The following is a 57671-nucleotide window of genomic DNA, read 5'->3' on the forward strand; positions in this document are numbered from 1 at the left end:
AGCGACGGGGTGACGACGTGGGCGCCGGCACGCAGACACCGTTCGATGTCGGCGAGGGCCTCCTCGGGCCGGATGTCGCCGGAGGCCATGTAGGCAACCGCGTCGGAGCCGTCGAGCACCGCGTCCGCGTCGGTGGTCGCCGCGATGCCCGTCGGCGCGCCGAGCCCGGCGAGAGTCGCCGCGTCCGTCCCGGCCTTCGCTTCGGACGAGGTGATCACCCCGGCCAGCCGCAGGCCCGGAAACCGGGTCAGCGACCGGATGGCGGTGGTCCCCATATTGCCCGTTCCCCATACCGCAACCGCCGTTGTCGCGCCCATCGTGACACCCTATCCGGGCTAAACGTGAGTATCATCACAGACCGCTGAAACGCCTGTTCACGACGGGTTTCGCGGCGAAATTCCCAGCCCGGCCAACCGCCTGGTTGGTGAACAGGCCGAAATTGCCCACACGTGTCTTGCGTTCAAGTTACCGGGCGGTATAGTCGAGCACAGTTACTGGTGGGTAACTTTGCCGACAAGTACCCAACCGCAGGTGGCGTTCTCAACGAGGAGGAACCCGTGAGCCATTACAAGAGCAATGTTCGTGACCAGGTATTCAACCTGTTCGAGGTCCTCGGCGTCGACAAGGCGCTGGGTCAGGGCAGCTACTCCGAGCTGGACGTCGACACCGCGGTAGAGATGCTGGGCGAGATGGCCCGTCTCGCCGAAGGTCCGATCGCCGCGTCCTTCGAGGACGGCGACCGCAACCCGCCGGTGTTCGACCCGAAGACGCACACCGTGACCCTTCCGGAGTCGTTCAAGAAGTCCGTCCGCGCGCTCGTCGAGGGCGGCTGGGACAAGATCAGCGTCAGCGAGGAGCTCGGCGGCATGCCGATGCCCCGCGCGCTGTCCTGGGCCTTGCAGGAGCACATCCTCGGCGCCAATCCCGCGGTGTACATGTACGCGATGGGCGCCGGATTCGCCGACATCTTCTACCACCTCGGCACCGAGGAGCAGAAGAAGTGGGCCAAGCTCGCCGCCGACCGCGGCTGGGGCTCCACCATGGTGCTCACCGAGCCGGACGCCGGCTCCGACGTCGGCGCCGGACGCACCAAGGCCGTCCAGCAGCCCGACGGCACCTGGCACATCGACGGCGTGAAGCGCTTCATCACTTCGGCCGACTCCGATGACCTGTTCGAGAACATCATGCATCTGGTGCTGGCCCGCCCCGAGGGCGCAGGCCCGGGCACCAAGGGTCTGTCGCTGTTCTTCGTGCCGAAGTTCCACTTCGATCCCGAGACCGGCGAGCCCGGCGAACGCAACGGCGTGTTCGTCACCAACGTCGAGCACAAGATGGGCCTGAAGGTCTCCGCGACGTGCGAGCTCTCCCTCGGTCAGCACGGCGTCCCAGCCGTGGGCTGGCTGGTCGGTGAGGTCCACGAGGGCATCGCGCAGATGTTCGACGTGATCGAGCAGGCCCGGATGATGGTGGGCACCAAGGCGATCGCGACGCTGTCGACCGGTTACCTGAATGCGCTGGAGTACGCCAAGGAGCGCGTCCAGGGCGCCGACCTCACCCAGATGACCGACAAGACCGCTCCGCGCGTGACCATCACGCATCACCCGGACGTCCGTCGCTCGCTGATGACCCAGAAGGCTTACGCCGAGGGCCTGCGCGCGCTGTACCTGTTCACCGCGACCCACCAGGACGCGGAGGTCGCCAAGACGCTGCACGGCATCGAGCCGGAGGTGGCGGTCAAGGTCAACGACCTGCTGCTGCCGATCGTCAAGGGCGTGGGCTCCGAGCAGGCGTACGCCAAGCTCACCGAGAGCCTGCAGACCCTGGGTGGTTCGGGCTTCCTGCAGGACTACCCGATCGAGCAGTACATCCGTGACGCCAAGATCGACTCGCTGTACGAGGGCACCACGGCCATCCAGGCGCAGGACTTCTTCTTCCGCAAGATCGTCCGCGACAAGGGTGTGGCCCTGGGCCACGTGGCCGGCCAGATCGAGCAGTTCGTCAAGGCCGAGACCGGCAACGGCCGGCTGAAGGCCGAGCGCGCGCTGCTGGCCACCGCGCTGGAGGACGTCCAGGGCATGGCCGCGTCACTGACCGGCTACCTGATGGCCTCGCAGGAGGATCCCAAGAGCATCTACAAGGTGGGCCTGGGCTCTGTGCGCTTCCTGATGAGCGTCGGCGATCTGGTGATCGGCTGGCTGCTGCAGCAGCAGGCCGCGGTGGCCATCGAGAAGCTCGACGGTGGGGCGACCGGCGACGACCGCGCGTTCTACGAGGGCAAGGTCGCGGTGGCGTCGTTCTTCGCGAAGAACTTCCTGCCGTTGCTCACCAGCACCCGGTCCGTCATCGAGAACCTCGACAACGAGGTCATGGAACTGGACGAGGCCACCTTCTAGACCCTTCCGCAGCCTCGGACCCAGGACGCCCCCGGATTCTTCCGGGGGCGTCTTGCGTTGCCCGGGGCATGTCCCACGCGCATCACACATCCACGAATTTCAGCGAAAGTTCGAGAGGACCCCTGCAAAAGGTGGACTTCTGAGGCGGGTGTGCCTCGGGGCAGCTGAACCGCGGTATGCGCAGCTATTTCTTCACGCGTCGGCTTCTGGAGATGTCCACCAGTCCGGCGGCCAGGAAACCGACGGCGACGACAGCCAGCGCGTGTCGGGACCAGCCGAGCCGGCCAGCGGCGAGCACCGCGAAGAAGGCCGCCCCGGCGACCATCGCCGCACCCCGGTACAGCCGCGTCCGGTGGCGACGCTTCGCCGGATTGGCTTCACGCGGGACGACGGCTGCGTACACAAGTAGCCCGAGAAACGCCACGAAGGTGAGAAGTTGCAGCAGGCTCAGGGCTGTCATGGCCTACTTTGTACCCTGCCCCGGACACAAGGGCGGGTTCGGGAGGACACTTGGGTGCGTCTCTACATATCTCGCGCGGCCGACTCACATCCCTTTGCCGGCTCTTTGGATTTAGTCACTCCCGAACCCGTCGTGCGAACGATGCTACGCCGCGCGGGGGCGGTGCAAAAGGGGTAGTCCCGGGCTTTTCCCGAGAATTTTCACCCCGCCGAATCCACCTCGCGCAGTAGGGCTCTCGTGCGGGTGCGACCCTCGACGGAGCTGTCGAACGCCGCGCCGACGAACTCGTCGACGCCGGCGTCGCGGAGCTCGGCGATGCGGTCGCGCACCGTCGCCTCGTCACCGATGATCGCAGCGTCCTCCGGACCCGCGTAACCCTCGCGGTCGAGCATCGCGCGGTACGACGGCAGCGTCCCGTACACGGCGAACTGTTCGGCGGCCTGCTTGCGCACCCCGTCGACATCGTCGGTGACGGCCACCGGAAGCGACGCCACCACGCGCACCGCGTCAGCCGGCCGGCCCGCGTCGGCGGCGGCCTGCCGCAACGTCGGGCTGACGTGCTCGCGCAGCGTCTTCGGGCCGGTCATCCATGTGCACGTGCCCGAGGTGCGTCGGCCGGCCAGGCGCAGCATCTGCGGTCCGAGCGCGGCGATGTAGACGTCGGGGCGCGGCGCCCCCGGGATGACGAGCGCCCCGCGCGTCGTGACGGTCTCTCCGGCGGCGTCCGCGGGTTCTCCGGCCAGCAGCGGCAACAGTCCGTCGAGGTACTCATTGAGCCTGCGGACCGGCTTGTCCCACGGAATGCCCCACATGCCCTCGGTGACGGCGGCGTGCGTCATGCCGAGGCCCAGGATGAAACGGCCGCCCGACGCCAGGCTGACCGTCAGCGCGCGCTGCGCCAGCTGCATCGGATGTTGGTTCTGGATCGGTACCACGCCGCTGGCGGCCTCGATCGTGTCGACCTCGTGCAGCGCGACCGCCAGGATGGTCAACAGATCGGGTTCGTACGGGAGCTGGCTCATCCAGACTCGGGCGAAACCCTCGTCGCGCAATTGGGCGAGGTAGGCGATCGTCGCATCGATCGGATTACCGCCGAGGCCGCTGATCTGTCCGAACATGCTGATCTGCATGGTTGAAATCTACGCTGAAAAGTTGAGAGCCCCGTGTTGCCGTCGGGTCGGGGGGTCAGACGGCAACACGGAGCTATCCCCTGTATCGGCGCCTCCATCGCAGGCGTTACAGCGATCCGAAAAAGTTTCCGGTCAGGCCTCCAGGATGGCCGTCACACCCTGTCCACCAGCGGCGCAGACCGAGATCAGACCGCGCACGGGCTTGCCGCTTTCGGCCTTCTTCTCCGCCAGCTGCTTGGCCAGCTGGGCGACGATCCGCCCGCCGGTCGCGGCGAAGGGGTGACCGGCGGCCAGCGACGAACCGTTGACATTCAGCTTGGACCGGTCGATCGCCCCGAGGGCGCCGTCCAGACCGAGGCGCTCCTTGCAGTACTCGTCGGACTCCCACGCCGCCAGGGTCGCCAGCACCACCGAGGCGAACGCCTCGTGGATCTCGTAGAAATCGAAGTCCTGCAGCGTCAGGCCGTTGCGGGCCAACAGCCGAGGCACCGCGTACGTGGGCGCCATCAGCAGGCCGTCGCGACCGTTGACGTAGTCGACCGCCGCGGTCTCGGCATCGACGAAATACGCCAGCACCGGGATCGAGTGCTGCGCGGCCCACTCCTCGGACGCCAGCAGCGCCACCGACGCGCCGTCGGTGAGCGGGGTGGAGTTGCCCGCGGTCATCGTCGCGTCGCCGTTGCGCACGCCGAAGACCGGCTTGAGCTTGGCCAGCTTCTCAGTCGACGAATCGGGTCGCAGGTTGTTGTCGCGGTAGAGCCCGAGGAACGGGCTGACCAGATCGTCGAAGAAACCGCGGTCGTAGGCGGCGGCCATGTTGCGGTGGCTGGCGACGGCCAACTCGTCCTGGTCGACCCGTTTGACGCCCATCTCCTTGGCGGTGACGGCGGCGTGCTCGCCCATCGACATGCCGGTGCGCGGCTCGCTGTTGACCGGGATCTCGACGCCCAGCGACGCGGGCAGCTTGCCGACGAGCTTGAGGCGGTCGACGTTCGATGTGGCGCGGCGCAGTCCGAGCAGCACCTTGCGCAGGTCGTCACCGAACGCGATCGGCGCATCCGAGGCGGTGTCCACCCCGCCTGCCGCGGCGACCTCGTAGCGGCCCCGGGCGATGCCGTCAGCCGCGGCGATCGCGGCCTGCAGACCCGTCCCACAGGCCTGCTGCAGGTCGAACGCGGGCGTGTACGACGACAGCGAACTGCCGAGCACGCACTCGCGCATCAGGTTGAAGTCGCGGCTGTGCTTGAGCACCGCGCCGCCGATCACCGCGTCGAGCCTCTCGCCCTTGAGATTGAAGCGCTCGGCCAGGCCGTCGAGCACCGCGGTGAACATGTCCTGGTTGGACGCTTTCGCGTAGGCGCCGTCGGACCGCGCGAACGGGATCCGGTTTCCGCCGAGCACGGCCACCCGGCGAGCGGCCCTGGTCCCGGCGATTTCTGACGTCCCAGCGTTGTCTGAGTTCTCAGCCACATTGCCTCCCTGCTGATGGGGTGTCGAGGGTCATACTACCCACTGTTCTTACTCTGGAGTAAGTTCGTGAGGGATATGACGGTGCTGGGTAACCCCTTCACCGTCGACAACTGATGTACCCGGATCTCCAGAAAGGCAGCGCCGTGGCTTCCGATCTTCTCTCCCAGGTCGTCAACTCCGGGCCTGGCTCGTTCCTGGCCAAGCAACTCGGTGTGCCGCAGCCCGAGCCGCTGCGCCGTTACAAGCAGGGCGAGCCGCCGCTGGCCGGTTCCCTGCTGATCGGCGGCGAGGGCCGCGTGGTCGAACCGCTGCGCGCCGCGCTGGCCGACGACTACGACGTCGTCGCCAACAATCTCGGCGGGCGCTGGGCCGACTCGTTCGGGGGCCTGGTCTACGACGCCACCGGCATCACCGATCCCGAGGGTCTCAAAGGGCTGTACGAGTTCTTCACCCCGCTACTGCGCAACCTCGGGCATTCCGGTCGCGTGGTCGTCATCGGCACGACACCCGAGGAGACCGGCAGCGTGCACGAGCGCACCGCGCAGCGCGCCCTGGAGGGCTTCACCCGGTCACTGGCCAAGGAGCTGCGCGACGGATCGACCGCGTCACTGGTGTACCTGTCGGCCGACGCCAAACCGGCCGCCACGGGCCTGGAGTCCACGCTGCGCTTCATCCTGTCCGGCAAGTCGGCCTACGTCGACGGTCAGGTGTTCCGGGTCGGGGCGGCCGACGCGACCCCGCCCGCCGACTGGGACCGGCCGCTCGACGGCAAGGTCGCCGTTGTCACGGGTGCGGCGCGCGGGATCGGCGCGACCATCGCCGAGGTGTTCGCCCGAGACGGCGCGAAGGTGATCGCCGTCGATGTCGAGGGCGCCGCCGAGGCGCTGGCCGAGACCGCCACCAAGGTGGGTGGGACCGCGCTGACGCTGGACGTCACCGCCGCCGACGCGGTCGACCGCATCGCCGAGCACGTCCGCGAACACCACGGGGGCAGGCTCGACATCCTGGTCAACAACGCCGGCATCACTCGAGACAAGCTGCTGGCCAACATGGACGAATCCCGCTGGGACTCGGTGATGGCGGTGAATCTCCTTGCGCCGCTACGCCTGGCTGAGGGGCTGGTGGAGAGCGGCCTGATCGGCGACGGCGGGCGGATCGTCGGGTTGTCCTCGATGGCGGGCATCGCCGGTAACCGTGGGCAGACGAACTACGCCGCCACCAAGGCCGGCATGATCGGGTTGACCGACGCGCTGGCTCCGCAGTTCGCCGACAGGAACATCACGATCAACGCCGTGGCGCCGGGGTTCATCGAGACGAAGATGACCGACGCGATTCCGTTCGCCACCCGTGAGGTCGGCCGTCGGCTCAACTCGCTGTTCCAGGGCGGTCAGCCCGTCGACGTCGCCGAGGCGATCGCGTACTTCGCCAGCCCGGGTTCGAATGCCGTGACCGGCAACACGATCCGGGTGTGCGGTCAAGCCATGCTGGGCGCGTAGAGATGGGTGACCAGCAGCCCTCGGGCTTGAGGAACCTGGCGTTGGCCGCGGTCGGCGCGCTGCCGTTCGTGCGCCGCGGCGACACGCTGCCCACCCGTACGCTGACCGTCGAGGACCTGACCATCGACCCGGTCAACGTCGCCGAGTACGCCGACGTCACCGGGCTCCGGTTCGACAACGTCGTCCCGCTCACCTACCCGTTCGCTCTGACGTTCCCGACCGTGATGGCCTTGATCACCGGGTTCGACTTCCCGTTCGCCGCAATGGGTTCGGTGCATCTGGAGAACCACATCACCCAGTACCGCCCGATCGCCGTGACCGACACGGTGTCGGCGACGGTGCACGCGGAGAACATGCGTGAGCACCGCCGCGGACTGCTGGTCGACATCGTGACCGACGTCAAGGTCGGCAATGACGTTGCGTGGCATCAGATCACCACCTTCCTGCATCAGCAGCGCACCAGCCTGTCGGACGAGCCGAAGCCGCCGCCGCAGAAGCAGCCGAAGCTGCCGCCGCCGAACGCGGTGCTGCGCATCACCCCCGGGCAGATCCGGCACTACGCGTCGGTCGGCGGCGACCACAACCCGATCCACACCAACGCGATCGCGGCCAAGATGTTCGGTTTCCCGACCGTGATAGCACACGGGATGTTCAGCGCCGCAGCCGTTCTGGCCAACATCGAGGGCCAGCTGCCGGACGCGGTGAAGTACTCGGTGCGGTTCGCCAAGCCGGTGGTACTGCCCGCCAGGGCCGGGTTGTACGTCGAACGCAACCCCGACGGCTGGGACCTGACGCTGCGGCACCTGACCAAGGGTCACCCCCACCTGACGGGGACCGTCGCTAGCTTGAGATGACAGCGGTGGCGTCGACGTCGACGGTCGACGGCGCCCCTTTGAGTCCGCTCCAGAACAGGTTGATCATCAGCTCGGCGGCTTCGTCGACGTCGGCGTCGCCGGTGCTGACCCGCGACGCGATGGCCTCGCCCGCACCGACCAGGGCAACCGCCATCAACTCGAAGTCGGTGTCGGGCTCGGGGAACTTGGTGCCCGAACGCAGCAGCCGCCCGACCAGCTCGATGATGCGTTCGCGGCCCTCCCGCACGGTGTGCGAGAACGCCTGGGAGCTGGTGGCCTGGGTGTAGAGCACCATCCACGACGCCCGGTTGGCATCGATGTACTTCAGGAAAGCCAGCACCGCGGTGCGCAGCAGTTCCTTCGGCGGCGCGCTGAAGTCGATGTCGCTGTTCACCTCATCGACGAACCGGCCGAGCTCACGGTTCAGACAGGCGCCGAACAGCTCTTCCTTGGACCCGTAGTACAGATAGAGCATCGGCTTGCTGATCTGCGCCTCGGCGGCGATCGCGTCCATCGACGTCTCGTGATAGCCGTTCACGGAGAAGATCTCCACCGCGGCGTCGAGCATCTGCTGCTCCCGGACGGCACGCGGCAACCGCTTGGTACCACCTGCCATTGCGCGTGCCTTCCTGACCGATCAGCGACGAACGTCCTACCACAGGGTAAGCACTGGACGACCGATCAGCCGCCGCAGCGTGGCGAGAGACCCTTCATCGCGATGATCCGCATCACAGCCTCGTCGATGCGCGGCATGGTCAGTTCGCCGGCGGCGACCGCCTGCTCCAATCTGTCCAGCACCGCGGGCACCTCGCCGGTGCTCAGCCAGAGCGCAACGTCGGCACCCGCCTGCAGACTGCGCAGCACCGCGTCCCCGACGCCCAGCCGGGCGGTGATGGCCTGCATGCCGGACAGGTCGTCGGTGAACACCGGGCCGCCGAACGGCGGGCCGCCATAGTCGCCCGACCGCAGCAGCGCGTAGGCGGGCGGGCTCAGGCTGGCCGGTTCGCTGCCGGTCAGGCCCGGCACCTCCATGTGGCCGACCATCACGCCGACCGGGGCCTGGGTGGTCAGCGTCTGGTACGGCAGCAGGTCGTGAGCCTGCAGATCGGCCAGCGGCGGGGTGACGACGCTGCCTGCGTGGGTGTCCCCGTTCCCGTTGCCGTGCCCCGGGAAGTGCTTGAGCACCGGAAGCAGACCGGCGTCACGCAGCCCGCGGGCGTAGGCGCCCGCGTAGTCGGTGACCTGGGCCGGGTCCGCACCGAAAGCACGGTCGCCGATCACGCCGCCGTCGGCTGCGTCGGTGACGTCGACGACGGGCGCGAAATCGACCGTGATGCCGAGGCCGCGCATCTTGCGTCCGCGCTCCAGGGCGATCTGGTAGACCTGCTCCGGACTGTTGGTGGCCGCCAGCTGCCGGGGCGACGGCTGTGCGCCGATCAGGCCGGACAACCGCGAGACCCGGCCACCTTCCTCATCGACGCTGACTGCCAGCGGCAACGGCGTGGCGGCGTCGGCGATGCCGGCCAGGGAGCCGTCGGTCAGCATCGACAGGTCGCTCCAGCTGCCGACGAAGATGCCGCCCACGCGATGGGTGTCGACGACCGAGCGGGCGTCCGCGGCGCCGGTCACCCCGACCATGAGCCGCTGGGCGAGCTTGTCCCGGGTGGACATCGCCGCGACGGCGGCCGCGGGGTCACCGCACGCCGGCGCGGCCGGGGGCGGGGCGGCCGGCGGCGCCGGTGCGGGGCCGGCCGCCATCGACGGGGTCGCGTGGATCACCGGCGGGCCGGCCGACTCCGGTTCGGCGGGCGATGTGCAGCCGACCAGCAGCGCCGACGCCGCGAGCACCCCGGCGAGAGCATGCGGGACGGTTTTCGGGACGATCCGTGACGCAGGCATACGGACCGACAGTAACGGCAGAACGTGTCTCGATCTATTCCCCCGGGCCGTGGCGGGGTCCCGAGTCCCGCGGCTCGGAGGCGCAAGAGCCCGATGAAGACGCCCTGTGGTGCGGCTGCGACCAAATATTCTGTGGGGGGTGACGAGCGAGGACAAGGAGCGGCGATGACGGGCCCCGTACCCCGGGACAAGAAGACCGTGATGGTCATCGCCTTTGACGGCTCGCCCACTGCACGACGCGCGGTGCACTACGCCAGCCGGTTCCTGACCGCCGACCGGGCCGTGGTGCTGACGGTGTGGCTGCCGCTGGACCGGGGCTCGGCCCCGGTCGGTTACCACTACGACCTCGACGGGCCGCCCGATCCGCGCAACGACGACGAGATCGACATCGCGCTCGCCGAGGCGCAGCGCATCAACGACGAGGGCCTCGAACTCGCGCTGGCCGCCGGTCTGCCCGCCGAGCCGATGCGGCGGGCGGCCACCTTCACCGTGTGGCAATCCATCATCGAGGCCGCCGACGAGCTCGACGCCGACCTGATCGTCACGGGCACCCGGGCGACCACGGGTTTCCGGTCGCTGATCCAGTCCAGCGTGGCCGACCATGTGCTGCGCCGGGGACACCGTCCGGTGCTGATCGTGCCGCCGGAGCCGTGACCCGCGCCTGATCGCGCCGCTCCGCGGGCGCCCGGGCCGCGGCGGCCTCCGTGCTAGGTTTGCCGCATGGATCGGTTTGTCGTACCCGCTGCAGCCAGCATCGTCGTCGGCCTGCTGCTCGGGGCGGCAGCCGTGTTCGGTGTGACGTTGATGGTGCAGCAGGACACAAAGCCTCCGCTGCAAGCGGGCGATCCGGCGTCATCGGTGCTCAACAGGGTCGAGTACGGCGACCGCACCTAAATCCCGGGTCGCTACGCTCCTGCCCTCCGTCCCTGACCTGACCCGGCCGCTGTCGCGGCGCTGGTTGTGGGTGGCCGCCGCGGCGGCACTGGTCCTGACATTCGCCCAGTCGCCCGGCCAGATCTCACCCGACACCAAACTCGACCTCACCGCGAACCCGCTGCGCTTCCTGTCGCGGGCGTTCAATCTGTGGAACAGCGAGCTGCCGTTCGGCCAGGCACAGAACCAGGCGTACGGCTACCTGTTCCCGCACGGAACGTTCTTTCTCACCGGTGACCTCCTCGGCGTCCCGGGCTGGGTGACGCAACGGCTGTGGTGGGCGCTGCTGCTGGTGGCCGGGTTCTGGGGGCTGCTGCGGGTCGCCGAGGCGCTGGGCATCGGCACCACGACGTCCCGGGTGCTCGGCGCGCTCGCGTTCGCGCTGTCGCCGCGGGTGCTGACCACCATCGGCGCCATCTCGTCGGAGACGCTGCCGATGATGCTGGCGCCGTGGGTGCTGCTGCCGGTCATCCTGGCTCTCCAGGGCGGGTCCCGGGTGCGGGTGCTGGCCGCTCGCTCTGCCGTCGCGGTGGCGTTGATGGGTGCGGTGAACGCGGTCGCGACGCTCACCGCGTGTCTGTGCGCGGTGGTGTGGCTGCTGTGCCACCGGCCCGACCGGACGTGGCGACGGTTCGTGGCGTGGTGGCTGCCGTGTGTGGCGCTGGCCGTGACGTGGTGGGTGGTGGCGTTGCTGCACCTGGGCCGCATCAGCCCGCCGTTCCTGGACTTCATCGAGTCCTCCGGGGTGACGACGCGGTGGATGTCGCTGACGGAGATGCTGCGCGGCACCGGGGCGTGGACGCCGTACGTCGCACCGACCGCCACCGCGGGCGCCCCGCTGGTCACCGGGTCGGTGGCCGTGCTCGCGACCACGCTGGTGGCCGCCGGCGGGCTGGCCGGTCTGGCGCTGACGACCATGCCGGCCCGCGGTCGCCTGGTGACGATGCTGCTGGTCGGCGTCGCACTTCTGGCGGCCGGCTACTCGGGCGGCCTGGGGTCCCCCGTCGCGCAGTACGTGCAGGCCTTCCTCGACGCCGAGGGCACCCCGCTGCGCAATCTGCACAAGCTCGAGCCTCTGCTGCGGTTGCCGCTCGCGCTCGGGCTGGCCCACCTGCTCGGGCGCATTCCACTGCCGGGCAGTGCGCCGCGGCCGGTGTGGCGCAACGCGTTCGCCCACCCGGAACACGACAAACGGATCGCAGTCGGCATCGTGCTGTTGTCGGCGCTGACCGCCGCCACCGCGCTGGCCTGGACCGGGCGGCTCACCCCTCCCGGGGCGTTCGACGAGATCCCACCGTACTGGCACGAGACCGCGGCGTGGCTGGACGACAACAACTCCGCGGGCCGGGTGCTGGTGGCCCCGGGCGCTCCGTTCGCGACGCAGATCTGGGGCAACAGCCACGACGAACCGTTGCAGGTGCTCGGCGACAGCGCGTGGGGGGTGCGCGATTCGATCCCGCTCACCCCGCCGGAGACGATCCGCGCGCTGGACTCGGTGCAGCGCCTGTTCGCCGCGGGACGGCCGTCCGACGGTCTGGCCGACACGCTGTCCCGGCAGGGCGTCTCCCATGTGGTGGTGCGCAACGACCTGGATCCGGATTCGTCGCGGTCGGCGCGGCCCATCCTGGTGCACCGCGCGATCGACAGCTCGCCCGGCCTGACCAAGGTCGCCGAGTTCGGGCCGCCGATCGGCCCCGGCAGCCTGGAAGGATTCGTCACCGACAGCGGCTTGCGGCCGCGCTATCCGGCCGTGGAGATCTACCGCGTCGACCGCCCGGTGTCACTGAAACCATATGTGGTCGAGGCTGATTCGATGCCGCGCGTGGACGGCGGCCCGGAGTCGCTGCTGCGGCTCGACGAACGTCGCAGGCTCGTCGGGCGGGACCCGCTCGGCCCCGCACTGCTGACCCAGGACGCCACACGGGCCGGGCTGCCCTCGCCGCTGGTGACCGTGACCGACACCCCGACGGCGCGGGAGACCGACTACGGCCGCGTGGACGACCACTCGTCGGCGATCCGCGCACCCGCAGACGCGCGCAACACGTACAACCGGGTGCCCGACTATCCGGCCACCGGAGCCGAACTCGTCTACGGCCGGTGGGGCGGCGGCAGGCTCTCGGTGTCCAGTGCCGCATCGGACTCCACGGCGCTGCCCGACGTGTCGCCGTCCTCCAATCCCGCATCGGCGATCGACGCAGACCCGTCCACGAGTTGGGTGTCCAATTCCCTGCAGACCGCGCTGGGCCAATGGCTCCAGGTCGACTTCGACCATCCCGTCACCAACGCCACGCTGACCGTCACCCCGAGCGCGACGGCGGTCGGCGCGCAGGTGCGGCGAATCGAGGTGTCGACCGTCAACGGCACCAGCACCGTCCGCTTCGAGGAGGCCGGCGAGCCGCTGACCGTGGCGCTGCCCTACGGCGAGTCCCCGTGGGTACGGATCACCGCCACCGGCACCGACGATGGCTCGCCCGGGGTGCAGTTCGGCATCACCGACATCAGCATCACCCAGTACGACGCCAACGGGTTCGCGCACCCGGTGAGTCTCCGGCACACCGTCGACGTGCCCGCTCCACGATCGGATTCTGTTGTGGCGCAGTGGGATCTGGGATCAGAGCTGTTGGGTCGCGCCGGCTGCGCGCAGAGTCCCACCGGAACTCGGTGCGCCGCGGCGATGGCGCTGGCGGCCGAGGAACCGGTGAACCTGAGCCGCACGCTGACCGTGCCGGAGGCGACACAGGTGACCCCGACGGTGTGGGTGCGTGGCCGCCAGGGACCCCATCTGGCCGAGTTGATCGCGCAGCCGGACACCACCCGCGCCCACGGCGACTCCGACCCGATCGACGTGCTCGGCTCGGCGTACGCGGCCACCGACGGGGACACCGGCACGTCGTGGACGGCACCGCAGCGCACCGTGCAGCCGCACACCCCACCATCGCTGCAGCTCAAACTGCCTGCCGCCACCGAGGTTTCGGCGCTGCGGGTCACCCCTGGCTCGTCGCCGCTGCCTGCCCGGCCGCGGTTGATCGCCGTCGATCTCGGGGACGGTCCGCAGGTGCGCCGCATGACGGCCGGAACCGAGACCTTCCGGCTGCACCCGCGGGTGACCGACTCGATCACGGTGTGGCTCATGGACTGGGACGACGTGATCGACCGCACCTCACTGGGTTTCGACCAGCTCAAGCCTCCCGGCCTGGCGGAGGTGGTCGCACTCGACGGACGCGGCACACCCGTCGGAGCCGCCGACGCGGCGGCCAACCGGGCACGCACGGTGAGCGTGCCGTGCGGACGCGGTCCGGTCATCGGCGTCGCCGGGGAGTTCATCCAGACGTCGGTGACCGCCACCGTCGGCGCGCTGCTCGACGGCGACCCGATCCCGGCCCGCCCCTGCCGCGACGAGCCGATCCCGTTACCGGCGGGCGAGCAGGAGTTGGTGATCAGCCCCGGTACGGGACTGATCGTCGACGGTGTGCAGCTGGACGGTCCGCGTTCTGCCGACATCGGTTCGGCGACAACGACGCCCGTCACCGTCGAGGAGTGGACCAGCGTCGATCGCGAGGTGACTGTGCCGGCGTCGCAGACCGCGCGTGTCCTCGTCGTACCCGAGAGCGCCAACCCCGGCTGGACCGCGCGCACCGCCGACGGCGCCGCGCTGACGTCGGTCACCGTCAACGGATGGCAGCAGGGCTGGGTGCTTCCGGCGGGGGCGGCCGGTGCCGTGACGCTGGACTTCGCCTCCAACGCCACCTACCGCGCCGGACTGATCGGCGGCCTGGCGTTGCTGCCAATGTTGTTCGTGCTGGCGTTCGCCCCCGTGCGCCGCCCCGGCATCCCAGGGCCGCCCTCCAGACCGTGGCAGCCTCCCGCGCTCGCCGTCGCCGCCGGCGCCGCGCTGGTGGCCGCGGTGATCTCGGGAGTCGGCGGTCTGCTGGTCGCAGGCGCCGCGGTCGGCGTCCGCTACCTGCTGCGGCGACGGGAACGACTGCGGGACGCGCTGACCGTCGGCACCGCCGCGTTCGGCCTGATCCTGGCCGGCGCCGTGCTCAGCCAGAACCCGTGGCGCTCGGTGGACGGTTACGTGGGCCACTCCGCGGGGGTGCAGTTCCTCGCGCTGCTGTCGGTGGTCGCGGTCGCGGTTTCGCTGGTGTCGTTCCCTGATTCCCGGCGCACCGGTCAAGATGGGGGCCATGACAGCGCCACCGGTACCCCCGATCGGCACCCAGGTGTCGGCACTGGCCGCCCAGGCCCCTGATGCGACTGGCGCAGTCCTGATTTCCCGCCGAAACCGCATTCCACGCGAAGAAATCGGCCGGGCGACCGCGTGGAATGCGATTTCGGCGGCTGAGGGGTCGGGCGTCAGCGGGCTTCGGCGGGTTCGACCTCGTCGCTGACCGACGAATCCAGCGGCGTCGGATGATGGCGTCGCTCCCAGCGCCGCAACGCATTGCGGCACCCAGACTCCACCAATCCGTAGCTGACCGCAGCGATCGCGAAACCGAACAGCAGGGTCAGGATCAGCACCACGGTGAAGTGACCGCTGAACGGGAACGCGCCGATGATCGGGAACACCATCGCCAGCGCCGCCAGGTGCCACACGAAAAGCCCGTAGGACCACCGGCCCAGCGTCACCATCACCGGGCTGCCCAGCAGCCGGTGCGGGGTATCCACCCGGTCGAGCACCAGCGGGGCCAGCAGCGCGCCGGCGACCACCGCGCCCATCGCCGTCTTCAACGTCACCTGCCCGACCGACCCGGGGTGCAGGCCCTCGCGCCCGGCCAGCGGGGACGCCGCGATCAGGAACGCCGTCAACGCCAGCACCGCCATCAGCACGCGCCGGCGGGCCAGCCGATGGGCCCAGCCCACCGGGCTGACCGTCAGCTCCGCGAGCACCATGCCCGCGGCGAACCACGAGAAGAACGCCGGCGGCCAATTCCACAGGTTGTGCCCGGAGTCGGGGTCGAACGGGATGCGCACCCAGAACAGGCTCGCCACGGCGACCGCGATGATCACCGGGATCCGCGCGCTCACCGGCAGCCGGCGGGCCAGCAGCGCCAGCAGCGGCAACACCAAATAGAAGCTCATCTCCACCGACAGGCTCCACATCTGGGTGAGGCCCGCGGTCAGGGTCAGCGGCACATAGATCTGGGTCAGCGTGAGATTGGCCAGCCACACCGTGAAGTCGGCGTTGACGTCGGGCAGCAGCGTCATGATCACCACCACCGCGACCAGATAGCCCGGCATGATCCGCACGATGCGCGACCTCAGGTAGTGCCCGGTCGACGGACGCTCCCGCAGCCCGCGCGCCGCGGCCGCGTGGCCGCGCCACAGCAGGAACCCCGACAGCGCGAAGAACACCGCGACGGCCAGATCGAAGCGGCCCAGCACCCGTCCCACCACGCCGCCGCCCTGGCCGGTCTGGAACGCCACGTGCGTGACGACGACGCCGATCGCCGCGCACGCGCGCAGGCCTTCGACGGCGGGCAGGAATCCGCGCGTCCCGCCGACGGCGCTCGAATCGCCCACGGCTTTGGCGTCGTTCACGCCGAACAGTGTGCCCGCAACACCGTCCCTGCGTGAATCCCGCCGGATAAACGGGTAGTCAGGCGCTGCCGGTGAACCCTCGTAGTAAGCGACGACCATCATCTGTGCTGTTAGGGTCGAACCGGACTTTTGGGCGTCTGGCTGGGCGCCGCCACCGCCACGCCCGTGGCGGCGCGCGAAGGGAGACACGGTATTGAACCGCGCAGTTGCGCTGAGGATCGCCGCGTGCGGAATCATGGGCCTCGGAGCTGCCCTGCTCATCGCTGCGCTGCTCTTGTCCACCTACACCCAGGACAAAATCGCCAAGATTCCGCTCGACATCGACACCACCCTCGTCAGCGACGGCACCGGCACCGCGTTCGACCCGGCGTCACTGCTCGGTGAGCGGTTCGTGATCAACGAGGACGTCCCGATGGTGCTGCAGCAGCAGATCAGCGTGGAGTCCCCGTCGAACGCCGACGTGGTGACGCTGCAGGTCGGCTCGTCGCTGCGGCGCACCGACCGGCAGCAGGACAACGGGCTGCTGCTGGCGATGGTCGACACCGTGACGGTCAACCGCTCCACCGCGATGGCGGTGTCGAGCGAGACCAATCCCGGCGGTTCGGTGCAGCGGCCGCGCTCCATCGACGATGAGGTGCCGCCGACGAGCATCGCGCTGCCGCACGAGGGGCTGGCCTACCGCTTCCCGTTCGACACCGAGAAGAAGACGTACCCGGTGTTCGATCCGATCGCGCAGAAGGCGTATGACGCCAACTACTCCGGCGAGGAGGATGTCAACGGCCTGACCGCCTACAAGTTCACCCAGAACGTCGGCTTCGACGCCGACGGCAAGCTGGTCGAGCCGGTCAAGTACCCGTCGCTGTACGACGACGACGCCGACAGCCAGGTGACGGCGCGAGCCGCGCTGTGGGGCCTCGAGGGCGACCCCGAGGAGATGATCACGATGACGCGGTATTACGCCGCGCAGCGCACGTTCTGGGTCGATCCGGTGTCGGGCACGATCGTCAAGGAGTCCGACCGCGGCTACCACTATTACGCCCGCGAGGCGCTCAAGCCCGAGGTCACGTTCGTCGACTACACCGTGACGTCCACCGAGGAGACGGTCGAGTCCCAGGTGGCCTCCGCGCAGGACGAGCGGGACCGGGTGTCGCTGTGGGGCCGCATCCTGCCGATCACGTTCACCGCGCTGGGCCTGGTCGCGCTGGTTGGCGGGGCGCTGCTCGGCTCGTTCAGCCTGCGCACGGAGTCGCAGTTGATCGATCCCGGTCTGGACGACACCGGCAACCGGTTCTTCGGTAAGCGCGGCGACGACGGCGAACCGGTGCCCGGCGCCGAGGCGAAGACCGAGAAACTGCCCGCGCAGCGGCCGACGGACCTGCCGCCGGACCGACCGGTCTGATCGCGCCGGTCTCCGCGCCGACCTGGCGCTCGCTCGTCGCGCCGGGTTATGCGCTGGCATTGACCCTCGCGGTGACCGGGCCGCTCCTCGCGCCGGGTTACCTGCTGCTGCGTGATGCGGTGTCCACACCGCGGTCCTATCTGACCGATGCCGCGTTGGGGCTGACCCAGGCCGCGCCGAGGGCGCTGCCGCAGGATTTCGCGGTCGCGCTGGGCTCGGCCGTGGTGGACGGCGGGGTGGTGGTCAAGGCCGTGCTCATCCTCGGCCTGTGGCTGGCCGGCTGGGGCGCCGCCCGGCTGGTGACCACGGTGCTGCCCGACGCCGGGACCGCCGGCCAATGCGTGGCCGTCACCATCGCGATCTGGAATCCCTACGTGGCCGAGCGGCTGCTGCAGGGGCACTGGAGCCTGCTGGTGGGCTACGGGTGCCTGCCGTGGGTCGCGGCGACGGTGCTGGCGCTGCGGCAATCGCCGAAATCGCATTCCAGTAGCAAAAGTGCGAGAAGAGCCCTGCTGGAATGCGATTTCGGCAGGATCGGGGCGCTGCTGTTCTGGGTGGCGCTGGCAGGATTGACGCCGACGGGGTTGATGCTGGCCGCGACGATCGCGCTCGCGTGTGCGACGGCCCCCGGTTCAGGCCGGCCGCGGTGGTGGTGCGCAGCCGTGAGCCTGGCGGCGGCGGTGACGGCCGCACTGCCGTGGTTGGTCGCGTCGGCGGTGGCCGGCGGCTGGGCCGGTGCGGTGGACCAGCGGCCCGGGATCGAGGCGTTCGCCGCGCGTGCCGAGCCGGGGCTGGCCACTCTGGGCAGCCTGGCCGGCCTGGGCGGCATTTGGAATGCCGAGGCGGTACCGGCTTCGCGGACAACGCTTTTCGCAATCGTGTCGACGGGTGTGCTGTTGGCGATCGTGGCGGTGGGGCTGCCGGTGCTGCTTCGCCGCCGTGTCGCGCTGCCGTTGCTGGTGGTCGCGGTGACGGCAGTGGTCGCGCCGGCGCTGCTCGCCACCGGGCCCGGTATGGCGGTGCTGGAGGGCGTGGTCGGCGCGGTCCCGGGGCTCGGGGTGCTGCGCGACGGGCAGAAGTGGGTCGCGCTGGCCATGCCGGCCTACGCACTGGCCGGGGCGGCTGCCGTCGTCGCGCTGCGTCCCCGGCTACCCGCGGCGGCCGCCGCCGCGCTGTGCTGCGCCGCGGTGGTGGCGACGTTGCCGGACCTGGTCTGGGGTGTCGGCGGCCGCGTCGGCGCGGTGACGTATCCGCCCGGCTGGCCGGCGGCCGCCGAGCTGATCAACGCCGACCCGGCGCCGGTCGCCGTGCTGCCCGTCGACAGCATGCGGCGGTTCCCGTGGGCCGGGGACGCACCGGTGCTCGACCCGCTGCCGCGCTGGGTCCGTGCCGAGGTGCTCAGCACCGGTGACCTGACCATCGCGGGACAGACCGTTCCCGGGGAGGGCAGCCGGGCCCGCGAGGTGCAGCGGCTGCTGATCTCCGGCTCCGGCGCCGTCGAGCTCGCCGCGGCCGGGGTGGGCTGGGTGGTGGTCGAGGGCGCCGCGGTGGACCTGGAATTGCCGGTGGCCTACCGGGACGACGCGCTGACGGTGTACGCGATCGGCGGCGACAGCCCGGCCGCGCCCCATCGGGCGCTGCTGCTGGCCGCGCACTCGGTGTGGCTCGGTCAGCTCGTCGTCGGGCTCATCGCGATGCTGCTCGCGCGGCTGCGGTCACGTCACGCACACGGCCGGCAGCAGCAGCTGGACCGGCCAGAGCGCGGCGACCAGTAGATAGGCCAGCAGCCCACCGCCGGCAGGCATCAGCGTGTTCAACGATGTCTCAAGGAGGCGGACCTCCTCCACGCGGAAGAACGCCCACACCAGACCGACGGTGACATAAGGGATCGCCAGCCACAGCCCGAGTTCGATCACGTCGGCCAGACAGAACCGTCTACTGAGCACGCTGCGCGTGGCGGTGCGGATCGACATGCGGCGCTCCTCTCAGACCAGCCGCCGGTGGGCGCGGACGCGCCTGCGGACGTCGGCGAGCAGGATGTGACTGCCGCCCTGGCGAAGGAAGCCGGGCAGGAAGCGGTTGACGAACGCGACGAACAGGAACAGCTGCTCGAACCACCACTGCCGCCCGCCACCCCACGAAACGCCGAGCGCGTCGCGGAAAACCGGGGCCAGGAAGCCCGCGGTGAGGAACTTCAACAGCGGCCGGAAAGGCAGTCCCAGAACGGGATTGATCATCGTCACATTGATCAGCTCGGTGAGGTAGGACCTCACCACATCGTCCATCTGGACCTGCTCGCAGGCCGAGTCCCAGTACTGGTCGAACTCCGCACGGGTGGGCGGCCACTGGTCGGCGCCGACCTGCAGCGTGGTGCCGAGCGTCCAGGCCGAGCGGTAGAACTGCTCGGCCTGATCGGGCGTCATCCGGCCGCGCAGCAGCTGGTAGGTGTCTTCCAGCCCCACGAACAGGCACGCGGCCACCCACATCTGCAGATCGCGGTCGAAGGCGTTGTAGCGCACCGGACTTGACGGTCCCGACTGCACGTGCCGGTGTGCGCCGTCGACGGCTGCCCGGAAGGCGGCCCGGTCATCGTCGGATCCGAAGATCGCGACGGCCAGATACTGGAAGGTGGTGCGGGCCCGCTTCCACGGGTGCTTGAGCAGGTTGCCCGAGTCGACCTTGCTCTCCACGACGCCGTAACCCACTCCAGGACGCGACATCTGCATGATCACGTTGGCCGCGCCGGCGGCGAACGACCAGAAGTCCATCGCGTCGCCGACTCGCACCGGTTCGTCGCTCCAGCGTGCGGTGCGCCGCTCGATCTGAATCCTGTTGCCGCTCATCAGATACACACGCCCGTACGAGCAGGATGGGCCAGAACAGCAGCGAGCCGGCGACCGCGAAGACCTTGAGTCCACCGTCCGCTGCCGCGACGTGGTCGGGCCGCAGCACCGTGACCAGGACCCCGAGAATCCCGTACGGCGCGCCGACCAACAGCGCGGTCCCGATCCACTCGGCGACGGTCATCTCGTAGCCCAGGATCCGGCGCACCACACTGAGCATGGCGCTATGTTAATGGCCATTCGCGCTGCTGTCCGCGATAAGAGCGGAATTCGCGCGCCGTGATCAGATGACGCCGCTGGCCGGCACGCCGGCACGCACCGCGTCGAGCACGGCGCGCATGGCGTCGGCGCTCTGGCGCCAGGAGAAGTCGCCGCTGCGCACCTGGGCCTTGGCGCCCAACTGCTCGCGCAGCACCCCGTCGGTGAGCAACCGCTCCAGACCGTCGACCAGTTGATCGCAGTCGTCGACCAGCATCCCGGTGACCCCGTCGACGATCGAGTCGGTCAGCCCGCCCGAGGACCGGTAACCGACGGTCGGCACACCGTGCTGCGCAGCCTCGACCACCGACAGGCCCCAACCCTCTTTCCGGGAAGGCAGCACATGTACCCAACTCTGTTGCAGCACGGCGTGTTTGGTGGCATCATCGACGTGGCCGTGGAAGGTGACCGCATCGGAGATCCCCAGCTGCCCGGCATGGTCGACCAGCCGCTGCGCCCACCAGCCGTCACCCAGCACGTCCAGGTGAACATCGGGGACGCGGGTGCGCAAGCGCGCCACCGCATCGAGGGCATCCTCGATCTGCTTGTGCGGTACCAGCCGCGAGAGCACCACGACGCGCGGAGTCTCCGAACGGGGAATGGCCAGCGTGTGTTCGGGCGCCGCGTCGACACCGTTGCGCACCACCGCGATCCGGTCCGGGTGCACGCCCAGCGCGGCCAGGTCGCGGGCCGACGGCAGCGACACCGTGACGTACTGGTTACGGCGGTGCAGCCGCGGGGACAGCCGCGATTCGACGAACCACCCGATGCGGCTCATCACCGGCCCGGCGACGGGCCACTGCTCGCGGTGGCAATGGTGCACCAGCACCACCGTCCGGCGGCCGTACACCAGCCGGGACAGGAACGGCAGCCCGTTCTGGGTGTCCACCACGATGTCGGGCCGGATGCGGCGCATCGGCCCCAGTCCGATCTTCGCGGCGGCCATCGCCAGCCCCGCCCACACGTACACGCTGTAGGGCCCGCCCCTGCGCTGGATCTGCACGCCGTCGACCACCTCACACCGCGGCGCGCCGCGGTAGCGGGCGGTGCGCAGCGTGACCCGGGTGCCCGACGCGGCGAGCTGGGAACCGATGCGCTGCAGGTAGGCCTCGCTGCCGCCGCCCTGCGGGTGGCCGGTGTCACGCCAGCAGAGCAGCAGCACGGAACGGACCTGCGCACGCGAGGAGCACACGGGATCGGGCAGGTCAGACATCCCCGCCAGCCTAGCCCGGTGATCAGTAGGGTGACCGGGTGCCCGCCACCGACCGCTTCGCCGAACGCGCGACGCTGTCCCGCTCGGCGCGGCTGCTCGCGGCGTTCCGGTTCGAGCAGAGTGAGCCGGACCGCTTCTACGGCGCACTGGCCGCGGACACCGTCGCGATGGTCGGCGACCTGTGGCAGTCGGCCAAAGGCACGGCGCCCACCGGACTGACGCTGCTCGACGTCGGCGGCGGGCCGGGCTATTTCGCGTCGGCGTTCACCGAGGCCGGCGTCCGCTACATCGGCGTCGAACCCGACCCCCGGGAGATGCACGCCGCCGCACCCCGCACCCACGGTCGGGCCGGCACGTTCGTCCGGGCCTCCGGGACCGCGCTGCCGTTCGCCGACGACAGCGTCGACGTGTGCTTGTCATCGAACGTCGCCGAGCACGTCGCCGAGCCGTGGCGGCTCGGCGAGGAGATGCTGCGGGTGACGCGGCCCGGCGGGCTCGCCGTGCTGTCCTACACCGTCTGGTTCGGGCCGTTCGGCGGGCACGAGATGGGCCTCACGCATTATCTCGGTGGTCGCCGGGCAGCTGACCGGTACGCCCGCACACACGGCCACCGACCCAAGAATGACTACGGCTCGTCGTTGTTCGCCGTGCACGCCGCCGACGGGCTGCGCTGGGCGCGCGGCACCGGCGCGCTGATCGCCGCATTTCCGCGCTACCACCCGCGATGGGCCTGGGGACTGACGAAGGTGCCGGGCGTGCGGGAATTCCTGGTGAGCAATCTGGTGCTGGTGTTGCAGCCGTTTTGAGGCTGTCTTGCAACAGGTTCTCGTTTGACCTATCCGTCGGTAGTGTGACGCCTATGACACAGAGCACTGCGTTTCGGACCGAATGGGACAAACTGTTCATCGGCGGTAAGTGGGTCGAGCCGGCCACCTCGGACGTCATCGAGGTGCGTTCCCCCGCCACCGGCGAGGTCGTCGGCAAGGTGCCGCTGGCCTCGGCGGCCGACGTCGACGCCGCCTGCGCGGCCGCCCGCGAGGCGTTCGACAACGGTCCGTGGCCGCAGATGACGCCACAGCAGCGCGCCGAGGTGCTGGGCCGCGCCGTCAAGATCATGGAGGAGCGCGCCGACGAGCTGAAGTTCCTGCTCGCCGCCGAGACCGGCCAGCCGCCGACGATCGTCGACATGATGCAGTACGGCGCGGCGATGTCGTCGTTCCAGTTCTACGCCGGGGCCGCCGACACGTTCACCTGGCAGGACATCCGCGACGGCGTCTACGGCCAGACCCTGGTGGTGCGTGAGCCCGTCGGTGTCGTGGGTGCCGTGACGGCGTGGAACGTGCCGTTCTTCCTGGCCGCCAACAAGCTCGGCCCGGCGCTGCTGGCCGGCTGCACCGTGGTGCTCAAGCCGGCCTCCGAGACACCGCTGTCGGTATTCGCGATGGCGGAGATGTTCGTCGAGGCGGGCCTGCCCGAAGGCGTGCTGTCGATCGTGCCCGGCGGCCCGGAGACCGGTCAGGCGCTGACCGCCAACCCGAATCTGGACAAGTACACGTTCACCGGGTCGTCCGGTGTCGGCAAGGAGATCGCCAAGATCGCGGCCGACAAGCTCAAGCCGTGCACGCTGGAGCTCGGTGGCAAGTCTGCGGCGATCATCCTCGACGACGCCGACCTGGATTCCACGCTGCCGATGCTGGTGTTCTCCGGCCTGATGAACTCGGGCCAGGCCTGCGTCGGGCAGACCCGCATCCTGGCGCCGCGTTCGCGCTACGACGAGGTCGTTGAAAAGTTGGCCGCCGCGGTGGCCGGGATGGTCCCAGGCCTGCCCGACGATCCGGCCGCGATGATCGGCCCGCTGATCAGCGAGAAGCAACGCGACCGCGTGGAGGGCTACATCAAGAAGGGCATCGAGGAGGGCGCCCGCGTGGTCACCGGCGGCGGACGTCCCGAGGGCCTGGACAGCGGCTGGTATGTGCAGCCGACGGTGTTCGCCGACGTGGACAACTCGATGACCATCGCGCAGGAGGAGATCTTCGGCCCGGTGCTCGCGGTGATCCCCTACGAGGACGAGGACGACGCGGTGCGCATCGCCAACGACTCGGTCTACGGCCTGGCCGGGTCGGTGTACACCACCGACAACGACCGGGCGCTGAAGATCGCCCGGCGGATCCGCACCGGCACCTACGCGGTGAACATGTACGCGTTCGACCCGTGTGCGCCGTTCGGCGGCTTCAAGAACTCGGGCATCGGCCGCGAGAACGGCTGGGAGGGCATCGAGGCCTACTGCGAGCCCAAGAGCATCCTGCTGCCGTTCGGTTACACGCCGCCGACGTCCTAGCGCGAGAAGACACAAAGTCGCACGCTCACCGCGGTGGGCGTGCGACTTTGTGTCTGCTGGGCGTCATCCGGCCGGGAGTGTCAGCCGCACCCAGACCCTTGCTCAGTCTCGATCGGGAACGAATGGTGCTCGTGGGCGATCAGCCACCGGCCGTCCACCTTGCGCAGGCCCATCGTGACGCGCAACCGCTCACCGGGTTTGGCCTCGAGCTGCTCGGGCCGGCCGCAGCGCAGCAGCGCGTACGCGAACCCGACGTCGTGACCGGCGACGACGTCGAGGTCGACGAGCTCGAACACCGCTCCGCCAGCGAGGAATTCGAAGAACGGTGGCCAGGAGTCACGGTAGGCGTCGATCCCGTGGATCCCGTGGCACGGCGGGGCACGTCGAACATCACGATGTCGTCGGTGTGCGCGGCGAGCACTCCGTCATGGTCACGAGCCTGGATCGCCGCGACCCACCGCTCGATGGTGTCCTGAATCTGGCCCTGGTTATCGGTCATGCCGGTTCCGACCTCCGCCAAACCCGGAACTCATCGCCGAGCAGACACAAAGTCGCACGGAGAAGGCCCCAGGAGTGCGATTTTGCGTCTGCTCGCGGTCAGGCGCGGCGCCAGCGGGCGCACACGAAGTCCGCGTTGACCGCCGAGGACACCAGCTTCCATTCCGAACGCAGCGGCAGCACCGGCGATCCGGCGCCCAACGTGCACGGCGCGTAGGACACGATCACCTCGTCGACCAGACCCGCGGCGACGAACTGGGCGGCGACGTCCCCGCCGCCGACCACCCACACGTCCCTGCCGTCTGCCGCCGACACCAAGGTCGGGTGCAGCTCGGTGACGTCGCCGGCGAAGGTGTGCACGTCATGGCCGTCGGCGATCAGGCCCGGCCGGTGGGTCAGCACCCAGGACGGCTGCGGGTACATCCATTCGCCCGGGTGGTTGTGCAGGATCCACTCGTAGGTGTCGGCACCCATCACCAACGCCCCCACCGACGCCAGGAACGGGTCGATGGCGAAGGGGCCGTCGGCGTCGATGTCGCGGGACGTGAGCCAGTCCAGGCTCTTGTGCTCGTCGACGATGTACCCGTCCAGGCTCGAGGCGGTGTAGTAGACGGTGCTCACTGATCTCCCCTCATCCAATCCAGCGGGTCGCCGCACCGGCTCGTCGCGCCGAGGCGCGCCAGCATCGTGCGGGCGAGTTCGCGGCGGTGCGCCGAGTACGTCAGCACATGCGCGACGATGCCGTAGAGCTGGAAGGACTCCGGCGGGTCGCAGAGCGCGTCGATCACGGTGTCCCCCAGCCGTCCGGCCGCGGTGTACTCCGCCACCATCGCCCGCCAGCGCGCTGCGAGGCCGTCGTGGTGCGCGGCCAGCTCGACGGCGGTGACGGACTCGGGTCGGGTGGCGCTGCGTGACGGGAAGTCGTCACCGGCGATGGTGGCCAGCCAGACCTCCTTGGTCCACACGATCGCGCCGAGCACCGCGCCCACACTCGGTTCGGGGCCGTCCCAGTGGAGCACCGTCTGCCCGTGCGCGATCTCGGCCACCCACTCATCGGCGGTCAGCTGCGCGGCCCGTTCGATGAGATGCGCGGTGTCGGCGAGGTCGTGCTCGACCATCAACGCCGCGATGTCGGGCGCGTGCGCAGCGCCTGGTTCGCCGGGATCGCTGTCCAGCCACAGTGACTGCGGCGGATGGAAGTGCAGGCCGTTGGGCGCCGGGAGCCGGAAGTGGATCTCGCCGGCCTGTGACGGCGGCCGGCCGTACGTGCGGCGGAATGCCCGGGAGAACACCTCGGCCGACGACCAGCCCTCGTCCGCGGCCACGGCGGACACCGGCTCGCCGCGTTGCAGCCGCCAGGCGGCGCGCTCCAGCATCACCCTGCGCCGCAGTGCCGCCGGCGATTCCCCGGTCAACCGTCGGACCTCACGGGAGAAGTGGAATTCCGAGCTGTAGCTACTGCGGGCCATGTCGCCGACATCGCCGTTGGACGAGTCGGTGACGGCGTCGAGGAGTTCGCGGAGCCGGTCGCGGCGACGCAGAGCCGCGTGCCCAGGCGAAGAATCGTCGGTCACGGTCTCCGAGTATCGTCGGCCGCCGCGACCGGGAACATGACTTTTCCTGCTGCCCTACTGCCTACTTCGGGCACGGCCCACCGGGCCTCGACAACACCCGCCCCGAAAATCATTGTGGCGGAATCCCCCGACCGGGTTCCGCCACAGTGATTCGAACCTACAGTGGGCGGTCCGGATCCGTCGGGCGTTTCGGACTACCAGCCAGCTGCAATTCCTCGCCGGCGGGGACTGCGCGGCGGTGCCGCGGTGTTGAGGTCGACATGACGAACACAGGACACCTCACCGCACTGGTCACCGGAGCCAACCGGGGCCTCGGCCGACGCTTCGCCGAGCAGCTCGTGGCGCGCGGCGCCAAGGTCTACGCAGCCGCCCGGCGACCCGAGACGATCGACCTGCCCGGGGTGGTGCCGATCCCGCTCGACATCACCGATCCGGAATCGGTGCACCGTGCCGCCGAACTGGCCCCGGACGTCACCGTCGTGATCAACAACGCCGGTGTGTCGACCAGCGCCGGTTTGCTCGACGGCCCTCTGGACGACATCCGGCTGGAGATGGAGACGCACTACTTCGGCACCCTGGCCGTGATCCGGGAGTTCGCGCCGGTCATCGAACGCAACGGGGGCGGCTCGATCCTGAACGTGCTCTCGGTGCTGTCGTGGCTGCACCCGCCGACCAGCGGGGCGTACTCCGCGGCGAAGGCCGCCGGGTGGGCGATGACCGACGCGGTACGCCAGGAGCTCGCGCCGCGCGGAGTCCACGTCGCCGCGTTGCACGTGGGCTACATGGACACCGACATGGTCAGCGACATCCCTGCCGAGCAGAAGACGGACCCCGCCGTGGTCGCCGAGCTCGCGCTCGACGGCCTGTTCGCCGGAGCGCCCGAGATCCTGGCCGATGACCTGACCCGCGCGGTGAGGGCCCAGCTGTCGGCGGCACCCGCCTGATCAAGATCAAGGTTGCGATCGGGCGACCGAGCTTGACGGCCCCGTACCGGTACTGGTTTCTTCGGTCAGTGACGCTGCTCATAGGCACGCTTCGACGGCCATGAGCAGTGGGTACACTGGCAAAACTAGAACACGTTCCAGTATTGAGGGGGCCGCCGTGGGTGCGACCGACGACCAGACCGACATCGAGACGTCCGAGATCACCAAGTGGGATCCCGTGCTCACCGAGCGGGTGATGGGCCTCCTCAAGCCGTTCCTCAAGGGCTGGCACCGTGCCGAGGTGCGCGGGCTGGAGGACTTCCCGAACGGTGGCGCGCTGGTGGTATCCAACCACTCCGGCGGGTTGTTCCCGATGGACGTGCCGGTCTTCGCCAGCGGTTTCTACGACAAGTTCGGCTTCGACCGGCCGGTCTACACGCTCAGCCACGACATGCTGATGGTCGGCCCCACCGGCGCCTTCTTCAAGAAGACCGGTTTCATCCCGGCCAATCACCGCAACGCCGACGAGGCGCTGCGCTCGGGCGGTGTCGTGGTGGTGTTCCCCGGCGGTGACTACGACGTCTACCGTCCGACACTGGCCGCAAACAAGATCGACTTCGGGGGGCGCACCGGGTACGTCAAGGCGGCGTTGAACGCCGGTGTCCCGATCGTGCCGACGGTGGGCATCGGCGGCCAGGAGAGTCAGCTGTTCCTGACCCGCGGCACGGAGGTGGCCAAAGCACTGGGTCCGGTGGCGCGGGCGTTCCGCGCCAAGATCGTGCCGGTGTCGTTCGGTTTCCCGTTCGGCCTGTCGGTGGTGCTGCCATTGAACGTGCCTCTGCCGTCGAAGATCACGATGAAGGCGCTGCCGCCGATCGACATCGTCGCCGAGTTCGGCGAGGATCCCGACATCGACGAGGTCGACGCTCATGTGCGGCGGGTGATGCAGCGAGCCCTCGACGAACTGGCCCGAGAGCGCCGGCTCCCGGTGCTGGGCTGAGCCAGGTGCCCATGGGAATCACCGACTCCGTCACCAACGCCCTCGGCCTGGTCTCGACGATGGTGCGCGCCGGCGTCATCGCACCGATGCGGCCCGACAAGTACCTGCGCATCACCGGCGCGATGCAGCGCGAGAACATGGCGATCACGTCCGGGTTCGCCGCGGCCGCCCAGCGCTGCCCGGACCGGGCCGGACTGGTCGACGAACTCGGCATCCTGACGTGGCGCCAGATCGACCGGCGCGCCGACGCTCTCGCCGCCGCACTGCAGGCGCAGCCCGGCGGCCAGCCCGAGGTGATCGCGCTGATGGCGCGCAACCACCGCGGTTTCGTCGACGCGCTGATCGCGGCCAACCGAATCGGCGCCGACGTCCTGCTGCTCAACACCTCGTTCGCCGGGCCCGCGCTGGCCGAGGTGATGGATCGCGAGGGCGAGGGCCGCTCCGTCGCGGTCATCTACGACGAGGAGTTCACCGAGACGGTCGACCGCGCGCTGGCCGGACGACCCGACACCACCCGCATCGTCGCGTGGACCGAAGGGCCGACCGACCGGCACACGGTCGAGGCGTTGATCGACGCGCACACCGGACAGGAGCCGGTGCGCTCGCTGGCCAAGAGCCGGGTCATCCTATTGACCTCGGGCACCACCGGAACGCCCAAGGGCGCCAAACACTCCGGCGGCGACCCGAGCGTGCTCAAGGCCATCCTCGACCGCAGCCCGTGGCGCGCCGAGCAGCCCGTGGTGATCGTCGCGCCGATGTTCCACGCGTGGGGCTTCTCGCAGCTGGCCTTCGCCGCGTCCATGGCGTGCACGATCATCACCCGCCGCAAGTTCGACCCGGAGGCGACCCTCGAGCTCGTCGACAAGCACCGCGCCACCGGGCTGTGCGTGGTGCCGGTGATGTTCGACCGCATCATGGAGCTGCCCGAGGAGGTGCTCGGCAAGTACAGCGGCCGCTCACTGCGATTCGCGGCGGCATCGGGTTCGCGGATGCGCCCCGACGTGGTCATCAAGTTCATGGACCGGTTCGGCGACGTCATCTACAACAACTACAACGCCACCGAGGCCGGCATGATCGCCACCGCGACACCGCGCGACCTGCGGGCCGCGCCCGACACCGCGGGCCGGCCGGCCGAAGGCACCCAGATCCGGATCCTGGACGCGGATTTCCACGAGGTCCCCACCGGCGAGGTGGGCGGGATCTACGTGCGGAACTCGACGCAGTTCGACGGCTACACCAAGGGGTCGACCGGGAAAGGCAAGGACTTCCACGAGGGGTTCATGTCGTCGGGCGACCTCGGCTACCTCGACGAGGACGGCCGCCTGTTCGTGGTGGGCCGCGACGACGAGATGATCGTCTCCGGCGGTGAGAACGTCTACCCGATCGAGGTCGAGAAGACGCTGGCCGCCCATCCCGACGTGGCCGAGGCGACGGTGCTCGGCGTCGACGACGAGAAGTTCGGCCAGCGCCTGGAGGCGTTCGTGGTTTTGCAGCCCGGCGCCGCGGCTACCCCCGACACACTCAAGCAACACGTCCGCGACCACCTCGCGAACTACAAAGTGCCCAGGGAGATCACGATTCTCGATGAGCTGCCGCGAAGCATCACCGGCAAGATCTCCCGCAAGGACCTGCAGGAACGCGTCAAGAATGCCTGATAATGCCTAAGCGCCGGCCGCTGCTGCGCGCCGTCGCCGAGCTGCTCAACGCCGCCAACGGGGTCCGCCCGCTGGCGCGCGACGGCTATCCGACCATCCCGGTATTCGCATTCGGCTGGCCCACCTCGGAGATGTCGCCGGTGTACCTGGCCGGTTCGATGCTCGACGCGCTCCGGCGCGGCATCCGCGGCGATTTCCGTGGTCCGCGTGGCCGGATCGCGTTGGGGCTGACCGCGGTCGCCTGGGCTCTGCTGTATCTGATCCACCGCCGCAACGTCGGCTCGCAGCCGTACTTCGAGGATCCGCTGCGCGAGGCGCTCGGCGAGAACTACCAGCGGATCGCCGAGAAGGCCCGCCCGGCCAGGCGTCGCTACGTCGGCGTCTTCCCCAACGACGTGATCCGCCGTCGGTACGTCGAGAGCGTCGTGCAGTACGGGCCGCTGCGAGTCAACAAGGCGGACATCTGGCGCCGGGCCGATCTGCCCCGTGACGGGAAAGCCCCTGTGTTACTTCAGGTTCCGGGCGGAGCGTGGGCGATCGGGATGCGCCGGCCGCAGGCCTACCCGCTGTTGAGCCACCTGGCTGATCACGGCTGGATCTGCGTGTCGATCGACTACCGGGTCAGCCCCCGCCACACCTGGCCCGATCACATCGTCGACGTCAAACGCGCGCTGGCCTGGATCAAGGAGCACATCGCCGAATACGGCGGAGACCCGGACTTCGTCGCGATCACCGGCGGGTCGGCGGGCGGGCACCTGTCGTCGCTGGCGGCGCTGACCGCCGACGATCCGCAGTACCAGCCCGGTTTCGAGGACGCCGACACCTCGGTGGCGGCGGCGGTTCCGATCTACGGCCGCTACGACTGGGTGTCCGCGCGCGGCAGCGGCCGCAGGGAGTTCATCGCGTTCCTGCAGCGGTTCGTCGTCAAGAGGCCGATCGCGCGGCACCGGCAGGAGTACGTCGACGCGTCGCCGATGTACCGGCTGCGCCCCGATGCGCCACCGTTCTTCATCCTGCACGGCCAGGACGACTCGATCATTCCGGTGCCGGAGGGCCGTGAGTTCGCCGACGCGCTGCGCGACGTGTCGAACTCCCCGGTGGTCTACGCCGAGATCCCGCACGCCCAACATGCTTTCGACTTCTACTACGGTTCGCCGCGGGCGCACTACACGGCGCAGGCCGTCGAGGAGTTCCTGTCCTGGGTGATGGCCACCCGTCAGGTTGCCGACAAGGCCAGTTAGCCCGCGGCAGCCGCCTGAGTTCCGCCGAAATCGCATTCCGCGCGGCCCGCGAGCGAATTTGGGCGCGTGGAATGCGATTTCGGCGTCAGTGGGCGACGTCGTTGGGCATCGCCGACTCGACGACCGTGAGCTCGGCGGAAAGCCCCGCCGCGCGGCGAATCTCGGTGAACTCCTCGAGCATGGCCGCGGTCAGCTCGTGTGGATCCTCGAGCGTGGTCCCGTCGGAGAGCACCGAGATGTTGATCTGGTCGACGTAACTCCACACCGTGATGTTGAGTCCACTGCCGGCGGTCAGCGGCCCGACCGAGTAGATCTCGGTGACAAGCGCACCGCCGACGCGGGCGCGCTCCCGCGGGCCGGGCACATTCGAGATCGGCAGGTTCATCACCTTGTTCTGGCCGTCCTTGTTCGACAGCCAGCGGAACATCGCCTCGGCCGGGGCGGGCGGGAAGTACGCCGACCACCGGCTGACCAGTTCGGGCCCGATCAGGTTGTTACTCTCCTTGCCTGCGGCCGCGGCGACGTGCGCGGCCTTGACCCGGCTCAGCGGGTCCTCGAGGTCGACGGGCAGGCTGACCAGCACACCGGTGAAGTAGTTGCCCGAGATCCGGTCGCGGGAGAAGTCGAAGCTCACCGGCACCGACGCCAGCAGCGGGTGGTCGGCGCGACCGTCGTAGCGCAGCAACAACTTTCGCAGCGCGCCGGCCGACATCGCCAGCACCATGTCATTGATCGTGACCCCGAGCTGCTTGCCGGTGTGTTTGACGTCGTCGAGTGACAGCGTCGCGGTGGCGAAGCGTCTGGTCGCATCGATCATGTGGTTCATGAACGACGGCGGCGGAGTGAACGGCCGGGTCAGCTCCGGGGACAGCTTGTGTTCGCTGCGCTGCACACGCCGCACCCCCGCAGCCGTGTACCGCACCACGCCGGGCAGTTTGGCGATCTGGCGCATGTGGTCGGCGAACGCCGTGCGCACCAGCTCCCCCCGGGTCGGGACCGGATCGGTGGCGTAGGAATCGCGGTCGGCCTGCGGGCTGTCCTGCAGATCCATGCCGCGGGCCAGCAGGTTCGCCGACGCGACACCGTCGGCCAGCGCGTGGTGGATCTTGCCGAGCACCGCGATGCGGCCGCCGGCCAGGCCCTCGATCAGATACATCTCCCACAGCGGGCGGCTGCGGTCCAGCGGGGTGCTCGCGATGCGGCCGACCGCCTCGTCAAGCTCGCGACGGCCGCCCGGCGCGTCGGCCCGGCAGGACCGGACGTGGTACTCGAGGTCGACCTCGGCGTTCTCCCGCCACATCGGATGGTGGAACTTGAACGGGATGTCGATCAGCTCGTACCGGAACGGGTCGAGCTTGTAGAGCCGGCTGTGGATGACCTTGCGCAGCTCCTCGACACCGAAGTGCGCCCCGCCGAGATCGTCGAGCTCGATCACGGCGAGCTTCAACGTGTGCATGTGGACGTTGGGGGTTTCGCTGTACAGCAGCACAGCGTCCCAGCCACGAAGCCTCTTCACCGCGCCACCTTCCGCACCGGAGGTGACTATATAACCTCTTTGGCCCCGATGAGGCTCCGGTTTCGGTGAATGTGGTTGAGGAACAAGCCGATTGCGGTCGCCGCGGCTCCGGTGCGGGCACCGTCGGTCATGTCGAAACCGTGGCCCGCGCCGGGAAGCTCGACATAGCCGACCACCGAACGGGAGACGCCGCGCAGACGTTCGACGAAACTCTGGGCCTGGGCCACCGGGATCACGCTGTCACCGGTGCCGTGGACGACCAGGAACGGCGGCGCCTCCGGATGGACCCGCGCCACCGGCGAGGCCTTGCGGTACACGTCGGGATGCTTGTCGAACTTGCGCTTGACCACGACCCGTTCCAGGAAGTCCATGAAGCGGACCCGCTCGACCGTCGACTTGTCCTCCCAGTCGTAGCGGCCGTATACGCCGACCACCGCGTCGACCGACGTGTCCGAACCCTCGGGCAGCTCGCCCTGCATCTCGGGGTCGTTGGCGGTCAACCCGGCCAGCGCGGCGAGGTGGCCGCCGGCCGAGGTCCCGGAGATCGCAACGAAGTTACGGTCGCCGCCGAACCGGTCGACATTGGCCCTGGCCCATGCGATCGCGGTCTTGACGTCGCTGATGTGGGCGGGCCACGGATGGTGCGGCGCCACCCGGTAGTCGATGGACAGACACACCCAGCCCTGCTGGGCTAGATGGGACATCAACGCGTAGCCCTGCAGCATCCTGCTGCCGTGAACCCAGGCCCCGCCCGGCACGAAGATCAGCACCGGCGCCGGCTCCGCCGGCAGGTCGTCCCGGCGCCACACGTCGAGCAACTGCCCCGGCCGCGGACCGTAGCGCACCGAGCTCCGGTGCACGTGCCGGCGGTGCTCACGCATTTTCCAGACCGGCGGGGTGCGCTCGGCGGCGGGCCACTCGATCTCCAGATCCTTGGGACCCACCACATCGCGCAGCGCGGCCTCGGTGACCGCGTTGGTGCAGTCCCGTTCCTGCTTCTTCTTCTCGGCGTCGTTCGGCGTCACCAGCGACTTCGCCAGCGCGCCGACGAAATCGGGGGCGTGTCGGGTGCCCCAGATCCCCGCGGCGGTCAGTGCGCCAAGTGGCTCAAGGTGTTTCCCGATGACCGGCAGCGACGCCGAGGCCACGCTCATCGCCAGCAGGTAGTCGGAGGGGCCGGCGTTGCGCAACCATTGCAGGCGGGTAGTCAGAGTAGGTCCGGGATACCGGGTGGCCGGCCGTTCCGTCATTGCGCGAGCGTACCCCCGCGCGCGGAAACCAAACGACAATCTGGGCGAAGTTGTCTATTCATGTTTTGGCCGTAGTCAATTTGTGACCGGCATCACAGATATGGGACCGGTGCGGCGCGCGATAACGTCGGTTGCCGACCGACACCTTCAGCAGTGAGGCTCACCGTGAGTAAGTCCGTGACCGCGTCCAAACTCGCCATCACCGAGGACCACCAGGATCTCGCCGCGTCCGCGGCCGGCCAGCTCACGCGTCTGCAGACCCTGGCCAAGGCCAGGGCCACTCTCGACGGCGGCGACCCCAGTCCGGCCGACATCTGGTCGGCGGCAGTCGAACTCGGCTGGACCGGGCTCGCGCTCCCCGAGGAGTTCGGCGGCGCGGGCTTCGGTTTGCCGGAACTCTCCGTCGTCGCGGAGTGCCTGGGCAGGCAACTGGCGCCCGGCCCGTTCCTGTCCAGCGCCGCCGCGGCCGTGGTCATCGACCGGTGCGCGCCCGATTCCGTTCGGGCCGCACTGCTGCCCGGCCTGGCCGGCGGCGAGACCGTCGCGGCGCTCGGCGTGTCGGACGGCGTCGCCGTCGGCGCCGACCTGACAGTCACCGGAAAGGCCACCGCGGTGCTCGGCGCCCCCGACGCGTCCGTGCTGGTGCTGGTCGCGGGTCCGGACGTGGTGATCATCGACGCCGGCCCCGATGCCACCGGTGTCACGATCACCCCACTCGACTGCCTGGACACCACCCGTCGCATCGGCGACGTGACGCTGAACGACGTCGCCGTGCCCGAGGAACGGGTGCTGCGCGACGCCGCCCGCAATGCCCGGACGGTGTTCCGCATCCTCACCGCGGCCGAGGCCGTCGGTGTCAGCTGGGCGGCACTGGACATGGCCGTCGAGTACGCGAAAGTGCGCGAGCAGTTCGGCCGTACGATCGGCACCTTCCAGGCCGTCAAGCACCACGCCGCCAACATGCTGGTGGCCGCCGAGGTCGCCACGGCCGCCACCTGGGATGCCGCCCGGGCCGAGGACCTCGACAGTTCCTGGTTCGCCGGCGCGGTGGCCGCCACGCTGGCCAACCGCGCGCAGGTATTCAACGCGCAGAACAACATTCAGCTACACGGAGGTATCGGGTTCACCTGGGAACACGATGCGCACCTGTATCTGCGGCGGGCGCGCACCCTGGCGGCGCTGGCGGCCGACGGCGCCGACCCGGTGCTCGACGTCGTCGACGCCCAGCGCGGCGGCCAGGCCCACGGCGCGTCGTTCACGCTGCCGCCCGAGTCCGAGCAGTACCGCAGCCAGGCCCGCGAGGCCGCGGCGAAAACCCGGGCCCTGCCCGTCGACCGCCAGCGCGACCACCTCGTCGACTCCGGATATCTTGTCCCGCACTGGCCGCGGCCGTGGGGCCGCAGCGCGAACGTGCTGGAGCAGCTGGTCATCGAGGAGGAGTTCGCCGACGTCGACCGTCCCGACATGGGGATCACCGGGTGGGTGGCACTGACGATCGCTCAGGCCGGCACCGAGGAGCAACGCGAGCGCTGGGTGGAACCGGTGCTGCGGGGCCAGGTGATGTGGTGCCAGCTCTTCTCCGAGCCGGGCGCGGGGTCGGACGCCGCGGCGGTGCGCACCTCGGCCAAGAAGGTCGACGGCGGCTGGCGGGTGACCGGGCAGAAGGTGTGGACCAGCCTGGCGCACATGTGTCAGTGGGGCCTGGCCACGGTCCGCACCGACCCTGATGCTCCGAAGCACGCCGGGGTCACCATGATGGCGATCGACATGACGGCCGCGGGCGTCACGGTGAACCCATTGCGCGGGCTCACCGGTGATTCGCACTTCAACGAGGTGTTCTTCGACGACGTCTTCGTGCCCGACGCCGATGTGGTCGGCGACGTCAACAAGGGCTGGCTGGTCGCGCGCGCGACGCTGGGCAACGAGCGGGTCTCGATCGGCGGTGGCTCCGGCGCCCCGACCGGCACCACCCCCGACCATCTGATCAAGCTGCTCGACAGCGCACCGGAGACGGCGGCGGGCTACGTGCGCCGCGCCGGCGAGGTGATCGCCGAGCTGCACACGCTCCGGTTGCTCAATCTGCGGCGGGCCACCCGGGCGATCGCCGGCGCCGAGCCCGGACCGGAAGGCAACGTCACCAAACTGCTGGTCGCCGAGTCGGGTCAGCGGCTCACCGAGCTCGCGTTCGAGTTGGCCGGCACCGCGGCGGTCACCGAGCAGATCCCGCAGCTGACCCGCAGCTACATGGGCAACCGGGCCATGACCATCGCCGGGGGAACCTCGGAGATCACCCGGAACACGGTTGCCGAGCGGATCCTCGGACTGCCGCGAGACCCGCTACTTCGCTGACGGAAGCCGTCACCGCACACGCATACTTGTCGGATGCCCCGCATAAATTTCCACCCCGAACTGCGCCGCAGTGCCCGCATCCTGCCCAGACAGATGATCACGCCGGTCACGCTGCCGTTCATGCGGGCGGCGTCCCGGCTGATGTGGCGCAGCGGCGACGCCCCCGACGATATCGAGGTGCTGACGCTGTCCTCCGGGGTCGGGGTGCGGCTGTTCCGTCCCCGCGGCGTGGCGCCCTGCCCGGGACCGGCGCTGCTGTGGATCCACGGCGGCGGCTACGTCATTGGCGACGCCGCCCAGGACGACGTGCTGTGCCGGCGTTTCGCGCGGGAACTCGGCGCGACGGTCGCGTCGGTGAACTACCGGTTGGCACCCGAACATCCGTACCCGACTCCGCTGGAGGATTGCTACACCGCGCTGGGCTGGTTGTCGCGGCTGCCGTCGGTGGATCCGGCACGCGTCGCGATCGGCGGAGCCAGCGCCGGCGGCGGGCTGGCGGCCGCGCTGGCACTGCTGGCCCGCGACCGCGGTGAGATCCCGGTCGCCGCACAGGTTCTGGTATATCCGATGATCGACGACCGCACGGTGGACCGCCACGGGCTCGACCACCCGGGACACCGGCTGTGGAACCAGTCGAGCAACCGCTTCGGCTGGCGGGCCTACCTCAAGGACGCCGATCCGACCGAGGCGGTCCCGGCCCGCCGCGAGGATCTCGCCGGGCTCCCGCCGGCATGGATCGGCGTCGGCACCCTCGACCTGTTCCACGACGAGGACCTGGCCTACGCCGAGCGACTGCGGGAGGCCGGCGTGCCGTGCGAGGTGATGGTCGTCGACGGCGCCTTCCACGGGTTCGACGGAATCGCGCCGAAAGCGTCTGTGTCACAGTCGTTCTTCAACAGCCAGTGCGCGCTGCTACGGACGGCGTTCGCGCCCGCGGCGGCCTGACACTCACCGGCGCTCATAGACGAGCCTGCCGCCGATGACCGTGGCGGCCACGGCAGCGGCGTCCAGTTCGGCGGGCGCGGCCGGCGGCGGGGTGGACAGGATGCACAGATCGGCGGCCGCGCCGGGCTCGATCCGCCTCGGGACGGCCGGCCGGTCCGGCGCGCCCAGGAACATCGTCAACGCCGTTGCCGCCGAGACACGTTCACCGTCGCCCAGTACCCGGCCGGACGGCGTGGTGCGGTGCACGGCAGCGCGCATCACCGCCCACGGATCGAGGTCGCCGAACGGCGCGTCGGTGGACAGCGCCACCGTCACCCCGGCGCGGGTCAGCGAGGCGACGCGCCACAGCTCGTGGTGTTCGGCCGCGTCGAGGTCGGTGAGGTACTGGTCGCCGCGTTCGGCGACGAAGTTCGGCTGGGTCACCACGGTCACCCCCGCGGCGGCGAGCTGGGCCAGCGTCCCGTCGGGCACCACCGCGGCGTGCTCGATACGATCGAGCGGATGAATGCCGTTGAGGCGCAACGCCTCCAGCGTCACGACCAGCTGGGCGGCGGTGACGCAGTGCACCGCGACCGGCGCGTCGGCGGCGCGCCGGTCGGCGATCCATCCGCTCACCTCATCGAGGTCGAGCGCGTCATCGTGCAGGATGCGCTTGCCCGGGGACAGCCACCGGACTCGCTGGGACATCTGCTTGGGCAGCTGGTCCGGATCGGCGAGATCCGGTGTGGCGTCGGTGACCCCGGTGACGCCGAGCCGGCACAGTCGCGCGCTCAGGCCGGCGAGGTCGGGTTCCTGACGCAGCTCGGCCGCCCAGCCGGCGTCGGCGCTGGGCAGCCGACCGTCGGCATGGTCCGTCAGCCCGACGCGGTGCAGCGCGGCACTGTTCAGGATCCACTGCACGCCGCTGCGGTGCTGGACCCGCACCGGAACCGACGGCGCGACGTCGTCGAGCACGTGCCGGTCCAGCGGTCCGGCGGCGGCGTCGTGGTAGCCGACCGCACGGATCCAGCCGTGCGCATCCACCGGCGCGGTGGCCAGCACCCGGGCCAACTCGGCCCTGGTGTGCACCACCTCGGGACCAACCCGGACCGAGTGCAGCGCGGCCGCGGCCGCGCGCAGGTGGATGTGGTGGTCGTGCAGGCCCGGCAGCACGGCGCCGCCGGCGGCGTCGTACTCCGGTTCGCCGGGCCGGCGCGTCAGCCCTGCGCCGACCTCGAGGATGCGCTCGCCGACGCGTAGGTCGGTCGCGGTGCCGTCGAGCAGCCTCGCCCGCCGGATCAGCACGATCCGGCCAGCCGTTCGGCGACCAGACGCTCGACGGCGTCGTTGTCCGCGCCCGGCGCTGGGCCGCGACTCGGGTTCGGCGGCGCTGTCGTGCAGTCGATTTCGCGGTCGCGGGGCAGTTCGGCGTAGGTCGCGGCGACCGCGGCCATCGACATCTCCACCAGCTCCCCGCCGCCTCTGGCCTGCGATTCGAGCACCGCACGGGCTGCGTGCAGCCCGGTCAACGGGTCGGCGATCGCGTCCCCGCAGAACCGCGGCGCCTGCGCGGTACCGCCGACGAGACCGCCCGAGACCGCCGCGTCGTCGCCGAACGCGACCCAGTCGGCGCGGCCGTCCGCCGTTCCGTGACCGGTGATCCGTATCCAGGTGCGGCCGGCACGTACGGGCACGCTGTCCGGACTCAGGCCACGCCGGCGCAGTGCCGCGGGCCGGGAGGACTCGATCACCACGTCGGCCGCGGCCAGCAGCCGGCGTAGCGGCCCGGGGTGCGCGAAATCAGCGTGGTAAGAGAGCTTTCCGGCGTTCATCCAATCGAAGACATCGCGGGGTCCCTGCCGTGTCCCGTCCGGGCGGGCGGCGCTCTCCACCTTCACGACGGTGGCGCCCCCGCTCGCGAGCAACCGGCCGCACAGCGGGCCGGCCCACATCGAGGACAGGTCGGCGACGAGCAGCCCCGCCGCCGAGGCCGGCTGTGCCCGCGGCCCCAAGGCGCGCAGAACCGGTGCGGCAGGCGCGGTTTCACCGAGGACGCCGACGGGCAGGCCGAGCAGCCGCGCCCGCTCGGCGAAGCCGGTCACCCCGAGGTCGCGCACGCAGCGCTCGACCGCCCGCCAGGGGTCGGTCATCACATCGTCAGTCTGGGTCAGCGCGGGGACCGCGGCGACGTCGTCGCCGCGGGACAGGGTCAGCGCGCACCAGCCGTCGCGGGCGGCCATCAGCCGGGTGGCCCCGCCTGCGGAGATCCGGTCGCCGCAGCGCAGGCCCAGCAGTGCGGCCCGGCCGCCGAGCAGTTCCGCTGCGTCGACGGTGATCCCGGTGCGCGCGCCCACGTCGCGGGCGACCGAGCTTGCCCGGTCGAGCACGGCGGCAGGGATGCGCACGGGTGTCACCACACCATTGTGATCAGAAGTGCAGCACGCTGAACCGCCAGTCCAGCACCTGGCGGTCCTCGTCGGGTCCGGCCGCGTAGACCACGGACCGCAACCGCAGCACCCCGCCCCGCCCGCCCGGCAGCGGCTCAGCCGCCTCGATCGTGAGATCGCTGTACAACGTGTCGTTCTCATCCACCGGCCCGGTGTGGTCGCAGGATTCCCAGCCCAGCACGGTCACCAGGTTGGGCAGCAACCGGGCGGCCTGGGCCAGGGCCAGGCCGATGGTGTGCCCGCCGTACACCAGGCGCCGGCCGGCGACCCGTGAATCATGATGGGTGGCTGCGATGTTCAAGGACAGCCTGGCCAGTTCGGGGGCACTGCTGACCACGTCGGCGGTGCTGCGCAGGACGGCGCCGGCGAGCGCGGGGTCGAAGTGCGGGCCCGGCACTCGCGCCCGGAACATCTCGGCGTCCCAGTCGGCGGTCGGGTCGGTCACGGGCCCTTCGCCGGCACCGATGGCGGACAGATCGTCGGCGTGCCCGGTCTGCACGGTGTCGCCGCTCAGCGGCAGCATGGCGCACCGGTAGAAGTCCAGCACCAGTCGCCCGACCCCGTCGATTGTCGTCATGCGCAGTGCGGCAAGGCCGGTGGGCGCTCGCCCCGGTTTCGCCGTGTTCTGCCGAAGACCCACGACCTCGGTGCGGGTGAACAGGGTGTCGCCGATGACCGGGTAGCGGTAGAACGTCAGGCCGCGGTAGAAGAGGTTGGCCTTGACCCGCTGGGTCGCCAACGTGGACTGGCCGATCGCGACGTCGCACACCAGGGCGGGGTGAGCCAGCGGCGCCGTCGCGCCCGTGACCGAGTGGGACAGCTCGGCGTCGAGGGGCAACCGGAGCCGGTCGCCGAGGATCGCCTGATGGGTGGCGGCCACGCCGGCGGTCAACGTCATGGAGGGGGCCGTGTCGAAGACCTGCCCTATCTCCAACTGGTCGAAGAACGGACCGCTCGCGATTTGGCCGTACAAAGTCACAGCGGGTCATGCTGGCAGGACCCAGAACAGCGTGTCAACATGACGGACGTAAATGGCCGTACATTTACGGCAGCTTCACGACACGGAAAGGCTGTGGATGGTCGAGGGATTGAGCAGCGAAGAGGCCATGCTGGTGCAGACGGTCCGTACGTTCGTCGACCGGGAGGTGAAGCCGACCGTCCGCGACGTCGAGCACGCCAACACCTACCCGGCGGCGTGGATCGAGCAGATGAAGCAGATCGGCATCTTCGGCCTGGCGGTCCCGGAATCCCACGGCGGTGCGCCGGTGTCGACCCGGTGCTATGTGCTGGTCACCCAGGAGCTGGCCCGCGGCTGGATGAGCCTGGCCGGCGCCATGGGCGGGCACACCGTGGTGGCCAAGTTGCTGACGCTGTTCGGCACCGACGAGCAGAAGCAACGCTATCTGCCCGCGATGGCCGGCGGGGAGCTGCGGGCAACGATGGCGCTGACCGAGCCAGGTGGTGGTTCGGACCTGCAGGCGATGTCGACGGTCGCCCGGGCCGACGGTGACGACCTGGTGGTCGACGGCGCCAAGACGTGGATCTCCAACGCGCGCCGTTCCGGCCTGGTCGCGCTGCTGTGCAAGACCGACCCCGACGCCACCCCCCGGCATGCCGGCATCTCGGTGGTGCTGGTGGACAACCCCACCACGGGGTTGACGGTGTCGCGTGATCTGCCCAAGCTCGGATACAAGGGGGTGGAGTCGTGCGAGCTGTCGTTCGACGGATGCCGGGTGCCGCGGTCGGCGATCCTCGGCGGGGTGGCCGGCAAGGGCTTCGCGCAGATGATGAAAGGCCTGGAGACCGGCCGGATCCAGGTTGCATCCCGCGCTCTCGGGGTGGCCTCGGCCGCGCTGGCCGACGCCCTGGCCTATGCGCAGGACCGGGAGAGCTTCGGGCAGCCGATCTGGAAGCACCAGGCCGTCGGCCACTACCTGGCCGACATGGCGACCAAGCTGAGCGCGGCCCGGCAGCTGACGCTCTACGCCGCCGACCGCTACGACAGCGGCGAGCGCGCCGACATGGAGGCGGGAATGGCCAAGCTGTTCGCCTCCGAGGTCGCGATGGAGATCGCGCTCAACGCGGTGCGGATCCACGGGGGGTACGGCTACTCCACCGAGTACGACGTGGAGCGCTATTTCCGTGACGCCCCACTGATGATCGTCGGTGAGGGCACCAACGAGATCCAGCGCAACGTCATCGCCGAACAGTTGGTGGCCCGGGGCGGAATCTGATGCCGCCGGCCTATCAGGTTCTGCGCGAACGGCTTCGGGAGGAGATCGTCGCGGGCCGGTATCCCGACGGCACCCGGCTGCCGACGGAGTCCGAACTCGTCGCCCGCCACGGCCTGTCCCGGCAGACGGTCCGTCGCGCGTTCCAGGATCTCGTCGCCGAGGGCGCGGTGTACCGGGTGCCCGGGCGCGGCAGCTACGCCCGCGACCAGGGCCGGCGCTACCTGCGGCAGCTCGGCTCGATCGAGGATCTGATGAGCCTGTCGGTCGACACCACGATGGAGGTGGTCGACGGGCTGCATCGCCGGGTCGACATCGACGCCGCCAGCAGGCTGCGACAGGACGGGGACGTCGTTCACACGGTGCGGTTCCGTCGGGTCCACGACGGTGTGCCGTTCGGTCACACCACGGTTCACCTCCCGCCGGGTGTCGCCGCGCCCGTGCTGAAATCACCCCACCTGGCCACCGGCGCGGTCAGCACGCACACCGTCATCGGTCTGCTCGGACCGCACCTGGAGAGCCCCATCGCCGAAGCGGCGCAATCGATCACGGTCGCGCCGGCCGACGATAGGACCGCCGCCGCGGTCGGCTGCGCACCCGGGCATCCGATGCTGCGGGTGGACCGGCTCTACACCGACCACCGGGGCCGCCCGGTGGAGCTGGCGGTCAGCCAGTTTCTGCCCGAGCAGTACGCCTACCGGGTCACGTTGCGCCGCTCCGGTTAGCGGATCGGGCGCGGCTCACGCGTGCCGGTTTTCACACGACGGAGTCGACCAGGCCCCACCGCAGTGCGGTGGCGGCGTCGACGGTGTGGCCCGACAGCACCAGATACGCTGTGCGCCAACGCCCTATCCTCCGGGTGATGCTGACCGTGCCGCCGGCACCGGGAATCAGACCGAGGGCCAGCTCGGGCAGACCGAGCACCGCGTCTGCGTCGCAGCTCACGGTGCCGCAGAACGCGGCCATCTCCAGGCCGCTGCCCTGCACCTGACCGTGGATCTCGGCACGGCAAGCGCGGCCCAGACGTGCGGTGATCTCGTCGAGCACCAGCGCCGGGCTGTGCCGGGTGCGGGCCACGTGGGCGGAGGCCGGATCGGTGAACGACCCGAACTCGGCGAGATCGCCGCCGCTGCAGAACGACGGGCCGTTGCCGGCCAGCACCACCTCGTCGACGGACGGATCGAGCCGGGCCACCTCGAGCGCGTCCAACAGCGCGGCCCTGGCGTCGGTAGAGAACGCGTTGTGTCGCTGCGGGCGGTTGAACCGGATGGTGAGAAGGTTGCCGTCCCGTTGCGCGACAACCGGATCCGGCGTCCTTGGCACCTGCGCGGGTCCACGCGCGGCAAGCCAGCGCGCGAACTCCGGACCCGACTGCAACGTCGAATACGCCAGTGACTCGGTGACCACCCCGGTGAAGGTGGCACCGGCGGCGTCGAACGCGCGCAGCACGTCGTCGCAGACGGCGGCCGCCACCGGCCAGCGGCCGCACCGCTGCTCCAGCTCGGCGAGTGCGTCACGCACCGACGCGACGGTGACGGCCCGGCGGTCGTCGACGTCGTCTTCGGTCAGCGTGAAGGTGGCTTCGTCGGACGGAGTTCCGACGGCGACGCGGATACCGCCCGCCAGTTCGACCGGATCGTTCACGAGTACTTCTTGATCAGCTCCTGCTTGTACAGCTTGCCCGTGTCGGTGCGGGGCAGCTGCGGCTCGAACGACAGCGACCGCGGACACTTGTAGTGCGCCAGGCGGTCACGCAGCCAGTCAAGGAGCTCGCGCCCGAATTCTTCGGTGGCATCGCTGGGGTCGACGGTCTGCACGACGGCCTTGACCCGCTGGCCCATCTCGTCGTCGGGGATGCCGAACACCGCGGCGTCCATCACCTTCGGGTGGGTGACGAGCAGGTTCTCGGCTTCCTGTGGATAGATGTTCACCCCACCGGAGATGATCATGTGGTGCCGGCGGTCGGTGAGGTACAGGTAGCCGTCCTCGTCGAGATATCCGATGTCGCCGACCGTCTTCCAGCCCTGAGGGTGACGTGAGGACGCGGTCTTGTCGGGATCGTTGAGGTACTCGAAGTCGTAGCCGCCCTCGAAGTAGATCTCACCGGCCTGACCGGGCGGGAGTTCCTGGCCGTCCTCGCCAACGATGTGGATGACGCCCGTCAGCGGCTTGCCCACCGAACCTGGGTGCGTCAGCCACTCCTCGGCGCTGATCAGCGTCGACCCGTGCGCTTCCGAGGAGGCGTAGTACTCGTCGATGATGGGGCCCCACCAGTCGATCATCTGCTTTTTGATGTCCACCGGACACGGGGCGGCGGCGTGCATGACGCGCTCCAGGCTGGACACGTCGTACGACGTGCGTACGTCCTCGGGCAGCTTCAGCATCCGGGTGAACATCACCGGCACGAATTGTCCGTGCGTCACCGTGTGTTTGGCGATCGCGTCCAGCGCACCCTCGGCGTCGAACTTCTCCATCACCACGGTGGTGATGCCGCCGGCCTGGGTCTGCATCGACCACACCGACGGCGCGGTGTGGTACAGCGGGGCCGGGCTCAGATACACCGCGTCCGGGTGCATCCAGAACGACACCAGCGCGGCCATCAATCCGGGCGACTCCGACGGCGGCACATGCGGCAGTTCGCGTTTGATGCCCTTGGGTCGGCCGGTGGTTCCCGACGAGTACTGCAGCAGGTCGCCCTCGATCTCGTCGGCGATCGGGGTGTCCGGCTTGTCGGCCACACACTCGGGATAGGACTGCCAGCCATCGAGGGCTCCGGAGGCGCTTGTCGCCGACGATTCGGCTCCGGAAGCGATCAGCCGCACCGGCGGAAGGCCGTTCGGCAGTTCGGCCTCCAGGCCGGCGAGCGTGTCGGTGAGCTTGGCCGAACCGACGATGGCCTTGGCGCCGCTGTTGTCAACGATGTAGGCGACCTCGGCGGCGGTGAGGTGGGTGTTGATCGGCACGTAGTACAGACCGGCGCGGCGTGCCGCCCACATCACGGCGTGGATGTGCTCGTTGTTCTCCATCAGGATCGCGACGGCGTCGCCCTCGACCAGTCCGGCGTCCCGGAACAGGTGGGCCAACCGGTTGGCCCGCGCCTCGAGTTCGCCGAACGTGACCACAGTTCCGCTGGGGTACATGATGACGGCGGGCTTGTCGGGGCTGGCAACGGCGGTGTCGCGGATCTGCATGCGCTGACTTTACTTCGCCACAGTTGACAGGTGTCAAGAGCGGCTTGTCGGATCCGCACCAGCCCGCTCAGCGACGAGCGTGCGCGAATTCGGCCCGCGGGCGGCGTGTCCGGGCGCAGACACGCACGCTCGCGGTGGAGGGATCAGCGCTCTTCGGCCAGGCGGGTCTTCAGCGCGTCGAACTCGTCCTTGATGCCGGTGGGCAGCTTCTCGCCGACGAACTCGAACCACTCCTCGATCAGCGGCACCTCGGCCTGCCACTCCTCGACCTTGACCGCCAGCGCCTCGTCGACGTCGGCCGGGTCCACGTCCAGACCCTCCAGATCGAGGTCGGCCGCGGTGGGCACGATGCCGATCGGGGTGCTCTTGCCGTCGGCCTTGTGCTCGATGCGCTCGACGGCCCACTTCAGCACCCGGCTGTTCTCACCGAAACCGGGCCACAGGAAGCGGCCGTCGTCACCGCGGCGGAACCAGTTGACGAAGAACACTTTCGGCAGCTGCGACGCGTCGGCCTGCTTGCCGATGTTGATCCAGTGCTGGAAGTAGTCGCCGACGTTGTAGCCGAGGAACGGCAGCATCGCCATCGGGTCACGCCGTACGGTGCCGACCTTGCCCTCGGCGGCCGCGGTCTGCTCGGAACCCAGCGTGGCGCCGATGAAGACCCCGTGCTGCCAGTCGCGGGCCTCGGTGATCAGCGGGACGGTGGTCTTGCGGCGGCCGCCGAACAGGATCGCCGAGATCGGCACCCCCTGCGGGTCGTCCCACTCCGGCGCGAGCGTGGGGCACTGGGAGATCGGGGTGCAGTAGCGCGAGTTCGGATGCGCCGCTTTGGTTTCCGTCTCCCGCAGCACCCAGTCGTTGCCCTTCCAGTCGATCAGGTGGTCGGGCTCGCCCTCCAGGCCCTCCCACCACACGTCGCCGTCGTCGGTCTTGGCGACGTTGGTGAAGACGGTGTTGCCGGCGGCGATCGTCTTCATCGCGTTCGGGTTGGAGTCCCAGTTGGTGCCCGGGGCGACACCGAAGAAGCCGAACTCGGGGTTGGTGGCGTAGAGCCGGCCGTCCTTGCCGAACCGCATCCAGGCGATGTCGTCGCCGACGGTCTCCGCGCGCCAGCCTTCGATGGTGGGCTGGAGCATCGCGAGGTTGGTCTTACCGCATGCCGACGGGAACGCCGCGGCGATGTAGTACGCCTTGTTCTCCGGGCTGATCAGCTTCAGGATCAGCATGTGCTCGGCGAGCCAGCCCTCGTCGTGCGCCATGGCCGACGCGATGCGCAGCGAGTAGCACTTCTTGCCCAGCAACGCGTTGCCGCCGTACCCGGAGCCGAAGCTCCAAATCTCCCGGGTCTCCGGGAAGTGGGTGATGTATTTGGTGTCGTTGCACGGCCACGGCACGTCCGCCTGGCCATCTTGCAGCGGCGCACCGACCGAGTGCAGCGCCTTGACGAAGAAGCCGTCGTCGCCGATCTTCTCCAGCGCCGCCGCACCCATCCGGGTCATCGTGCGCATCGACACCACGACGTACTCGGAGTCGGTGATCTCCACACCCAGCTTGGGGTCGTCGGCGTCGAGCGGGCCCATGCAGAACGGCACCACCCACAGCGTGCGCCCGCGCATGCAGCCGCGGTACAGATCGGTCATGATGCCGCGCATCTCGGCCGGGTCCATCCAGTTGTTGGTGGGGCCGGCGTCGATCTCGCGCTCGGAGCAGATGAAGGTGCGGGACTCGACGCGCGCCACATCGGACGGGTCGGACAGCGCCAGGTAGGAGTTCGGCTGCTTGGCCGGGTTCAGCTTCTGGAAGGTGCCCGCCTCGACCAGCTGCTCACAGAGCCGGTCGTACTCCTCCTGCGAGCCGTCGGCCCATGCGACGCGGTCGGGCTGGGTCAGCTCGGCGACCTCGCGAACCCAGGTGAGCAGACCCTCGTGCTTGGTCGGTGCGTTGTCGAGTCCCGGAATGGTCGCTGCGGTCATGCTGTGTCGTCTCCCCTGCATCTCGACGAAGGCCTGCCAGAACGCAGGCGCCGGAATCAGAACCCAAGGCTCAGATTCCCTGGTCACTGTCTACTGAGGTTAACGCGGGTGACATACCCGCGGTGAATCAGGACGATGTCCATTCACTCACAGGAACGATTCAGATGGTTCCCACCGGGCGATCTACCGAGCGGTAACAAGTCATGGTGCCCGATTCGGCGCTGCCGCGCACGGGACAACTCCCGCAGCGCGGCCTCGACCTGCGCGATCCGCGCGCCTGCCACGGCGTCCTCCGCGTCCCCGGAGGCCGCGCCCGCAGCGGCGAGCGCGGTCTCGACCGCCAGCATCCGGGTCGCCACCCGTTCCTCGCTGACAACGCGCAGCGCAGCCACCACCTCCAGCGCCCAGCGCTCCAGCACGGACCGGTCGTGCAGCAGCGCCCGGGTCCGGATCACCCACGCGGTCGTGACCAGGCCGAGCATGGTGCCGGCGAGCAGCCCGACGGTGGCCAGTTCCGGGGCGAGCCCCGACAGCAGCCGGGGCACCACCATCGCGACCCCCAGCCCGAACCCCGCGCCCAGCACCGTCATCAGCCGGATCTCCAGCCGCCGGGCGCGCAGCGGCGGATCCGGCAGCCACGGCTCGTCCGGCGCCGCCGCGGGACCATCGGCCTCGGCATGGGCGTGCGCGGTGAGGTCCGCGTCGACGGCGGCGAGGACCTCGGCCGCGCGCCTGCGGGCGCGGTCGGCGAACCCGTTGACGTCCCCCCTGCCCGCCGCGGCCGCGTCGTCGAGCAGTTCCGTGCGCAGCGCCGCGCACCGCTTCCGCGCGGTGTGGGTCACGGTGAGGCGGGCCTGCGCGAGGTCGGTGCGCAGCAGGGTCGCCCGCCGCGCCGCGCCGGCCCGGCGCTCCCGCATCAGCCGGTCCCGCTCGTCGCGCAGCGTCTGCTCGCGGGCCGCCCATGCGCGCAGCTGGTTCCGCCCGGCCCGGCCGGGGTCCGCCAGCTGCTCCCCGAGCACCCTGACCAGTTCGTCGATCACCGGATCACCCAGCCGCGGCGCCGCCGCCACGCCGATCCACGGGATCGGGGCCAGCCGCGGCGTGTGCGCGGCCAGCCGCGCCCGGTCGGCGGCCAGCACGGCGGTCCAGTCGCGGTGGTCGTCGATCTTGGACACCACCGCGACCACCGCGTCAGTGGCCGCGGTCGCGAGAGCGGCCAGCGCGCAGTCGGATTCGGTGATCGGAGCCACCGCCGAAACGACGAACAGCACCATCGCGAGTGGGCCGGTGTGCCCGGCGTCGCCCGGCTCGACGAACCGGCAGTTCGGCATCCTGCTGCGCAGCTCCCCGACCAGGCTGGTCACCCCCGCCCGCGGCGGGCCGGTCACCAGCACCACGTCCGGTGCGGTCACCGCGACCGGCTCAGCAACCGCAGTGAGCCGCGCGCGATGGCTGCCGCGCAACGTCCGTGGTGCCCGGTGACCGGGCCGCCCGCGTAGCGGTGCCAGTACACGGCGCGCCGTTCGTGGGCGTCGGGGCTGTCGCCGCGGTCGACCCGCAGCCCGGTCGCCTCCATCGCGTCGACGGCGGCGGCCATCACCGCGATCACCGCGTCGTCGCCGGCGAGGAAGCCGGCCAGTCCGTCGTCGCGGGTTTCGGCGGCCACCCGGTGCAGATCGTCGACGGCCGCGCACACCCGCCGGTACGTCACCTCGGCGGTCATCGCGTCCACCGCCGCGACCACGCGGCCGACCTGGCTGAGATCGCGCAACGCGCGGTTGACGGTCGCCGCGTCGGCCCCTTCGGCGCAGGAGAGCACGGCGTGTGCGAGCCCGAACCGGTCCAGCCGGGCGAGCAGCCGGCGCCGAACCTCGGCCGGCACCGGGTGCTCGGCGTCGACGAACGCGTCGGTGGAAGTCATGTCGGCCGGGGTCGCGGCCAGTGTCCGCAGCGCCGCGACATCCCGCCCGTCGAGCTCGGGCCGGGCCAGCAGCGCGATCATCGGCACTACCGCCACCCCGGCCGTCCCGCTGATCCGGGCCGCGCACGCCGTCGCCGCGGCCAGCGGCCCGCCGACGACCCGGCCGGCCAGGTCCGCCTTGTTCAGCACGATCACCGTCGGCACCGGCGCCGTGAGCAGCGCCCGGTCCTCGGGTTTGAGCACCTCGGCGACCACGATCACCTGCGCGTCGGCGGCATCTACGGCGGTCACCACCGGCACGCCGGACGCGGCCAGCGCGCGGGCGACGGACCCGCAGCCCACCCCGCTCCGGCCCCGGACGGCTACCCTGAGCGGGTCCCGCAGGCGCTCCGGCACGGCGCGCAGCCGCGGGTCGTGCGTGTGTGCGGCGAACTCCGCCACGACGTCGGCGAACATGTGCCTGCCCCCGTGTCCCGGACCGGTGGACGGCCCGCTCCGAACTCCCATCGTGGCACCGGTCGCGGGCCGGTCAGGACACGAATTCACAAGGCAACTGTTGGGTATCAATCTGTCACACGATGCAGGGAGCGCAGGCGCGATGAGCGACTATGGACGGATGCACACGCCGGAGTCCGACCTCGCCGCACCCGAGGCGCCGGACCCCGAGGACCATCCGCACTTCCACCGCCGGGTCACCAGCTTCCGGGCCCGCCGCTCGACGATCTCGGACAACCAGCAGGCCATCTGGGACCGGCTCTGGCCGCAGCTCGGGTGTCAGGCCCGCGACGGCGACGCGCAGGCGGGCCGGCTCGACCTCGAAGCGTGGTTCGGCCGCACCGCGCCGCTGGTGCTGGAGATCGGCTGCGGCACCGGCACCTCGACACTGGCCATGGCCCAGGCCGAACCCGACGTCGACGTCATCGCCGTCGAGGTCTACCGGCGGGGGCTGGCCCAGCTGCTCGCCGCGATCGACCGGACCTCGGGAACCGACCATCCCGTCACCAACATCCGGCTGATCCGCGGCGACGGGGTCGACGTGCTGACCCACATGGTCGGCCCGGGCTCGCTGACCGGTGTGCGGGTGTTCTTCCCCGATCCATGGCCCAAGGCCCGGCACCACAAGCGCCGGCTGCTGCAGGCCGACATCGTGGCACTGATCGCCGACCGGTTGCGGCCGGGCGGGATCCTGCATGTCGCCACCGACCACATGGGTTACGCCGAGCACATCGCCGAGGTCGGCGATGCCGAACCGCTCTTGCGCCGCGTCGAGGCAGGCACCGGCGCCGACACCGCAGGACTGCCCGTCTCCGTGGCCCGGCCCGTCACCAAGTACGAGCGCAAGGCGCTGGCCGGTCCCACCGTTGCCGAACTCCTCTGGGAGAGAACACCATGAGCCTGACCGACAACATGCCGGCCCCGCCGGACGCGCCGGACAACCCCGAGCCCGTGACCCCAGCCGCGCTGGGCGCCGACACCGCACCCGAAGCCCGGGTGCTGCTGGTGTGGGACGCCCCCAACCTGGACATGGGACTCGGCGCGATCCTCGGCGGCCGCCCGACCGCCGCGCACCGGCCGCGATTCGACGCGCTGGGCCGCTGGCTGCTCGGCCGCACCGCCGACCTGTCCGCCGCGCAGGCCGGGTCCGGACGACCGGTGGCGCTGGAACCCGAGGCCACCGTGTTCACCAACATCGCCCCCGGAAGCGCCGACGTCGTCCGGCCCTGGGTGGAGGCGCTGCGCAACGTCGGTTTCGCGGTGTTCGCCAAACCGAAGATCGACGAGGACAGCGACGTCGACAGCGACATGCTGGCCCACATCGCGCTGCGGCGCAGCGAAGGACTGGCCGGGCTGATCGTGGCCTCGGCCGACGGCCAGGCGTTCAAACTGCCGCTGGAGGACATCGCCAGAAGCGGTGTCGAGGTCCAGGTGCTCGGATTTCGCGAACATGCCAGTTGGGCGTTAGCGTCGGATACCTTGGAGTTCGTCGATCTGGAAGACATCCCCGGTGTCTTCCGGGAGCCGTTGCCGCGGATCGGACTTGACTCGCTACCCGAGCAGGGCGCCTGGCTGCAGCCTTTCCGGCCGCTGTCGTCGCTGCTGAACTCGCGCGTCTAGATAACTGAAAGCCCCGGGTCCGACGTGTGGGGGCGAAGATGACAGGGACTTTCGAAGACCGATAGGAGCATTACGTGTTCGCCTGGTGGGGTCGAACGGTGTACCAGTACCGATACATAGTGATCGGTGTCATGGTCGCACTGTGCCTGGGCGGCGGCGTCTACGGCATCAGCCTGGGACAGCACGTCACACAGAGCGGTTTCTATGACGAGGGCAGCCAGTCGGTGCACGCGTCGCTGGTCTCCGACGAGGCCTACGGGCGCGACCGGACCAGCCATGTGGTGGCGATCCTCACTCCGCCGGACGGAAAGAAGGTCACCGACCCACAGTGGATCGAAAAGGTCACCGGCGAGCTGAACGACGTGGTGGCCGAGCACCCGGATCAGATCGTCAGCTGGGTGGGCTGGTTGCGGGCCCCCGACAGCACGGCCGAGACCGTGCAGCAGATGAAGACCGAGGACGGCTCCAAGACCTTCATCAGCATTCCGCTCAAGGGCGACGACGACGACGAGATCCTGAAGAACTACCAGGTCGTCGAACCGGACCTGCAGAAGGTCAACGACGGCAACATCGCGCTCGCCGGCCTGCAGCCGCTGGCCAGTGAACTCACCGGCACCATCGGCGAGGACCAGAAGCGCGCCGAGGTCGCGGCGATCCCGCTGGTCGCAGTGGTGCTGTTCTTCGTGTTCGGCGGCGTGATCGCCGCGGCCCTTCCCGCGATCATCGGCGGTCTGACCATCGCCGGCGCACTGGGCATCATGCGGCTGTTCGCCGAGTTCATGCCGGTGCACTTCTTCGCCCAGCCCGTCGTCACGCTGATGGGCCTCGGCATCGCGATCGACTACGGCCTGTTCATGGTGAGCCGGTTCCGTGAGGAGATCGCCGAGGGCTACGACACCGAGGCCGCCGTGCGCCGCACGGTGATGACTTCGGGCCGCACCGTGATGTTCTCCGCGGTGATCCTGGTCGCGTCGTCGGTGCCGCTGCTGCTGTTCCCGCAGGGCTTCCTGAAGTCGATCACCTACGCGATCATCGCGTCGGTCATGCTCGCGGCGATCCTGTCGGTCACCGTGCTGCCCGCCGCGTTCGCGATCCTGGGCCGCAATGTCGACGCGCTCGGGGTGCGCACGCTGCTGCGGGTACCGTTCTTCCGCAACTGGAAGCCGATGCGGGTCTACCTGGAGTGGCTGGCCGAGAAGACCCAGAAGACCAAGACCCGCGCCGAGGTCGAGAAGGGTTTCTGGGGCCGGCTGGTCAACGTCGTGATGAAGCGGCCGATCGCGTTCGCCGCGCCCATCCTGATCGTGATGATCCTGCTCGTCATCCCGCTGGGACAGCTGGCCCTCGGCGGCATCAGCGAGAAATACCTGCCGCCCGACAACGGGGTGCGTCAGGCGCAGGAGGACTTCGACCGCAGCTTCCCGGGCTTCCGCACCGAGCCGCTGACTCTGGTGATCGAGCGTCAGGACGGTGAAGCGGTCACCGACCAGCAGCTCGCCGAGATCCGCGCCAAGGCGATGACGATCAGCGGGTTCACCGACCCGGACAACGATCCGTCGAAGATGTGGCAGGAGCGGTCCGTCCAGGAGGGCGGTTCGGAGGATCCGTCCGTCCGGGTGATCCAGAACGGTCTGGTGAATCGCAACGACGCCTCCCAGAAGATCGACGAGCTCCGGTCCATCCAGCCGCCGCGCGGCATCGACATCTCCGTCGGCGGCACCCCCGCGCTGGAACAGGACAGCATCCACAGCCTGTTCGACCGGCTGCCGCTGATGGGCCTGGTGCTGATCGTCACCACCACGATCCTGATGTTCCTGGCGTTCGGGTCGATCGTGCTACCGATCAAGGCCGCGCTGATGAGCGCGCTGACGCTCGGGTCAACGATGGGCATCCTGACCTGGATGTTCGTCGACGGCCACGGGTCGGGCCTGATGAACTACACGCCGCAGCCGCTGATGGCGCCGATGATCGGCCTGATCATCGCCGTGATCTGGGGTCTGTCCACCGACTACGAGGTGTTCCTGGTGTCGCGCATGGTCGAGGCCCGCGAGCGCGGAATGTCGACCGCCGAGGCGATCCGCATCGGCACCGCCACCACCGGCCGCCTGATCACCGGCGCCGCGCTGGTGCTGGCCGTCGTCGCGGGCGCTTTCGTGTTCTCCGACCTGGTGATGATGAAGTACCTGGCGTTCGGTCTGCTGATCGCGCTGCTCCTGGACGCGACGATCATCCGGATGTTCCTGGTGCCCGCGATCATGAAGCTGCTCGGCGACGACTGCTGGTGGGCGCCGCGCTGGATGAAGCGGGTCCAGGAGAAGCTGGGTCTCGGCGAGACCGAGCTCCCCGACGAGCGCAAGCGTCCGCTGGTCCGGGAGACGGCGCCGGCCGAGGCGCTGGTCGGCGCCGGTGGCCCGCCGTTGCCGGCGCGGCCGCTGCCGCCGCACGATCCGACCCATCCCGCGCCCGGTGGACGCCCGCCCGGACCGACGACGCGGATCCCGGCCCCGCCGCGGACCGCCGACCCGTCGGCAGTGGGCACCGCACGCATCCCCGGGGCGCCGCCCCGCCCGCCCGTGCCGCCGCAGCCCGAACAGGAAGCCCCGACCACCCGGTTCGGCATCGCCAAGAACGCGGTGCGCAACGCGGTCAGCAACGCCACCGCGGCCGCCCAGCGCGCCACCGAGAAGTGCGCTCCCCCGCCGGCGCAGCCGCGGGAGGAGCGGGAGATCGAGTCGTGGCTCGGTGATCTGCGGGGCACCGGCGCGTCCGGCGCCGGCCCGGCCGCACCCGCGCCGCTGCGGCCGTCCGCCGAGCCGACCCACGCCATGCCCGACACCAGCGAGCCGACCACGGCGATTCCGTCCGGCAAGGGCGCGCAGGACGACGACGGCGACGACGCCAGCACGCGGGCCATCCCCGCCGCGCGGCAGACCGATGCCGACGCCGCCACCGAGAAGTTGAACACGCGGCCGGACCAGGATCCGAAGCGTCGCGGCAGCAACGGGCTCAGCGCGCAGGACCTCCTGCGCCGCGAAGGCCGGCTCTGACGGTTCCCGGGATCACTCCCGGGGCACCTCGGTCTCGATGTCGTCGGGTTCGGCCCGCACCACGGGCCCCTCGTCGGCTTCCATCGCCGCCTGCTCGGCGGCGGGGTCGTCGGCAACCAGCACCCGCATCGCGCTGTTGATGAACGCGAGCGCCGGCACGGCCAGCAACGCCCCGACGATCCCGGCGAGCACGCCGCCACCGGCGATCACCAGCACGATGGCCAGCGGGTGGATCGCCACCGCGCGCCCCATCACCAACGGCTGCAGCACGTGCCCTTCCAGTTGCTGCACCGCGATGATCAGACCCAGCGTGATCAGGCCGTAGATCCAGCCCTTCGCGATGAGCGCGACGATCACCGCCAAAAAGCCGGTCACCACCGCGCCGACCAGCGGGATGAACGCGCCGAGGAACACCAGGGACGCCAGCGGCAGCGCCAACGGGATCCCCATGATCGCCAGCCCGATGCCGATACCGGTGGCGTCGACGAGCGCCACCAGGAACGTCGCGCGCACATACCCGATCAGCGAATGGAACCCGGCGCGGCCGGCGTCGCGGACCCGGTCACGCACGTGCGACGGGAACACCCGGGTGATGAACGCGAAGATGGTGCGGCCGCCGTGCAGCAGGAAGATCAGGGTGAACAGCATCAGCAGCGCACCGGTGATGATCTCGGTCAGGGTGCCGGCGGTCGACAGCGCACCGCTGGTCAACTTCTCCTGGTTGCTGCGCAACGCCTCGATCGCCTCGTCGCGGGCCTGGTTGATCTGCGCCGGGCTGACGTCGAGCGGACCGTCGGTCAACCACCGGACCAGCCCCTCGATGCTGGTCGACACCTGGGTGACCAGATCCGGCGCGCCTTCGATGAACTGGTTGACCACGAACGTGAGCAGGCCGCCGAACAGCGCGAAGCCCGTCAGCAGCACCAGCGCCACCGCCCCGCCGCGGGGGGCGCCGCGACGGTCCAGGAAGTCCACGACCGGCATCAGCAGCGCGGCCAGGATGGTGGCCAGCGCGACGGGCACCACCAGGATCTCCAGCCGCAGCATCAGCCACAGCAACGCGACGATCGCGCCGAGGATCACCAGCAGTCGCCACGACCAGGCCGCCGCCTTCCTGACCAGTGGGCTGACCGACTCGTCGGCCACGGTGTCGAAGGACGGGCCACCTGACATTCCGGTAGCGTAACGGCCTCGCCTGGACGCGCTCGGGATCTGCTGTTGCAGGGTGTATGCGGCTTACTCTGTACCGCGTGTCTCACGACGCGCCCCCGAGCGACACCCAGACCGGCCCGGCCGGGCCGGGTCGCAGTCGCGGCAGGTACTGGTGGCTGCGCTGGGCGCTGATCGCGCTCGCCGTCATCGTGCTGACCGTGGAACTCGCGCTCGTGCGGGACCAGTTGGCCAAGGCGTGGGCCAGTCTGCGGTCGGCCGACTGGCTGTGGGTGCTGGCCGCCGCGGTCGCGGCGATGGCATCGATGCACAGCTTCGCCCAGATCCAGCGCACGCTGCTGCGTTCGGCCGGCGTGCGGGTGCATCAGTGGCGCTCGGAGGCGGCGTTCTACGCCGGCAACGCGCTGTCCACCACGCTGCCCGGCGGCCCGGTGCTCTCGGCGACGTTCATCTACCGGCAGCAGCGGCTGTGGGGCGCCTCGCCGCTGGTGGCGTCGTGGCAGCTGGTGATGTCCGGGGTGTTGCAGGTCATCGGGCTCGCCCTGCTGGGTCTGGGCGGTGCGTTCCTGCTCGGCGCGAGCAAGAACCCGCTGTCACTGATCTTCTCCCTCGGCGGGTTCCTCGCGCTGATCCTGCTGGCGCAGGCCGTCGCCAGCCGGCCGGAGCTGCTCGACGGCATCGGGGTGCGGGTGCTGACGTGGGCCAACTCGGTGCGCGGCAAGCCCCTGGACATGGGACTGGCGAAGTGGCGCGAGATCCTGACCCAGCTGGAAGCAGTGCACCTGAGCCGGCGGGACCTGGGCAAGGCGTTCAGCTGGTCGCTGTTCAACTGGATCGCCGACGTCGCATGCCTGCTGTTCGCCTGCTACGCCACCGGCGGGCACCCGTCGCTGGCCGGTGTCACCGTCGCGTACGCGGCCGCCCGCGCCGTCGGATCGATCCCGCTGATGCCCGGTGGTCTGCTGGTGGTCGAGGCGGTGCTGGTGCCCGGCCTGGTCTCGAGCGGGATGTCGCTGGCGTCGGCGATCTCGGCGATGCTGGTCTACCGGCTGATCAGCTGGATCTTCATTTCGGTCATCGGCTGGGTGGTGTTCTTCTTCATGTTCCGCACCGAGAGCGCCCTGGACCCCGACATCAACGGCGACGTCCCCGGCGATCCCGCGCCGCCGGCCCAATTCAGCCCGGACCCGGAGGCGTTCCACCCGCCCGACGAGAAATCCGGTGCGCCACCCGAGGATCCGGGTCGCTAGCCTTCATCTCGTGACGACCGACTCCCCGTCTTCCGCGACCGCGCTGAAGGCGCTGGCCGCCGACCTCGTGTGCGTCGTGGTGTTCTGCACGATCGGGCGGCGCAGCCACGCCGAGGGCCTGACCGTCACCGGGATCGCCGAGACGGCCTGGCCGTTCCTGACCGGCACCGTCGCCGGTTGGCTGGTGAGCCGGGCCTGGCGACAGCCGACGTCGCCGGCGCCGACCGGGCTGATCGTGTGGGTCGCCACGATCGTGGTCGGGATGCTGTTGCGCAAGGCCACCGGGCAGGGCACCGCGGTCAGTTTCATCGTCGTCGCGTCGTTGACCACCGCGGTGCTGCTGCTGGGCTGGCGAGCCGGGGCACGGTTACTGGCGCGTCGTCCGTCAGCCTGAAAACTCCTGCGGTGCAAGATCGTTGGAGATCGTCAGGGTTGCGCGCAGACCCCCGAGCGGGCTGTCGGACAGCGTGATCGTCCCGCCGTGCAGCGCCGCCTGCTGCGCGACCAGCGCCAGACCCAGCCCAGAACCCCCGGATGCGGCGGTGCTGCCCCGGGAGAACCGGCCCAGCACCGCCTCGTGTTCCTCGGCGGGCAGGCCGCGGCCGTTGTCGTCGACGACGATGGTGACCACACCGCCGTCGCGGTGCGCGGCGAGCACGATGCGGCCGGCCTGCCCGTGGGTCACGGCGTTGCGCACCAGGTTGTCCACCGCCAGCCGCAGGCCGCCCGGCCAGCCCAGCACGGTGCCGAGGTCGTCGGCGGCGTCGATCTCGATCTGCACGTCCCGGCGGACCCGCATGTTCTCGCGGCCCACCCGGTCGAGCATGTCGGTTACGTCGATGACCTCGCGGTCCTCGTCCTGCGCGAGCTGCCCCGACGCCAGCTGACCGAGCGCGGTGATGATGGCCTCGACCCGGCGCTGAGCGCGCGACAGGTCGGCGACCACCTCCTCGCGTTCCTCCTCGGGCAGGTTGTGGATGCGCAGGGTGTCGAGGTCGGCCCGCATCGCGGTCAGCGGGGTGCGCAGCTCGTGGGCGGCGTTGGCGGCGAAGTCCTGGGCGGCCTGCAGCGAATTCGTGGTGGCCCGCTGCGCGGCGGCGAGCCGGTCCAGCATCGCGCTCATCGCCTCGGACAGGTCCTCGGCCTCCCGCACCCCGTGTACCGCCGGG

49 protein-coding genes (2 of these 49 cut by a window edge) are annotated in these 57671 nt (G+C 70.0%); 24 read left to right on the top strand and 25 right to left on the bottom strand.

The window, feature by feature from the left end:
• On the bottom strand, positions 1 to 317 hold the start of the coding sequence (locus ACXMYJ_RS08675) for an NAD(P)H-dependent amine dehydrogenase family protein (RefSeq protein WP_460355442.1). 772 nt of this gene lie to the left of the window's left edge; the window shows 317 of its 1089 coding nt (coding positions 1-317); the start codon lies at positions 315 to 317; the stop codon falls past the left edge of the window.
• Positions 318 to 557: 240 nt separating this feature from the next.
• On the opposite strand from ACXMYJ_RS08675, the gene ACXMYJ_RS08680 reads away from it, so the two are divergent.
• Entirely contained in the window at positions 558 to 2393 is a 1836-nt protein-coding gene (locus tag ACXMYJ_RS08680) for an acyl-CoA dehydrogenase (protein WP_460355445.1), read from the top strand.
• Positions 2394 to 2577: 184 nt separating this feature from the next.
• On the opposite strand, the gene ACXMYJ_RS08685 is transcribed toward ACXMYJ_RS08680, so the two are convergent.
• The 3 genes from ACXMYJ_RS08685 to ACXMYJ_RS08695 form a co-directional block, all read right to left on the bottom strand.
• The gene (locus ACXMYJ_RS08685) at positions 2578 to 2853 is read right to left on the bottom strand and encodes a hypothetical protein (RefSeq protein WP_460355448.1); all 276 of its coding nucleotides are present in this window, start codon (positions 2851 to 2853) and stop codon (positions 2578 to 2580) included.
• Positions 2854 to 3053: 200 nt separating this feature from the next.
• The gene (locus ACXMYJ_RS08690) at positions 3054 to 3983 is read right to left on the bottom strand and encodes a TIGR03564 family F420-dependent LLM class oxidoreductase (protein WP_460355451.1); all 930 of its coding nucleotides are present in this window, start codon (positions 3981 to 3983) and stop codon (positions 3054 to 3056) included.
• Between the two features lie 132 nt (positions 3984 to 4115).
• The gene (locus tag ACXMYJ_RS08695) at positions 4116 to 5417 is read right to left on the bottom strand and encodes an acetyl-CoA C-acetyltransferase (RefSeq protein WP_260757893.1); all 1302 of its coding nucleotides are present in this window, start codon (positions 5415 to 5417) and stop codon (positions 4116 to 4118) included.
• Positions 5418 to 5566: 149 nt separating this feature from the next.
• Between ACXMYJ_RS08695 and ACXMYJ_RS08700 the strand changes: the two genes are divergently transcribed.
• Both ACXMYJ_RS08700 and ACXMYJ_RS08705 read left to right on the top strand, forming a co-directional pair.
• Positions 5567 to 6949 carry a 3-oxoacyl-ACP reductase gene (locus ACXMYJ_RS08700; protein ID WP_460355454.1) on the top strand — a complete coding sequence of 461 codons (1383 nt, stop codon included), beginning with the start codon at positions 5567 to 5569 and terminating at the stop codon, positions 6947 to 6949.
• 2 nt (positions 6950 to 6951) lie between these two features.
• Complete coding sequence (locus ACXMYJ_RS08705) at positions 6952 to 7803, top strand: MaoC/PaaZ C-terminal domain-containing protein (protein ID WP_260756356.1); 852 nt, start codon at positions 6952 to 6954, stop codon at positions 7801 to 7803.
• Here ACXMYJ_RS08705 and ACXMYJ_RS08710 read toward each other — a convergent pair.
• Together ACXMYJ_RS08710 and ACXMYJ_RS08715 are read right to left on the bottom strand one after the other, a co-directional pair.
• Entirely contained in the window at positions 7790 to 8419 is a 630-nt protein-coding gene (locus tag ACXMYJ_RS08710) for a TetR/AcrR family transcriptional regulator (protein WP_260756355.1), read from the bottom strand. The genes ACXMYJ_RS08705 and ACXMYJ_RS08710 overlap by 14 nt on opposite strands.
• A 65-nt stretch (positions 8420 to 8484) precedes the next feature.
• The gene (locus ACXMYJ_RS08715; RefSeq protein WP_443187544.1) at positions 8485 to 9702 is read right to left on the bottom strand and encodes a glycoside hydrolase family 3 N-terminal domain-containing protein; all 1218 of its coding nucleotides are present in this window, start codon (positions 9700 to 9702) and stop codon (positions 8485 to 8487) included.
• A 165-nt stretch (positions 9703 to 9867) separates the two neighbouring features.
• Here ACXMYJ_RS08715 and ACXMYJ_RS08720 point away from each other — a divergent pair, with 165 nt between their 5' ends.
• The 3 genes from ACXMYJ_RS08720 (at position 9868) to ACXMYJ_RS08730 (ending at position 14887) form a co-directional block, all read left to right on the top strand.
• Entirely contained in the window at positions 9868 to 10356 is a 489-nt protein-coding gene (locus tag ACXMYJ_RS08720) for a universal stress protein (protein WP_260756353.1), read from the top strand.
• Between the two features lie 66 nt (positions 10357 to 10422).
• A complete protein-coding gene (locus tag ACXMYJ_RS08725) occupies positions 10423 to 10596 on the top strand; it encodes a DUF2613 domain-containing protein (RefSeq protein WP_460355458.1) in 174 nt (57 codons plus the stop codon).
• 37 nt (positions 10597 to 10633) lie between these two features.
• A complete protein-coding gene (locus ACXMYJ_RS08730; protein ID WP_460355528.1) occupies positions 10634 to 14887 on the top strand; it encodes an alpha-(1->3)-arabinofuranosyltransferase in 4254 nt (1417 codons plus the stop codon).
• A 104-nt stretch (positions 14888 to 14991) separates the two neighbouring features.
• Here ACXMYJ_RS08730 and ACXMYJ_RS08735 read toward each other — a convergent pair whose 3' ends face one another.
• Positions 14992 to 16176 (bottom strand): acyltransferase family protein, encoded by a 1185-nt coding sequence (locus ACXMYJ_RS08735; protein ID WP_260756351.1) that lies wholly within the window; start codon positions 16174 to 16176, stop codon positions 14992 to 14994.
• Between the two features lie 193 nt (positions 16177 to 16369).
• Between ACXMYJ_RS08735 and ACXMYJ_RS08740 the strand changes: the two genes are divergently transcribed.
• Together ACXMYJ_RS08740 and ACXMYJ_RS08745 are read left to right on the top strand one after the other, a co-directional pair.
• A complete protein-coding gene (locus tag ACXMYJ_RS08740) occupies positions 16370 to 17575 on the top strand; it encodes a PorA family protein (RefSeq protein WP_260756350.1) in 1206 nt (401 codons plus the stop codon).
• Positions 17572 to 19350: a hypothetical protein gene (locus tag ACXMYJ_RS08745; protein ID WP_460355530.1), complete on the top strand. Its 1779-nt coding sequence runs from the start codon at positions 17572 to 17574 to the stop codon at positions 19348 to 19350. Before ACXMYJ_RS08740 ends, ACXMYJ_RS08745 begins: the two co-directional genes overlap by 4 nt.
• Here the strand turns inward: ACXMYJ_RS08745 and ACXMYJ_RS08750 are convergent.
• Both ACXMYJ_RS08750 and ACXMYJ_RS08755 read right to left on the bottom strand, forming a co-directional pair.
• The gene (locus ACXMYJ_RS08750) at positions 19291 to 19548 is read right to left on the bottom strand and encodes a hypothetical protein (protein ID WP_260756348.1); all 258 of its coding nucleotides are present in this window, start codon (positions 19546 to 19548) and stop codon (positions 19291 to 19293) included. The two genes, ACXMYJ_RS08745 and ACXMYJ_RS08750, sit on opposite strands and share 60 nt — an antisense overlap.
• Positions 19549 to 19560: 12 nt before the next feature.
• Entirely contained in the window at positions 19561 to 20418 is an 858-nt protein-coding gene (locus ACXMYJ_RS08755; protein WP_460355462.1) for an oxygenase MpaB family protein, read from the bottom strand.
• A gap of 26 nt (positions 20419 to 20444) precedes the next feature.
• Here ACXMYJ_RS08755 and ACXMYJ_RS08760 point away from each other — a divergent pair, with 26 nt between their 5' ends.
• The gene (locus ACXMYJ_RS08760; protein WP_460355465.1) at positions 20445 to 20609 is read left to right on the top strand and encodes a hypothetical protein; all 165 of its coding nucleotides are present in this window, start codon (positions 20445 to 20447) and stop codon (positions 20607 to 20609) included.
• Positions 20610 to 20701: 92 nt separating this feature from the next.
• Here the strand turns inward: ACXMYJ_RS08760 and ACXMYJ_RS08765 are convergent, their stop codons facing one another.
• Positions 20702 to 21889, bottom strand: a complete 1188-nt coding sequence (locus ACXMYJ_RS08765; RefSeq protein ID WP_460355468.1) for a glycosyltransferase family 4 protein — start codon at positions 21887 to 21889, stop codon at positions 20702 to 20704.
• 38 nt (positions 21890 to 21927) lie between these two features.
• Here ACXMYJ_RS08765 and ACXMYJ_RS08770 point away from each other — a divergent pair, with 38 nt between their 5' ends.
• Positions 21928 to 22695 carry a class I SAM-dependent methyltransferase gene (locus ACXMYJ_RS08770; RefSeq protein ID WP_443187542.1) on the top strand — a complete coding sequence of 256 codons (768 nt, stop codon included), beginning with the start codon at positions 21928 to 21930 and terminating at the stop codon, positions 22693 to 22695.
• Between the two features lie 53 nt (positions 22696 to 22748).
• Entirely contained in the window at positions 22749 to 24227 is a 1479-nt protein-coding gene (locus ACXMYJ_RS08775) for an aldehyde dehydrogenase (RefSeq protein ID WP_443187541.1), read from the top strand.
• Positions 24228 to 24307: 80 nt separating this feature from the next.
• On the opposite strand, the gene ACXMYJ_RS08780 is transcribed toward ACXMYJ_RS08775, so the two are convergent.
• From ACXMYJ_RS08780 to ACXMYJ_RS08790, 3 genes are all read right to left on the bottom strand, one after another.
• Positions 24308 to 24589: a nuclear transport factor 2 family protein gene (locus tag ACXMYJ_RS08780; RefSeq protein ID WP_460355532.1), complete on the bottom strand. Its 282-nt coding sequence runs from the start codon at positions 24587 to 24589 to the stop codon at positions 24308 to 24310.
• Between the two features lie 235 nt (positions 24590 to 24824).
• Positions 24825 to 25346, bottom strand: a complete 522-nt coding sequence (locus tag ACXMYJ_RS08785) for a dihydrofolate reductase family protein (RefSeq protein WP_260756342.1) — start codon at positions 25344 to 25346, stop codon at positions 24825 to 24827.
• Positions 25343 to 26299, bottom strand: a complete 957-nt coding sequence (locus ACXMYJ_RS08790; RefSeq protein ID WP_313901365.1) for a helix-turn-helix domain-containing protein — start codon at positions 26297 to 26299, stop codon at positions 25343 to 25345. The genes ACXMYJ_RS08785 and ACXMYJ_RS08790 overlap by 4 nt, the downstream gene beginning before the upstream one ends.
• A gap of 260 nt (positions 26300 to 26559) precedes the next feature.
• Here ACXMYJ_RS08790 and ACXMYJ_RS08795 point away from each other — a divergent pair, with 260 nt between their 5' ends.
• The 4 genes from ACXMYJ_RS08795 (at position 26560) to ACXMYJ_RS08810 (ending at position 31118) form a co-directional block, all read left to right on the top strand.
• The gene (locus tag ACXMYJ_RS08795; RefSeq protein WP_443187540.1) at positions 26560 to 27243 is read left to right on the top strand and encodes an SDR family oxidoreductase; all 684 of its coding nucleotides are present in this window, start codon (positions 26560 to 26562) and stop codon (positions 27241 to 27243) included.
• Between the two features lie 235 nt (positions 27244 to 27478).
• Positions 27479 to 28222, top strand: coding sequence for a 1-acyl-sn-glycerol-3-phosphate acyltransferase (locus ACXMYJ_RS08800; RefSeq protein ID WP_443187583.1), 744 nt, complete (start codon positions 27479 to 27481; stop codon positions 28220 to 28222).
• An 11-nt stretch (positions 28223 to 28233) separates the two neighbouring features.
• Positions 28234 to 29877 (top strand): acyl-CoA ligase FadD12, encoded by a 1644-nt coding sequence (gene fadD12, locus ACXMYJ_RS08805; protein WP_460355472.1) that lies wholly within the window; start codon positions 28234 to 28236, stop codon positions 29875 to 29877.
• 2 nt (positions 29878 to 29879) lie between these two features.
• Complete coding sequence (locus ACXMYJ_RS08810) at positions 29880 to 31118, top strand: alpha/beta hydrolase (protein ID WP_260756339.1); 1239 nt, start codon at positions 29880 to 29882, stop codon at positions 31116 to 31118.
• Positions 31119 to 31203: 85 nt separating this feature from the next.
• Here the strand turns inward: ACXMYJ_RS08810 and ACXMYJ_RS08815 are convergent, their stop codons facing one another.
• Together ACXMYJ_RS08815 and ACXMYJ_RS08820 are read right to left on the bottom strand one after the other, a co-directional pair.
• Entirely contained in the window at positions 31204 to 32634 is a 1431-nt protein-coding gene (locus ACXMYJ_RS08815; protein ID WP_260756338.1) for a WS/DGAT/MGAT family O-acyltransferase, read from the bottom strand.
• 26 nt (positions 32635 to 32660) lie between these two features.
• Entirely contained in the window at positions 32661 to 33884 is a 1224-nt protein-coding gene (locus tag ACXMYJ_RS08820; RefSeq protein WP_443187538.1) for an alpha/beta hydrolase fold domain-containing protein, read from the bottom strand.
• A 177-nt stretch (positions 33885 to 34061) separates the two neighbouring features.
• Between ACXMYJ_RS08820 and ACXMYJ_RS08825 the strand changes: the two genes are divergently transcribed.
• A complete protein-coding gene (locus tag ACXMYJ_RS08825; RefSeq protein ID WP_460355535.1) occupies positions 34062 to 36233 on the top strand; it encodes an acyl-CoA dehydrogenase in 2172 nt (723 codons plus the stop codon).
• Between the two features lie 33 nt (positions 36234 to 36266).
• Positions 36267 to 37178, top strand: coding sequence for an alpha/beta hydrolase (locus ACXMYJ_RS08830; RefSeq protein WP_460355475.1), 912 nt, complete (start codon positions 36267 to 36269; stop codon positions 37176 to 37178).
• Positions 37179 to 37181: 3 nt separating this feature from the next.
• On the opposite strand, the gene ACXMYJ_RS08835 is transcribed toward ACXMYJ_RS08830, so the two are convergent.
• The 3 genes from ACXMYJ_RS08835 to ACXMYJ_RS08845 are packed head-to-tail and all read right to left on the bottom strand — an operon-like array spanning position 37182 to position 40502.
• Positions 37182 to 38462: an amidohydrolase family protein gene (locus ACXMYJ_RS08835; protein WP_460355477.1), complete on the bottom strand. Its 1281-nt coding sequence runs from the start codon at positions 38460 to 38462 to the stop codon at positions 37182 to 37184.
• The gene (locus tag ACXMYJ_RS08840) at positions 38456 to 39571 is read right to left on the bottom strand and encodes a CoA transferase (RefSeq protein ID WP_460355480.1); all 1116 of its coding nucleotides are present in this window, start codon (positions 39569 to 39571) and stop codon (positions 38456 to 38458) included. Before ACXMYJ_RS08840 ends, ACXMYJ_RS08835 begins: the two co-directional genes overlap by 7 nt.
• A 13-nt stretch (positions 39572 to 39584) precedes the next feature.
• Entirely contained in the window at positions 39585 to 40502 is a 918-nt protein-coding gene (locus tag ACXMYJ_RS08845) for a hotdog family protein (RefSeq protein WP_460355537.1), read from the bottom strand.
• Between the two features lie 178 nt (positions 40503 to 40680).
• On the opposite strand from ACXMYJ_RS08845, the gene ACXMYJ_RS08850 reads away from it, so the two are divergent.
• Both ACXMYJ_RS08850 and ACXMYJ_RS08855 read left to right on the top strand, forming a co-directional pair.
• A complete protein-coding gene (locus ACXMYJ_RS08850) occupies positions 40681 to 41838 on the top strand; it encodes an acyl-CoA dehydrogenase family protein (RefSeq protein ID WP_460355482.1) in 1158 nt (385 codons plus the stop codon).
• Entirely contained in the window at positions 41838 to 42560 is a 723-nt protein-coding gene (locus ACXMYJ_RS08855; RefSeq protein ID WP_443187535.1) for a GntR family transcriptional regulator, read from the top strand. Before ACXMYJ_RS08850 ends, ACXMYJ_RS08855 begins: the two co-directional genes overlap by 1 nt.
• A gap of 31 nt (positions 42561 to 42591) precedes the next feature.
• Here the strand turns inward: ACXMYJ_RS08855 and ACXMYJ_RS08860 are convergent, their stop codons facing one another.
• From ACXMYJ_RS08860 to ACXMYJ_RS08880, 5 genes are all read right to left on the bottom strand, one after another.
• Entirely contained in the window at positions 42592 to 43479 is an 888-nt protein-coding gene (locus ACXMYJ_RS08860; protein ID WP_443187534.1) for an enoyl-CoA hydratase/isomerase family protein, read from the bottom strand.
• On the bottom strand, positions 43476 to 45026 hold the full coding sequence (gene fadD4 / locus ACXMYJ_RS08865) for a fatty-acid--CoA ligase FadD4 (RefSeq protein ID WP_443187533.1): 1551 nt from the start codon (positions 45024 to 45026) through the stop codon (positions 43476 to 43478). Before fadD4 ends, ACXMYJ_RS08860 begins: the two co-directional genes overlap by 4 nt.
• Before the next feature lie 143 nt (positions 45027 to 45169).
• On the bottom strand, positions 45170 to 46999 hold the full coding sequence (locus ACXMYJ_RS08870; RefSeq protein WP_260756328.1) for a phosphoenolpyruvate carboxykinase (GTP): 1830 nt from the start codon (positions 46997 to 46999) through the stop codon (positions 45170 to 45172).
• Between the two features lie 143 nt (positions 47000 to 47142).
• The gene (locus ACXMYJ_RS08875) at positions 47143 to 48411 is read right to left on the bottom strand and encodes a hypothetical protein (RefSeq protein ID WP_460355486.1); all 1269 of its coding nucleotides are present in this window, start codon (positions 48409 to 48411) and stop codon (positions 47143 to 47145) included.
• The gene (locus ACXMYJ_RS08880) at positions 48408 to 49427 is read right to left on the bottom strand and encodes a hypothetical protein (RefSeq protein ID WP_443187531.1); all 1020 of its coding nucleotides are present in this window, start codon (positions 49425 to 49427) and stop codon (positions 48408 to 48410) included. Before ACXMYJ_RS08880 ends, ACXMYJ_RS08875 begins: the two co-directional genes overlap by 4 nt.
• A 91-nt stretch (positions 49428 to 49518) precedes the next feature.
• Here ACXMYJ_RS08880 and trmB point away from each other — a divergent pair, with 91 nt between their 5' ends.
• From trmB to mmpL3, 3 genes are all read left to right on the top strand, one after another.
• Positions 49519 to 50313 carry a tRNA (guanosine(46)-N7)-methyltransferase TrmB gene (gene trmB, locus ACXMYJ_RS08885; protein WP_443187530.1) on the top strand — a complete coding sequence of 265 codons (795 nt, stop codon included), beginning with the start codon at positions 49519 to 49521 and terminating at the stop codon, positions 50311 to 50313.
• Positions 50310 to 51035: an NYN domain-containing protein gene (locus ACXMYJ_RS08890; protein WP_260756324.1), complete on the top strand. Its 726-nt coding sequence runs from the start codon at positions 50310 to 50312 to the stop codon at positions 51033 to 51035. Before trmB ends, ACXMYJ_RS08890 begins: the two co-directional genes overlap by 4 nt.
• A 74-nt stretch (positions 51036 to 51109) precedes the next feature.
• Positions 51110 to 54082, top strand: coding sequence for a trehalose monomycolate exporter MmpL3 (mmpL3, locus tag ACXMYJ_RS08895; protein WP_460355490.1), 2973 nt, complete (start codon positions 51110 to 51112; stop codon positions 54080 to 54082).
• A gap of 12 nt (positions 54083 to 54094) precedes the next feature.
• Here mmpL3 and ACXMYJ_RS08900 read toward each other — a convergent pair whose 3' ends face one another.
• Positions 54095 to 55255, bottom strand: a complete 1161-nt coding sequence (locus ACXMYJ_RS08900; protein ID WP_460355492.1) for an AI-2E family transporter — start codon at positions 55253 to 55255, stop codon at positions 54095 to 54097.
• A 77-nt stretch (positions 55256 to 55332) separates the two neighbouring features.
• On the opposite strand from ACXMYJ_RS08900, the gene ACXMYJ_RS08905 reads away from it, so the two are divergent.
• Together ACXMYJ_RS08905 and ACXMYJ_RS08910 are read left to right on the top strand one after the other, a co-directional pair.
• Entirely contained in the window at positions 55333 to 56502 is a 1170-nt protein-coding gene (locus ACXMYJ_RS08905) for a lysylphosphatidylglycerol synthase transmembrane domain-containing protein (protein WP_443187527.1), read from the top strand.
• A gap of 10 nt (positions 56503 to 56512) precedes the next feature.
• Complete coding sequence (locus ACXMYJ_RS08910; protein WP_460355495.1) at positions 56513 to 56896, top strand: DUF3054 domain-containing protein; 384 nt, start codon at positions 56513 to 56515, stop codon at positions 56894 to 56896.
• Here ACXMYJ_RS08910 and ACXMYJ_RS08915 read toward each other — a convergent pair.
• Positions 56888 to 57671: the 3' portion of a sensor histidine kinase gene (locus ACXMYJ_RS08915; protein ID WP_260756319.1), read on the bottom strand. It continues 557 nt past the right edge of the window; 784 of the gene's 1341 nt are visible here — the last part of the coding sequence; the start codon falls outside the window, past its right edge; its stop codon occupies positions 56888 to 56890. The genes ACXMYJ_RS08910 and ACXMYJ_RS08915 overlap by 9 nt on opposite strands.

It is taken from the genome of Mycobacterium sp. ZZG (assembly GCF_054786995.1).

What these genes read in the sequence shown, in the direction of transcription:
- ACXMYJ_RS08685 (WP_460355448.1), bottom strand. Translation starts at nt 2,853, where the DNA reads ATGACAGCCCTGAGCCTGCTGCAACTTCTCACCTTCGTGGCGTTTCTC.
- ACXMYJ_RS08690 (WP_460355451.1), bottom strand. Translation starts at nt 3,983, where the DNA reads ATGCAGATCAGCATGTTCGGACAGATCAGCGGCCTCGGCGGTAATCCG.
- ACXMYJ_RS08700 (WP_460355454.1), top strand. Translation starts at nt 5,567, where the DNA reads ATGTACCCGGATCTCCAGAAAGGCAGCGCCGTGGCTTCCGATCTTCTC.
- ACXMYJ_RS08705 (WP_260756356.1), top strand. Translation starts at nt 6,952, where the DNA reads ATGGGTGACCAGCAGCCCTCGGGCTTGAGGAACCTGGCGTTGGCCGCG.
- ACXMYJ_RS08710 (WP_260756355.1), bottom strand. Translation starts at nt 8,419, where the DNA reads ATGGCAGGTGGTACCAAGCGGTTGCCGCGTGCCGTCCGGGAGCAGCAG.
- ACXMYJ_RS08715 (WP_443187544.1), bottom strand. Translation starts at nt 9,702, where the DNA reads ATGCCTGCGTCACGGATCGTCCCGAAAACCGTCCCGCATGCTCTCGCC.
- ACXMYJ_RS08720 (WP_260756353.1), top strand. Translation starts at nt 9,868, where the DNA reads ATGACGGGCCCCGTACCCCGGGACAAGAAGACCGTGATGGTCATCGCC.
- ACXMYJ_RS08725 (WP_460355458.1), top strand. Translation starts at nt 10,423, where the DNA reads ATGGATCGGTTTGTCGTACCCGCTGCAGCCAGCATCGTCGTCGGCCTG.
- ACXMYJ_RS08750 (WP_260756348.1), bottom strand. Translation starts at nt 19,548, where the DNA reads ATGTCGATCCGCACCGCCACGCGCAGCGTGCTCAGTAGACGGTTCTGT.
- ACXMYJ_RS08755 (WP_460355462.1), bottom strand. Translation starts at nt 20,418, where the DNA reads ATGAGCGGCAACAGGATTCAGATCGAGCGGCGCACCGCACGCTGGAGC.
- ACXMYJ_RS08760 (WP_460355465.1), top strand. Translation starts at nt 20,445, where the DNA reads ATGGGCCAGAACAGCAGCGAGCCGGCGACCGCGAAGACCTTGAGTCCA.
- ACXMYJ_RS08765 (WP_460355468.1), bottom strand. Translation starts at nt 21,889, where the DNA reads ATGTCTGACCTGCCCGATCCCGTGTGCTCCTCGCGTGCGCAGGTCCGT.
- ACXMYJ_RS08775 (WP_443187541.1), top strand. Translation starts at nt 22,749, where the DNA reads ATGACACAGAGCACTGCGTTTCGGACCGAATGGGACAAACTGTTCATC.
- ACXMYJ_RS08795 (WP_443187540.1), top strand. Translation starts at nt 26,560, where the DNA reads ATGACGAACACAGGACACCTCACCGCACTGGTCACCGGAGCCAACCGG.
- ACXMYJ_RS08800 (WP_443187583.1), top strand. Translation starts at nt 27,479, where the DNA reads ATGGGCCTCCTCAAGCCGTTCCTCAAGGGCTGGCACCGTGCCGAGGTG.
- fadD12 (WP_460355472.1), top strand. Translation starts at nt 28,234, where the DNA reads ATGGGAATCACCGACTCCGTCACCAACGCCCTCGGCCTGGTCTCGACG.
- ACXMYJ_RS08810 (WP_260756339.1), top strand. Translation starts at nt 29,880, where the DNA reads ATGCCTAAGCGCCGGCCGCTGCTGCGCGCCGTCGCCGAGCTGCTCAAC.
- ACXMYJ_RS08820 (WP_443187538.1), bottom strand. Translation starts at nt 33,884, where the DNA reads ATGACGGAACGGCCGGCCACCCGGTATCCCGGACCTACTCTGACTACC.
- ACXMYJ_RS08830 (WP_460355475.1), top strand. Translation starts at nt 36,267, where the DNA reads ATGCCCCGCATAAATTTCCACCCCGAACTGCGCCGCAGTGCCCGCATC.
- ACXMYJ_RS08845 (WP_460355537.1), bottom strand. Translation starts at nt 40,502, where the DNA reads ATGACGTTGACCGCCGGCGTGGCCGCCACCCATCAGGCGATCCTCGGC.
- ACXMYJ_RS08850 (WP_460355482.1), top strand. Translation starts at nt 40,681, where the DNA reads ATGGTCGAGGGATTGAGCAGCGAAGAGGCCATGCTGGTGCAGACGGTC.
- ACXMYJ_RS08855 (WP_443187535.1), top strand. Translation starts at nt 41,838, where the DNA reads ATGCCGCCGGCCTATCAGGTTCTGCGCGAACGGCTTCGGGAGGAGATC.
- fadD4 (WP_443187533.1), bottom strand. Translation starts at nt 45,026, where the DNA reads ATGCAGATCCGCGACACCGCCGTTGCCAGCCCCGACAAGCCCGCCGTC.
- ACXMYJ_RS08870 (WP_260756328.1), bottom strand. Translation starts at nt 46,999, where the DNA reads ATGACCGCAGCGACCATTCCGGGACTCGACAACGCACCGACCAAGCAC.
- ACXMYJ_RS08880 (WP_443187531.1), bottom strand. Translation starts at nt 49,427, where the DNA reads ATGGGAGTTCGGAGCGGGCCGTCCACCGGTCCGGGACACGGGGGCAGG.
- trmB (WP_443187530.1), top strand. Translation starts at nt 49,519, where the DNA reads ATGAGCGACTATGGACGGATGCACACGCCGGAGTCCGACCTCGCCGCA.
- ACXMYJ_RS08890 (WP_260756324.1), top strand. Translation starts at nt 50,310, where the DNA reads ATGAGCCTGACCGACAACATGCCGGCCCCGCCGGACGCGCCGGACAAC.
- ACXMYJ_RS08900 (WP_460355492.1), bottom strand. Translation starts at nt 55,255, where the DNA reads ATGTCAGGTGGCCCGTCCTTCGACACCGTGGCCGACGAGTCGGTCAGC.